Genomic DNA, 57671 nt, shown 5'->3' with positions numbered 1-57671 from the left:
CTGATCGGCGAGTCCGGCAGCGGGAAGACCATGACCGCCCAGGCGATCCTGGGCCTGCCGCCCGAGGGCGCCACCCTGGCCGGCCGGCTGCTGTGGCACGGCGAGGACCTGCTCGCCGCCGGCCCGGCCCGGCGCCGCGCGGTACGCGGCCGGGAGATCGCGATGATCTTCCAGGACCCGCTCGCCGCCCTCAACCCGACCCAGCGCATCGGCCGTCAGGTCGGCGAGATACCGCGCCGCGACCGGCTGCCCCGGGCCGAGGTGAACCGCCGGGTCGTCGAACTCCTCGACCGGGTGGGCGTACCGGAGCCGGAACGGCGGACGCGGGCCTACCCGCACGAGCTCTCCGGGGGCCTGCGCCAGCGTGCCGTGATCGCGATGGCGCTGGCCGGAAACCCCGCGCTGCTCCTCGCCGACGAGCCCACGACGGCGCTCGACGTCACCGTGCAGTCCCGGATCCTGCGGCTGCTCGCCGACATCCAGGCGGCCGACGGCCTGGCGATGCTGCTGGTCAGCCATGACCTGCGGGTCGTGTCGCACGTCGGCGAACAGGTCGTGGTGATGTACGCGGGACGGGTCTGCGAGCACGGGCCCGCCCGTGACGTCCTGCGGCGGCCCGCCCATCCGTACACCGCCGCCCTGGTGCGCAGCGTGCCCGCCGTCCGGACCCGCACCGCCCTCGCCGACCCGCTGCCCGGGGCCCCGGCGACCCCGGCGAACCGGCCCGCAGGCTGCGCCTTCCACCCGCGCTGCCCGCTGGCCCGCGCCCGGTGCCGTGCCGAGCGGCCACAGGTGCGGGAGGTGGTGCCGGGCCGCTGGAGCGCCTGCCACTTCGCCGAGGAGGTGGCGCGGTCGTGAGTCCGAGCGAGCAGGCCCTCCTCGACGTGCGTGACCTGCGGGTCCGTTACGGGGGACGGCGGAGCGGTCAGGTCGCCGTGGACGGGGCGAGCCTGTCGGTGGCAGCCGAGGAGACACTCGGGCTCGTCGGCGAGTCCGGCTCCGGCAAGACGACCGTCGCCCGGTGCGTGGCCGGACTCCTGCGGCCGGGTGCCGGGACCGTCACCTTCGAGGGACGGCCGCTCGGCCGCGCGGGACGTAGGCCGCCCGAACTGCAGCGCGCGGTGCAGATGGTGTTCCAGGATCCGCGCTCCTCGCTGAACCCGCGGATGACGGTCGCCGCCGTCATCGGCGAGGTCTGGCGCACCCACCCGGTCACCGCGCCCGAGGGCGACCGCACCGAGGCACTGCACCGGCTCCTCGCCGACATGGGGCTCGACCCCGAGGTGGCGGCGCGGCGCGCGGGGGACCTGTCGGGCGGCCAGTGCCAGCGGGTCAGCATCGCCCGAGCGCTGGCGGTACGGCCCCGGCTGCTGGTCTGCGACGAGGCCGTGTCGGCGCTCGACGTGTCCGTCCAGGCCCAGATCCTGCGGCTGCTCGTCGACCTGCGTGCCCGGCACCGGCTCGCGATGCTGTTCATCTCGCACGACCTGGGCGTGGTGCACCAGATCGCGGACCGGGTGGCGGTGATGCGCCGGGGCGTGATCGTCGAGGAGGGCCGCACCGGCGAGGTGCTCACCGCCCCGCGACACCCGTACACGCAGGCGCTGCTGGACGCGGCCCTGGACCTGGACGACGCGGTGCCGGGCGACGGCGCCGCCGACGGCGAGGCGGTCGTATGAGCGAGCACGGGACGGGAGAGCCGCGCACCGCCGTGACTCCGGCGCCGGCCGGCTGGAACACCTGGGACGTCCGCACCCACACCGGCATGAGCCGGCTGCCGTCCGGACCCCGGGTGCGGTTCGGCGTCCTCGGCCCCGACGGTCCGGTGCTCGACGGGTTCACCTGGCGCGACGGACTCGAACGGCTCGGACCGCACACCGTGGACGGCGGCTACGCCGAAGTGACGGTCCGCGCGGCGGGCCACCGGTTGCGGCTGGCCTTCGCGGGCGGACCCGGCGACATCCTGCACGTCCGCGCCGAGAGCACGGGCCGGATCGTGCTCTCGCTGGAGGGAACGGAGGGACCGGAGGACCCGCTCGGGACCGTCCTCGCGGGCGGGATCCACTGGACGGTCACCGCCTCCTCGCCCGCCCACCGGGTGGAGAGCCCGCCGGTCCTGGCCTACGACGGACCCGGCACCGTGTACCTGCGCGTCGCGCCGGCCGGCACACCCGGCACGGTGGACGGGACCCCCGCCGTACTCGCGGCCCGCCGCGCCGCCACCGACCGCACCCGGCTCCGCTCCGGCGGCTGGCTCGGCGCCGCCGCCGACGCCCTGACCCGGGCCGTCACCTGGAACACCGTCTACGCCCCGGACCTCGGCCGGGTCCTCACCCCGACCTCCAGGGACTTCGTCTGCGCCGAGCGCAAGGGCTTCTACGGCACCTGGGCCCTGCACGCCTGGGACACCTTCTTCACCGGTCTCGCCGCCTCGGCCGTCGACCGGGACTACGCGCGCGGCATCTTCGGCCAGATCCTGCCGTACGCGGACGCGGCCGGCATGATCCCGAACCGGATCTCGGACGAGCGGGGCCGCACCGACGACCGTTCGCAGCCGCCGGTAGGCGCGCTGACGGTGTATCAGGCCTACCTGGCGGGCGGCCTGTCGTCCGAGACCCGCGACCGGGCACTGCTCGACGACACCTTCCCGGCGCTGCTGGCCTGGCACGACTGGTGGCCCCGGGCCCGCCGCGGCCCGCACGGGCTGCTCGCCTGGGGTTCCGACCCGGTCGAAGGCGACCCCGCGTCGGCGACCCTGGACCGAGCCAAACGGGAGTCGGGCCTGGACGACTCCCCGATGTACGACGAGGCCCGCTACGACCCGGTGACCCACACCATGGACCTCGCCGACGTCGGCCTGAACGCGCTGCACATCGCCGACGCCGAGGCCCTGGCCGAGATCGCCGCCCTCCTGGGCGAGCGGGCGACGGCCGACCGGCTGCGCGTCGAGGCCGCGACGGCGAAGGCGGTCGCCGACCGGCTTCTCTGGGACGGCGACCGCAACGGCTACCGCAACCTCACCTCCACGGGCACGCACGATCCGCACGTCTCCCCGACGATGCTGTACGCGCTGCTCGGCGGCCTGCCGGACGCCGACCGCGCGGCGGCCATGGCCACCGACTTGCTGCGGCCCGAAGTACTGGGCGGTGTCCGCCCGTTGCCGAGCGTGGCCCGCGACGACCCGGGCTTCGAGGCGACTTACTGGCGCGGCCGGATCTGGGCGCCGATGGCGTATCTCGCCGTACGCGGGCTGCGGCGGTACGGGCTGACCGGGCTGAGCCGGCCGGTGGTGGGCGCCCTGCTGCGGCTGTTTCTCGACGAGTGGCGGGTGCACGGCCATGTGCGGGAGAACTATCCGGCCGTCGAGGGAGAGAACGTGACGAGCTTTCAGAAACGTTCGGACGGGCTGATGGCCTGGGGCGGTCTGCTGGCGTACCTCGCCTTCGGCGAACTCGCCGACGCACGCCCCGACGGCTGGCGGTTCGCCCACCCCGGCGAGCCGGCCGAACTGCGCAACCTGCCGCTCGGCGAGGGCCGCCTCGACGTCCGGGCGGCCGACCGGCTCACCGTCCACCTCGACGGACGGGTCCTGCTGGACATGGCGCCCGGTGTCGTCGTACGGGGCTACCGGCGCACCGGCGACCGGGTCACCGGGATCGCCGAGGGCGACGGCGACCTGCTCGTCACCCCGCCGGACGGGGGCCCGCCCGTGCCGATGGAGGTACCCGGCGGAACCAGGGAATTCACCGTCGGCCCGGAGAGGAGCGGCACATGAGCGCACCGACGGCCGCGGCCGCGGACGTCCTCGTCGTGGGCGGGGGCCTGGGCGGTGTGGCGGCGGCGCTGGCCGCCCTCGACCGGGGCCGGTCGGTCCTGCTCACCGAGGAGACCGACTGGATCGGCGGCCAGCTCACCAGCCAGGGCGTACCGCCCGACGAGCACGCCTGGATCGAGCAGTTCGGCGCCACCCGCACCTACCGCGCCCTGCGCGAGGCGATCCGCGCGCACTACCGGACCTGGTACCCGCTCACCGACGAGGCGCGCCGGCGCCCGTACCTCAACCCGGGCGAGGGACGGGTGAGCGCGCTCTGCCACGAGCCGAGGGTGGGCGCCGCCGTCCTGGAGGCCATGGTCGCGCCCTACGTGGCCGCCGGCCGGCTGCGGATCCTGTACCGGCACCGTCCGGTGGCCGCCTCCGTGGACGGCGACCGGGTGCGGTCCGTGACCGTCGAGGGCCCCGACGGGACACGGGTCGAAGCCTCGGCACCGTACGTCCTGGACGCCACGGAACTCGGCGACCTGCTGCCGCTGACCGGTACCGAGCACGTGACGGGCTTCGAGTCCCGGCGGGACACCGGTGAGCCGAGCGCGCCCGAGGAGGCCCAGCCCTCCAACATGCAGGCGTTCTCCTGGGTGTTCGCCGTCGACCATGTGCCCGGGGAGGACCACACCGTCGACCGGCCGGCCGGTTACGACACCTGGGCCGCCTACCACCCCCCGCAGTGGCCGAACCGGCTGCTGAGCCTGAGCGCGCCCGACCCGAGGACGCTGGAGACCGTACCGCGCGGCTTCACCCCCAACACCGACTCCGGGCCGGTCGTCGCCGACCAGAGCAGGGACGCGGGCGACAAGGAGCTGTGGGAGTTCCGCCGGGTGGTCTCCCGGAAGCTGTACCGGCCGGGTTTCGCCGCGAGCGATGTGACCATCGTCAACTGGCCCATGATCGACTATCTGCCCGGTCCGCTCATCGGGGTCGACGACAAGGAACGGGACCGGCATCTCGCGGGCGCCCGCGAGCTCAGCATGAGCATGCTCTACTGGCTGCAGACCGAGGCCCCCCGTCCCGACGGCGGCACCGGCTGGCCCGGACTGCGACTGCGCGGCGACGTCCTGGGCACGGCCGACGGGCTGGCCAAGGCCCCGTACATCCGTGAGTCGCGCCGGATCGTCGCCCGCCGCCGGATCGTCGAACAGGACCTGTCCCTCGCCGTCCGCGGCGAACACGGCGCGGTGCCGTACCCGGACTCCGTCGGCATCGGCATGTACCGCATCGACCTCCACCCCTCCACCGGCGGCGACACCTACATCGACGTCGCCAGCAGCCCCTTCCGGATCCCCCTGGGCGCCCTGCTCCCCGTACGCGTGCGCAACCTGCTGCCCGTGTGCAAGAACATCGGGACCACCCACATCACCAACGGCTGCTACCGCCTGCACCCCGTCGAGTGGAACATCGGCGAGGCAGCCGGATCACTGGCCGCGCACTGCCTGGACCACCGGCTGGAACCCGGGCAGGTCTACGAGGACAGCGCACGGCTGAGCAACTTCCAGCACGAACTCACCCGCGCCGGAGCCGAACTGGCCTGGCCCGAGATCAGGGGCTACTGATGGACGGTACTGCAGCGCCCCGCAGGGGCGCGGGGCTGTGTCAATTTGCGGCTCCGCCGCGGGGCGCGACCAGCCACGACGTGGCAGCAGCCGAACGAAGACAGATCGACGGACGTGCCTTACTGTCCGGAGCCATCGTCCCGTTGGTCACACCGATGGACCACCCGGGGCAGCCCTCGGCCCCGGCCGCCCACGCCCTGCTCGGCGCGCTCGCAGCGGCCGGCACCCGCGGGCTGATGCTCTTCGGCAGCAACGGCGAAGGCCCCCTGCTCCCCACCGCACAACTGACCGACTTCGCCACCGAGGTGGCCACCCGCTGGCGCGAACTGACGGACAACGGACCGGTGTTGATCAACATCACCGCGCCCGGCACCGCCGAGGCGCTGGAGCGGGCGGAGGCCGTCCGGCCCGCCGCGCCGGACGCGCTGGTGCTCAGCCCGCCCATCTACTTCCACCACCGGCACGACGAGATCGTCGCCCACTACACCGCCCTGGCCGGCCTCGGTATCCCCGTCGTCGCCTACCACGCCCCCCGCTACGGCAACCCGCTCACCCCCGCCCTGCTCGACGAACTGACCGGCCTCGCCCACCTGGTGGGCATCAAGGACAGCTCGGGCGACCTCGCCCTGTTCGGCCACGCCCTCGCGGCGGCCCGCCGGCGCGCGGACTTCGGCGTGAGCCAGGGCGCGGAGCGGCAGGCACTGGACGCGCTCCGGCTCGGCGCCGACGGCGTGGTGCTCGGGGTGGCCAACCTGGCCCCCGGGGCGGCCGTCGAGCTGTTCCGTGCCCACCGCGAGGGCCGCGGCGAGGACGCGCGGCGCGCACAACGGGTGCTCGACGCCGTGCTGGCGCTGCACGCCGTACGACCCGGGGTGCCCGCGGTGAAGGCCGTCCTCGCCGCACGAGGGCTGTGCCCGCCCCATGTCGCGCCGCCCTTCACGCCATGCTCCGACGGCGAGCGCAAGGCACTGCTCGACCTGCTCGCTCCGCTCGACGCGCATCTCGTACGAGCCTGATCCCGCGCGTGACGTCCCGCGCCGGTTCCCTCACCTCCGTACCGCCCGGAAGGGGTGGCCCACCATGTCCGACAGCGGACCGCACCGCACCGCCATGAACCGCAGATCCTTCACCCTCGGGGTCGTCGGCGCCTCGGCGACCGCCGCGTTCGGCTCCGTGGCCCTCGGACCGGCGGCCCACGCCGCCGGCCGGCACGGCACCTTCTTCGACGAGCAGACCCTCTGGGACTCCGGAGAGGGCCCGCTGGTCAGCTACCACGTGCACGCGCTCGCCGTACTGCCCGACGACACCGTCCTGGCCGTCACCGAAGGCCGTCACGAGGTGTGCGACGCCGGACCGCGCGACCTGCTGCTGCGCCGCAGCACCGACGGCGGCCGGAGCTGGGAGGAGAGCCGCACCCTGGTCACCTCCGTCGACGGCGAGTCCTGGGGCAACCCGGCGCTGGTCGTGGACCGCCACACGCGGGAGGTCTTCCTCTTCTACATGCTCTCGCTCCGGCTGCCCGAGAACACCTCCTGCTCGGGCGACTCGGGCGACCTCTATGTCATCTCCAGCCGGGACAGCGGACAGACCTGGAGCGAAGTCCGAAACCTGGCAGGCCTGTTCGACGGGTTTCCCTACAACTGGGCGCTGCACGGCCCGGGTCCGGGCCACGGCATCCAGCTGAGATCCGGCCGGCTGCTGCTCAACTGCGCGCACCGCAGGGTGATCGTCGGCAACACCGTGGCCCAGCGGTTCTACGGCGTCGCGCCGATCTACAGCGACGACCACGGCGCCACCTGGCAGGCCACCGGCGAAGTCCCCGTGCAGGTCGCCTACCCCATCAACGAGGCGCGGCTGGTGCAGCGCGCCGACGGCAGCGTGTTCGTCAACGGCCGCGCCGCGGCGGGCGGTGAGGGGCAGCGCATCGTCTCCGTCAGCACGGACGACGGCCTGACCTGGTCGCAGCCGGCGTTCGACGGCGCCACCGGCTCCTTCAACGCGGTCGACGCCGGCCTGCTGCGCTACACCGGCGGCCACGACACCGGGCGGGTCCTGTTCAGCCGCCCCGACTCACCCGTCCGGCGCAACATGACGGTGGCGGTCAGCTACGACGACGGCTACTCCTACCGCTACCAGCGGGTCGTCAACGAGAACCGCTCCTTCTACTCGGATCTCGCCCGGCTCTCCGACGGCACCATCGTGCTGCTCTACGGCTGCGACGGCGACATGGCCAGCGTCCCGCTGCGGGTCAACGTCTGCCGTTTCTCCCTGGACTGGCTGACCGGCGGCCGGGACAGCCTGCGCCGTGGCCCCCACTACCGGGAGACCGTCGTCGCCCTCGCCGACTCGGACCCCGAGGTCACCGGCGGTGCCGTGCAGACCGTCGACGATCCACTGGCGCGCCGTGCCGAGCGCCTGGACTTCACCCCCGGACAGGTCGGCGACGCGGTGGAGTTCACCTTCCGGGCGCCGCACACCGGAGAGTACGAACTGCTCCTGCGCTACCACCGCACCGCGGACGGCGCCCTGTCCACCGTCACCGTGGACCGCTCCGGACTGCCCGCCTACGCGATCGACGCCACCGCGCAGTCCGCGGACGGCTTCGACCTGGCCCGCCTCGGCACCACCCGGCTGCGCGCCGGCCGGCACACCCTGCGGTGCGCGGTGACCGGGACCGGCCGGGGCGGCGGCACCCGCCTCGGCCTCGACTCGCTCAGCCTGGTCGAGGCGCCCGGCTCCGCCGACGTACGCGCCGAGGTGGTCGTGGACAACGACCGGCTGGGCTTCGAGATCGTCGGCGGCAGCTGGCCGACGGCGACGGTGGACCCCGGCTACTGGTCGGGCAACTACCGGACGGCGCCCGCCGGTTCGGGCCAGCGGAAGGTGCGCTGGCGGCCGGTCGTGCCCCAGGACGGCGTGTACGAGATCCAGGTGTCCTACCCCCCGGCCGCGAGCCGCGCGAGCAACGCCCCGTACGCCGTCGTCCAGCCCGACGCCACCACGACCGTTCGCGTCGACCAGCGGGCCGCCGGCGCCGCCGACCCGCGCGGCGGAACCTGGGTCTCGCTCGGCGAGTTCAGCCTGCCGGCCGGTCTCGGCACGTCGGTCGAGCTGACCAACGACGCCGACGGACCGGTGGCCGCCGACGCGATCCGGCTGCTGGGCCCGCGGACCTGAGACCCGGCCGGCACGGGCCGCCGGGGTCACGGCCGGGGAGCCGTCAGCGCCGTGAGGAGACCGTCGGCCAGGAGCAGCCGAGTCCGGCGCTCCTCGCCCCCGGTCGCCGTGGCGCGTACGACCGCCCTCAGCTGCGCTTCCGGGAAGGTGTCGGCGTAGGCCCGCGCGTCGTCGGCCGCGTACGCCGCCGCGAGCGCCGCGCCGACGGCCCGCGCGTGCGCCTCGGCGAAGGCGCGGGCGTTCGCCTCACTGCTGAGCCGCGCGTACTCGTGGCCGTAGGCGTCCGCCTCGGCTTCGGCGTACCCGTTGGCCAGCGCGTAGTCACGGGCGCCCGCGTGCCCCTCGGCGTAGGCGGAGGCACGGTCGTAGGCGGCCTCGTACAGCCGCAGCAGCGACGGGCCCAGGGCCGACCGCCAGGCGGCCCGGTCGGCCGGTGCGCCCCGGGCCGCCGCGCGGTGCAGCTCCGCGGGCGACGGCGACGGCGACGGCGACGGCGACGGCGAGGGCGCGGGTACGGGTACGGGTTGGTCCGATGTCCGCGCGAGCAGCGGCAGCACGGTGTCCGCCTGCCAGACGTGCACGGCCCGCAGCCCGGCCGGGACACCGGCCGTGCCGAGCAGGCCGTGCAGCCGGGTCGCCCAGGCGTCCGCGTAGGGCGGCGGCAGTTCCCCGTGGACGGCGGTGGCGAGCCGCCACAGCCAGCCGGGCAGGCCGGCCGCGGGCGGCTCGGCGGCCGGGGACCGCAGCGCGGCGAGGAAGGCCGCCGGGGCGGCCGTGGACGTGGCCATGTGCGCTCTCCCTCCGGCCGGGTCAGGCGTGCAGGGCGGAACCGTCGATGGCCACGCGGCGGCCCTCCCTGGTGTGCGGGAAGTAGTCCCAGACCGCGTGGTGCTGCACGCTGCGGTTGTCCCAGAACACCAGCGTGCGTTCCTGCCAGCGGACCCGGCAGTGCAGCAGCGGGGTACGGGCGATGTGCGCGTACAGCATCCCCAGCAGGGCGTCGCTCTCGGGGCGCGCGAGCTGGGTGATGTGCGAGGTGTAGGGGGCGTTGACGAACAGCAGCTTGCGGCCGTTCTCCGGATGGCGGACGACGACCGGCTGTTCGGTGCGCGGCACGTCGTACTCGGGCGGCGGGGTCAGCCCGGCGTCCGTCCAGGGCTTGGCGCCGTCGTGGAGGGCGGTCAGGCCGTCCAGGAAGCCGCGCAGGGCGGGGGAGAGCAGGTCGTGGGCGAGGTGCATGTTGGCGAACAGGGTGTCGCCGCCGCTGCCGCCCTCGGGGATCGTCGTGATGTACAGCATGGAGCCGAGGGAGGGCTCGGCGTCGGCGGTGCCGTCGGAGTGCCAGCCGTTGCCGGCGACGGCCTTGGAGTCCTTGTCCGCCTTGATCTCCAGGATGTGCGGGTCCGAACCCTCCGCCGCGAGGGCGACGGGGTGCAGGGCTCCGAAGACGCCCGCGAACCGCTTGTGCGCCTCGGGGGTCAGGTCCTGGTCGCGGAAGACCAGCACATGGTGGGCGTGGAACGCGTGCGTGAGCTCCTTCTCCTGCTGGGGTGTCAGCTCCCGCGAGAGGTCGAGGCCGGTGATCTCGGCGCCCAGCACCGGGGTGATCGGGGCGAGCGTGAAGGTGTCGTACGGCTCGACGGGGCGGGTGGTGAGCCGTTCGACGGCGCGGAGCGCGTAGTCCTCCATGGGGGACCTCCTGGGGATCGGGGTTGCGGGGTCACAGGGCGCGGTCGAGGAGTTCGGCGACCACCAGGCGGCCGAAGGCGAGGTTGCCGTGGATCGTGTCGTCGGCCTCGCAGAAGACGGGCCGCTGCCGTCCGGAGCCGTCGGTGACCCGGGCGCGCAGGTCGACGATCTCCACACCGCGCGCGGCGAGTTCGGCGCCGAGGACGTCCTGGGCGGCGAAGAAGACGGCCGGGTCGGACATGCCCGGGACGCGCTGCGGCGGCAGCGGGGCCAGCACCCGCAGCCCGAGCGCGGCCGTCCGCTCGTAGAAGGCGAGCGCGCCGCGGGCGCTTTCCCGGACCAGGTCCCCGAACAGGCCGCTGCGCAGGAACCCCTCGGGCACGGTGCCATGCCGGTCGCGGTGGATGTCCCAGTTCTGCCGGGTCGCCACCGTGTGGGCGCTCAGCCCGAACGTGCACACGAGCGGCACCCCCAGCTCCGCGAACCCGGTCACACCGAGCGCGTCCAGGAACTCCCGGACCAGCCGCCGGGTCTCCGCGTCCCGGAAGACGAGGTCGCCGTCGTCGCCGTCGTCGCCGTCCGCGCCGTCGAGGTCGAGGAACGGACCCAGGAAATCCCGCCCCGAGCCGACCGGCCCGCCCACGAAGGGCAGATCCGCCTGGAGCGCGGCCCGTCCCACGCAGCCGGCGTGCGAGTCACCGAGCAGGAGGAACCGGGCGGGGGCCGTAGTAGTCGAGCACGGCGTCGTCACACCAGTGGTCCTCTCTGCCGGTGGTGCCGGTGGTGCCGGTGGTGCCGGTGGTGCCGGTGGTGCCGGTGGTGCCGGTGGTGCCGGTGGTGCCGGTGACATCTGCGACGGGGATGGCCGGTGCGGGCTCGGGCCGCAGGGACCGGAAGAAGTGCCGCATCACGAAGGCCACTCCGTCGGGGGTGACCGTGCGCAGGTTCGGTTCGTAGAACGCGGCCCGGTAGGGGAAGCCGGTGACGATCTCGTACGACGGGAAGTAGTCGACCTCGTCCGACGTGTCGGCGAGCTGACCGGCCGCCGCGCGCAGCACCGACTTGGAGTGGGTGGTGGCGACCAGTGCGTGGCGGCCGGTGGCGGTCGCGGTCAGCGGGACCGGGGAGACCGTGAGGACCGTCCGCAGCCGGGAGTTGACCCCGCGCGCCATCGCGAGCACGTCCGTGAGGTCGCGCTGCACCCGGTCGACGGTGTGGTTGTGCAGGACGTGCCGGCCGGGGTCGTAGCTGCCGCGCAGGGTTCCGGGACACATCGGCAGCACGGTGCCGGTGCGGACGTCGTGCCAGGCCTCGGTCAGGCCGAGGGTGAACACCAGCACGTCGGCCTTGGTGAGGGCGGTGCGGATCGCGTGCAGGGTGACCGCGCGGGCGTGCAGCACCTCGTCGGGCGAGCCGAGGCCGTCCGGTTCCACGGCCGGCCGGTAGGGATCGTGGAAGCGCCCGTCCTCCGCCCACACCTCCTCCGGCGGCTTCTCCTCCTCCAGCGCCCAGGCGACCCACTGGCGCAGCGCGGCGGCCGTGTAGACGTTGCCGGTCCGGAAGGAGAAACGGCGGTAGCCGCGCGCCGCCTGCTCGGCGGCCGTCAGGCCGGGCGGCGGGAGTTCGGCGTCGTACCAGTGCATGCCCTCCGCCAGGAGGGCCCGGCCGATGTGCGCGGCGAAACAGGATCCGGCGGTGACGACGGGATCGTCCTGGCCGATCGCGAACTTCGGCGTCCACAGGCCGTCGATGTCCGCCGGGTCCGGTTCGGCGACCGCGGTGCGCCAGAACGACCGCGCGGGCAGGCGGGTGTACGGATGCTGCACGGGTGGTCTCCTCAGATCCGTCCGGCGGGCTGCGGCCGGGCGCCGGACGGGGGGTCGGCGAGGCCGGCGGGCGAGGGTTCGGCGGGTGCGGCGGACGGGCGCTCGGCGAGTGCGGCGGCGATCTCCCGCACGTACGGCTCGGCGACGATCCCGTAGTGGTCGGCGTCGACCTGGTGCAGCCGGAACGGCGACGGCAGATGGGCGTCCCAGGCACCGGGACCGGTCGGTTCGGGCGCGAGCAGGGCCTCGTCCACGTGGCGTGCCGCCAGCCATACGACGGCGGGCGTCCGGCGCAGCCGCGGCAGCAGGTGCCCGGCCATGGCCGCCAGATTCGCCCGGCAGCGGCGCGCGAGCCGCTCCGCGTACGCGCGCCCGGACTCCGTGAGGGTGCCGGGGGCGCTCCGGCCGGGTCCGGTGATGCCGAGGTCCCGTTCCGTCGGCCGCGCCGCCGTGTTTCCGCTCAACTCGCGGGCGAAGACCGCCTGTATCTGTTCCTCGTCGTAGGCGGCGAGGCGGTGCCCCGCGTCCGGTGGCGGCGGGTCGAGGAGATGGAGGGTGGTCACCGGCCGGTCCTCGGCCTCGGCGAGCGCGGCCATCGACAGCGCGGTCCACGCCCCGAACGACCAGCCGGCGAGCGTCAGTCGGTGCGCGGGTGCCGGGAACTCCCGTCGTACGGCGGCCAGATAGAGCGCGGCGCGCTCCTCGATGGACCGGTCCGGCAGTCCGGGGTCGCGCAGTCCGGGGTCGGCGATCAGGCAGACGGTGAGGTCGTCGGGGAGGGCGGACACCAGCGGGCGGTAGGCCTGGACGTCCCCGCCGACCGGATGCACCAGGCACAGCACGTCCGGACCGGGGGCGCGCTGCCACACCTCGACGTCCACCACCGTGCCCTGCGGTCCGCAGCCGCCGCCGAGGTGGCCGAGGAGCTCCGCGAGGCTCACCCGGTGGCTGAGCCGGGACAGTTCGATGTCGGTGCCGTGCAGGCGTTTGATCTCGTCCAGGAGTTCCAGCAGGGTCAGCGAGTCGGCGCCCAGGTCGTACAGGGCGGCCTGCGGATCGACGGTGTCCACGCCGAGGAGGCCGAGGAGGACTCCGGTGATCTCCGCGCCGATGTCGCCCCGCACGGCGGTGGCGGACGCTTCGGGAGACGTGGACGTGGACGTGGACGTGGACGTGGATACGGTGTCGGCCGGTTCGTAGAAGGCGCGCGCGGCCGTCAGGTCCGTCGTGCTGACGAGGAGACCGGGCAGCTGGAGGTGGAGGGCCCGCTCGAAGACGGCGGTGCCCTCCTCGGGCGTGAGCGCCACGGTCAGGTGGTCCCGGTGCCGGGCGTCCGCGCGGGCGGCGTGCCGCTGGGCCATGCCGACGTCCCGCCACGCGTCCCAGCCGACACTCGTCCGTACGGTGGCGTCGCCGCCGGGCGCGGTGTGGTGGGCGTAGGCGTCGAGGCAGGCGTTGGCGGCCGCGTAGTCGAACTGGCCGACCCCGCCGAACCGGGCCGCCATCGAGGAGCAGTACAGGACGTAGTCGGGGGCGTGTTCGGCGACGAGGAGTTCGACGAGCAGGGCCCCGCGCAGTTTGGCCGCCGTGACGGCGCGGGCGGCGCCCGGTTCGCGGCGGGCCAGCAGCCCGCCCCCGGCGGTGCCGGCGGCGTGCACGACACCGGCCAGCCCGTCGAGCAGCGGGATCAGCCGGTCCGCGACCGCCGCGGGTTCCTCGGCCGCCAGGTCGGCGGTGACCAGGGTGACGCGCTCGCCGAACGGCCGTAGCGCGGTGGGCACTTCGGCACCGCGGGCGACCAGGACGACCCGGTTGCCGGGATGCCGGAGGAGGAGGTCCGCGGCCAGGGTGGTGCCGATGCCGCCCGTGCCGCCGAGGACCAGATGGGTGCCCGGTGCGGCGGCGGGGCGGGGCGCCTCACCGGCGGGCACCGGCACGGTGGTGCGGTGCCACCAGAAGCCGCCGCGGAGCGCCGTCGCCCGGTCGGTGACGGTGTCGTCGAGGAGCAGGTCGGGCAGGTGGGCGGCCCAGGCCGCCGGGTCGGGGCCGGGCAGGTCGGTCCAGCGGAGCGTGACGCCGAGTTCCTGCCGGGGGACTTCGAGGGCCCCGGCGAGCAGACCGGCCAGGGGGACGCGGACGGTCCCGGTGACCGGCTGTGCCCGCTGGGACAGCAGCCAGGCCCGGGGCCGGTCCGCCACCGGGCGGCCGGCGAGGGCCGACGCGAGGGCGGCGACCGTGTCCAGGCAGGCCCACTCGGCGGTCCGCAGACCGGTCGCGTCCGTGCCGTCGCCGAGGGCGAGCGGCAGCGCGTGCAGCCAGTCGACGGGGGGTTCGCCCGCGCCGGTCAGGCGGTCGAGCAGGGCGGCGAGTTGAGCGGCGTCGGCGACATCGGCCTCGTAGCGGTCCTCGCCGAGCCGGGTCAGGCCCTGCCCGGCGCGTACGGTCACCACCCGGGCGTAGGGGCGCTCCAGGAACCGCCAGTTCTCACCGTCCTGTCCGGGACCGATCACCACCACGGCGGTACGGCGGGACGCCGGGGCACCGGTGCGGGCGCGCCGTGAGCGGGTCCACAGGGGCTGGTGCAGCCACTCGGCGGCGGGCAGCCGGGAGGCGGCGGACGGCGCCTCGGGGGCGCGCGGGATGTCGTACTCGGCCGTGTCGAAGGCGGGCGGCGGGAAGTCCCAGGGCGCGGGCGCCGGGCCGGGCGGCCAGGCGACGGCGCGGCCGGCCGCCCATGCCCCGGCGAGGGCCCGCGGGTCGAGGTCCTCCACGGCCGGCGCGTCCTGCGCCGGGGGCGCGGTGACCGCCGGCAGGGACCGCAGCCAGGCGACGGCGGAGGCGGCGTCGGGGCGGACGGCCGCCGCGCGGTGGGCCAGGGCGGGCCGCCCGGCCTGGAGGTGCCGCAGCACCTGGGGGTAGGCCTCGGGGCGGGCCGTCAGATAGTCGGCGATTCGGCGCCCGTCCGCGCGGACGGCGGCCTCCGAGGCGCCGGACAGCACCAGGCACGGCGGTATCTCGGGCGGAACCTGCTCCGGCGCCGCGGCCGGCTGTTCCAGTAGGAGGTGGGCGTTGGTGCCGCCGATGCCGAAGCTGCTCACCCCGGCCACCCTGGGCCGGTCCGCGGCCCAGGGCTCGGCGGCGACCGGGATCCGGAACGGGCCGTCGGCGATCTCCGGGTTGAGCCGGTCGAAGTCGGCCGTCGGCGGTACGACCCCGTGGTGCACGGCGAGCACCGCCCGCACCAGTCCCGCCACGCCCGCCGCCGCGCCCAGGTGGCCGATCTGGCTCTTCACGGACGACAGCGCAAGCCGCGCGTCCGCCGCCGGCCCGTACGCCTGGCGCAGCGCCGCCGCCTCGACCGGGTCCCCGAGCCGGGTGCCGGTGCCGTGCGCCTCGACGTATCCGACCTCGTCGCCGCGGCGGCCGCTCCGCTCCAGCGCGGTACGGATCGCGGCGCGCTGCCCGGGCAGCGACGGGGCGCTGTAACCGAGCTTTCCGGAGCCGTCGTTGTTGAGGCCCGAGCCGGTGACGACCGCGTAGACGGTGTCGCCGTCCCGGCGGGCCGCGGCCAGCGGCTTGAGGACGACCACCGCGGTGCCGCTCGCGCCCACGGTGCCCTCGGCGTCCGCGCTGAAGGGCCGGCAGTGCCCGTCGGGGGAGAAGATGTGCTGCGGCCGGTAGGTGTAGCCGTCGGTCAGCTCGGTGTCGACGAGGACCCCGCCGACGAGCATCACCTCGGCGTCGCCCTGCCGCAGCATCCCGGCGGCGATGTGCACCCCGGCGAGCGAACTGGAGCAGGCGGACTGGAGCGTGAACGCCGGTCCGGTCAGCCCGAGATGGTAGGCGGCCTTGGTGGCGAGGAAGTCCTTCTCGTGGTGCAGGGCCAGCCGGAAGGAGTCGGGCAGCAGGTCCGGGTCGCCGTCGCGGAGCATGCGCTGGAAGTAGGTGTTCTCGCCGCAGGAGGCGACCAGACCGACCGACAGCCGCGCCGGGTCGCCGATCCCGGCGTGGGCGAGGGCCTCGGCGCAGTTCATCAGCAGCTGGCGCTGCTGGGGGTCCATCAGCCGCGCCTCCTGCGGGCTGATCGTGAACCGGCCCGGATCGAAGGCGAGCGGCCCTTCCAGCTGGCTGAGGGCGCCGACCCGGCCGTCGGCCGCGGCGAAGTGCTCGATGCCGCGCCGGCCGGAGACGACCAGGTCCCAGAACGCGGCCAGGTCGGGCGCGCCGGGCAGCCGTACGGCCATGCCGACGACGGCCACGGGCTCGTCCGCCCGGCGCGGCTCCGCCCGGCGCGGCTCCGCCTGGCTCGGCTCCGCCCGGCTCGGCTCCGGCCGGGAGCCAGGGGTGTCCGGGGCGGTGCCGTCGTCCGACACCAGCCGGGCCAGGGCGCGCAGGGTGACGTGCTCGAACAAGTCCGGTACGGAGAAGGGGAGATCGCCCTCACCCGCGCATCTGAGCTGGAAGCGCATCAGGTCCAGGCTGGTGGCCCCGGCGTCGAAGAACCGCTCGTCCACGGCGACGCTCCGCCCGGTCGCGGTCCGGAACAGGTCCGCCAGCCGCCGTTCGAGGGGCGACAGCCCGGCGTCCGCGCGGTCGCCCGCCCGGTCGTCCGCGCGCAGTTCGCGCCCCGGAGCGGTGAGCGCCGCCCGGCGGTCCAGCTTGCCGCTCGGTGTGCGCGGCAGGTCCGTGACGCGGCGGAACCGGGCCACCCGGACGTAGGCGGGCAGCAGCCGCGCCAGCTGCCGGGCCAGGTCCGCCGGGTCGGGATCCTCGCCCCGGCACTGGAGGACGGCGACCAGCCGGCCGTCCAGCACGCCCGCGACCGCGTTGACCACTCCCGGACAGCCCAGCAACGCGGCCTCGACCTGGCCCAGTTCCAGGCGGTGCCCGCCCAGTTTGACCTGGCCGTCGTCGCGCCCCGCGTAGTGCAGCAGCCCTTCCTCGTCGAAGCGGGCCCGGTCGCCGGTGCGGTACAGGGTGCCCAGCTCGGGGTCGTCCACGAACCGGTCCGCGTGTGCCGCGGGGTCGCCCAGGTAGCAGCGGCCCGCCATGGGACCGCCGACGAGCAGCTCGCCCGTCACACCCGGCGGGACCGGCAGACCGCCCTCGTCGACCACCCGCAGCACGGCCCCCGCCACCGGGCGTCCGATGGCCGGTCGCGTCGGCCAGCCGCCCGGGTCGCCTTCGAGGCACAGGCCGCTGACGACATGGGTCTCGGTCGGCCCGTAGTGGTTGAACAGCCGGGCACCGCCCGGCAGCCCCGCGAACCAGCGCCGGATCGCGTCCGTGCACACCAACTGCTCCCCGGCGGTGACGACTTCACGCAGCCGGGACGGGAACACCCCGCCACGCTCCCCGTGTTCGGCGAGCAGCTGCAGGGCCACGTACGGCAGGAAGATCCGCTCCGCTCCGCCCGTCTCCAACTGCCGCAGCAGGGTGGGCATGTCCTGCCGCCACGCCGGTCTCACCAGGCGCAGTTCGCCGCCGGAGCAGAGCGTGGTGAGGATCTCCTGGAAGGAGACGTCGAAGGAGAGCATGGAGAACTGCTGGGTGACGGCGCGCCGTTCGAGACCTCCTTCGGCCCGCTGCCAGGCGATCAGGTCGCACAGGGTCCGGTCGGGGACCTGGACCCCCTTGGGCGTGCCCGTGGAGCCGGAGGTGAACAGGGTGTACAGCGGCCGGAGTCCGCGGTGGCGGTACGGCACGGGCGGTGCGCTGGGCGTGCGGGTGAGGGTGACGACGTGCCGGGGCAGGTCCGGCGGGGCGATCGTGGCCAGGACGTCGAGGTCCTGGGCGCCGGAGAGCACGCACAGCGGGTCCGCGTGGTCCAGGACGTGCCGCAACAGGGAGGGCGGGTAGGCGGGGTCGAGGGGGACGACGGTCAGGTTGAGCCGGGCCGCCGCGAGCAGGGCGACGACGTGCTCGACGGACGGCTGGAGGCAGAGCGCCACGGATGCCGGGGCGGCGGGATCCTCGGGGGCCGTCAGAAGTGACGCCAACTCGTTGGCCTGGGCGTCGAGTTCGGCGTAGGTGAGAGTGGCCCCGCCGAGGGTGACGGCGGGCGCGTCCGGGGTGCGGGCCACCTGACGGGCGAAGCCCTCGGCGACCGTCGCGAAGTCCGCTGCCGCGGGAGTGCCGTGCACCGTCGCCGACGTGCGGTGCGGGGCGACGAGTTCGCCGAGGGTGATGTCGCCGTCGTCGCCGGTCAGCCGGTCCAGGGCCTGCCGGAACAGCCGGGCCGCGCTCTCCGCGCGTTCGGCGCCGAAGTCGTCGCGGTACTCCCAGAGGCAGGCGAACCCGGACTCGTCCTCCACCACCGACAGCGTCAGCGCGCACTTGGCGCCCAGCGGCTCGGGCCACAGCGGCTCGACCGCGCAGTCCGTCAGGCGCAGGGCGGAGAACTCCGTGTTCTCCAGGACGAAGAGGTAGTCGAAGAGGGGCGAGCGGTCGCGGAACGCCGGGTCGGCGAGGACATCGGCGAGGAGCACCTCCTGCCCCCGCAGAACCCGCCGCACGGTGTCGGCGTGCGACGCGAGGTGGGCACGGAGGGAGTCGCCGGGCCGGGCGTCCAGGCCGAGGAGCACGGTGTTGGCGAACATGCCGACGGTCTCGGCGAACTCGGGGCGCGGCCGGTTCGCCACCGGAGCGGCGACCAGCGGCCTGGCCTGCCCCGTCACGCCGTACAGGCACGCACCGAACGCCGACACCAGCAGCTGGAACCTGGTCAGGCCGAGCTCCGCGGCACGCCGGTCCAGCGCGCTACGGCGGACCAGGTCGAGGGAGGTGCGCAGCAGCCGCGCCCGAGCCGGTGCCGGGGGCCGGGCGGAGGACGTCGGCACCAGCTGAGGCTGGGCGGAGGACGTCGGCACGGGCCTGGGCTGGGGCTGGGACTCGGGAGCGGACAGGGCCGGTGACGGTTCCGGCGCGGCGGCGTAGTGCTCGCGCAGCCGGGCGCGGTGGTCCGCGTAGCCGGGGGCCGCCCGCCAGTCCCGCTGCCAGCGGGCGAGGTCGAGCGGGCCGGCGGCCGGGGCCGGACGTCCGGCGGCGCCCGCGTAGGCCTCGGCGAGGTCCCGGAAGAGGACGTTGAGCGACCAGCCGTCCACGGCCGCGTGGTGCAGATGCAGCAGCAACAGGCCGCCGTCGGCCCGCTCCGTCCAGGCGGCCCGCAGCATACGGGGCTCGGTCAGGTCGAATCGGTGGGCGAAGAAGCGGTCGGCGGTCTCCTGCCAGGGCTCCTCCGCACGGGCGTGCGGCGGCTGCCAGGGGTCGTACGGCGGCTCGGTCCGCTGGAGCAGGCCGTCCGGGGCGGGCACCAGCCGGGTGCGCAGGGCGGGGTGCCGCTCCACCAGCGAGCACAGCGCGCGGCGCAGCGCCCGCGGGTCGACGGTGCCCCGGATCCGGAAGGCGAGCGGCACGTCGTAGGAGCGGTCGTCGGGGTCGCGCAGCCGCAGCAGCCAGAGACGTTCCTGCTCGCTGGTGGCGGGCGCCGTCGTGGCGTCCGGGGCGGCTGGTGGCAGCGGCGGGCGGGAGCCGGCCGGCGCGGTGCGCACGGCGTCCGCGAGGGCGGCGAAGTCGGCCTCCAGCACCAGGTCCTGGGGGAGGTCGACGCCGTACCGTTCCAGGATCGCGAAGCGGAACCGCACCGCCTTGAGGGAGTCGCCGCCGCTCGGGATCCACCGGTCGTCGGGACGCAGACCGCCGACGGCGAGGATCTCCTCGGCGGCCTCCAGGACGGGACGCTGGTCCGCGCGGACGGCCACCGCGTCCGCCCGGCTGCCGCGCCACGGCGTGGCCGCGTCGCGCAGCAGCGCGGCCCGGTCGACCTTTGCGTTGGCGGTCAGCGGGAGCCGGGTGACGAGGTAAGTGTGGTGGGGGCGCATGTACGGCGGCAGGGCGGCGGCGAGATGACGTGCGTAGTCGGTGAAGGAGAGGCCGTCGCCGAGGACGAGGAAGGCCAGCAGTTCGTGGCGGTCCGCCGCGTCCCGCCGGGTGCAGACATGGGCCTGGCGGACGGCGGGCAGGGTCAGGATCCGCTGCTCCACCTCGCCCGGTTCGATACGGAAGCCGCGCACCTTGACCTGCCGGTCGGCGCGTCCGACATAGGTCACCCGCCCGTCTGCGTCCCGGCGCACCAGGTCACCGGTCCGGTACCAGCGGCGCGGGGTGCCGCCCTCGTCCGCCAGCCGGACGAAGCACCGCTCGGTGAGCTCCGGCAGATTGCGGTAGCCGCGTGCCAACGCCGTTCCGGAGAGCAGGAGTTCGGCCACCTCGCCGTCCTCCGCGAGGCGCCCGTCCGTGGTGCGCAGCAGCACTCCGGTCCCCGGCAGCGCGGTGCCGATCGGGACCGAGTCGCCGTCGAAGTCGCGGGGTATCGGGTGCCACAGGGCGAACGTCGTCGCCTCCGTCGGCCCGTACACGTTGTGCAGGACGGTGGCGGCGCCCGGGTTCGCGTCGTACCAGGTGCGGATCGCGCGCGGGTCGAGCCGTTCGCCGCCGACGAGGACCTGCGCGGTGCCGGCGAAGCAGCCGGGGACCTGGTCGACGACCGTGTTGAAGAGCGCCACCGTGAGGAACAGGGTGTCGACGCGGCGCTCGCGCAGCACGGCCGCGAACCGGTGCGGGCTGTGCACCTCGGAGTCGTCCAGGACGACGCAGACGCCGCCGGTGAGCAGCGGGGTCCAGACCTCGAAACTGAGCGCGTCGAAAGCCGGGTTGGACAGGCAGCCGAACCGGGCACCGGGCCGCGGGTCGAGCCAGCCCGGCCGGGCCAGCCGCAGCACACCCGCGTCGGTGACCTCCACGCCCTTGGGGCGGCCGGTGCTGCCGGAGGTGTAGAAGACGAAGCCCGTGCCGCAGTCGCCGACGGGAGCGGGCCGTGCGGCGGAGACGGGGGGAGCGGGCCGTGCGGCGTCGCCGGGGGGTGCGGGCCGTGCGGCGGCGACGGGGGATGCGGCCGGGCCGAGGAGCAGGCCGGCCTCGATCCCGTGGGCGTGCTCGGTCGTACCGTCGTGGACGACCGCGACGGCGCCGGAGTCGTCGAGGATGTGGCGCTGCCGGTCGGGCGGGCTGAGCCGGTCGAGGGGGACGACGGTGGCTCCCGCGCGGCGGATCCCGAGCATGACGCACACCAGCCGCCAGGAGCGGGGCAGGCAGACCGCCACGGACTGCCCGGCGCCCACGCCCCGTTCCCGCAGCCGCTCGGCGACCCGGCCGCTGAGCAGGTCGAGTTCGGCGTAGTCGAGCAGCCGCCCGCCGTCCTCGACGGCGACCGCGGAAGGCGTACGACGGGCCCGGTCGAGGACGGCCGCGGCCAACCCGGCCTCGGGGAGGCCGAGTTCGGTCGGACGGGACGGCGTGCCGAGGTCGGTCATCGGGCTTCTCCCGCCGGTACGGCGACGGGGCGCGCCGAGCGGGTCGACTGCCCCTCGTGATGGGCCAGTTCGGCGGCCAGCAGCGCGGCGACCCGGGCCGTCTCGGCGCCCTCCAGGATCTCCCAGTGGTCGCATTCCATCGTCTCCACGTGGAAGTCGCCCTGCGCGCGCCGCTCCCAGAAGGCGCGGACCTCCGCGTGGAAGGGGGTGCGGGCGCCGTCCGGTACGGCCTCGGCGAGGACCAGCCGGGCCGGGGAGGCGGCCGGGACGTGCTCGCGGGCGGTGAGCCGGTTGTGGTTGTAGATCCGGAAGTACCGGTCCACCTGGGCGTCGTCGATGCCCGGGTACATCCCGTTGAACCGCACGAGCTTGTCGCGGAACTCCGCCGCGTCGACGGGGGCGATCGCCGCGCGGGTCTCGGCGTCGTCGGTCGCCTGGGTGTCGAGCAGCACCACGCTCACATCGCTCCGTCCGGCCCGGCCGAGCAGGCGGCCCATCTCGTGGGCGACGAGCCCGCCGTAGGAGAGACCGGTCAGGACGAGCGGGCCGTCGCCGAGGGGTTCGAGCAGGCGCAGATAGGCCTCGGCCATCGCCTCCACGGTGGGCAGCAGGTCCTCGCCCGGGTTCACCCCGGGGGACTGGATGCCGTACAGGCCGGTGTGCGCGGGCAGACGGGCGGCGAGCGGCAGGTAGCAGAAGGCGGTGCCACCGGCCGGGTGGACGCAGACCACCCGGGGGCCGGTGCCCCGGCGGAACTCGATGAGGCTGCCCGGGGCGCGGTGCGCGCCGTCCTCGCGCAGCAGCGCGGCCAGGGCCTCGATGGTCGGCCGCACCATGACCTCGGCGACGGGCAGCCGGCGGCCGAAGGCCTCGGAGACCTCGTGGGCCATCTTGATGGCGGACAGCGAGGTGCCGCCGATGTCGAAGAAGTTGTCGCCGACGCCGATCGCGGGGTGCAGCAGCACCCGCTGCCAGACGCGGAACAGGGTGTGTTCGACGTGGTCGCGCGGACTGGCGGTGTTGACCTGGCCGTTCGTCTGCTCGTGCACGAGGCGCAGCAGGGCGGCGCGGTCGAGTTTGCCGTTGCGGCCCAGCGGCAGGGTCTCCAGGTCGAGGACGACGGCGGGCACCATGTAGTCCGGCAGGCTGCGGGCGAGTGCCGTGCGCCAGTCGGCGCTCGTACGGGCCGTCGCGGTGCCCCGGCCGACGGCGGCCACCAGCCGGGGCCGGCCCGCCGGGTCCTCGTCGGCGAGGACGACGGCCTCGCGGACACCGGGCAGCCGGGTCAACGCCGCCTCGATCTCGCCGGGTTCGATGCGGAAGCCGCGGAGTTTCAGCTGGTCGTCGGCGCGCCCCACATAGTGGAGCAGACCGTCGTCGCCCCAGCGGGCGAGGTCGCCGGTGCGGTAGACGCGGGCGCCGGGCACGAACGGGTCCGGCAGGAAACGCTCCTCGGTGAGGTCGGGGCGGTGGAGATAGCCCCGGGCGAGGGCCGCGCCGCCGAGGTGGACCTCCCCGACGACGCCCGGCGGGACCGGCTGCAGCCGGGCGTCCAGAACGTAGCAGCGGGTGCCGGGCAGCGGACGGCCGACGGGGCACGGGCGGTCCAGCGGGCGAGGGTCGTAGTGGGCGATGCTGTAGAGGGTCGCCTCGGTGGGGCCGTAGCCGAAGCAGACCCGCAGGCCGGGCAGGCGCTCCGTCATCCGGTGCAGCGCGGCCTCGGTGAGCGACTCGACCCCGGTCAGCAGCTTGCGCAGGCGCAGGCCGCGCAACCGGCCGTCCGGGTCCTCGTCCACCCACTTGACGTAGGCGGGCGGCAGGAACGCCTGGACGATCTCGTGCTCACGCAGCCAGGCGAAGAACTCCTCCGGGTCGCCCCGCAGTTCTTCGGGGACGATGTGCAGCACACCGCCCGTGGTGAGGGGCAGCAGGAGTTCGTGGACCGAGGCGTCGAAGCCGATGCTGGACCAGGCCGAGCCCGCCTCGCCCGGCGCGGTGCCCATCCGGTCGTGCCAGGCCGAGAAGAGGTTGAGGACGCTGCGGTGCTCGACGGCGACTCCCTTGGGCCGCCCGGTGGACCCGGAGGTGAAGATCACGTAGGCCAGTCGGTCCGGGGAGTGGGTGATCCCGGCCGGCGGTTCGTCCCCGGTGGACCCCTCGGCGTCGGTGCCGGCCTCGGCCTCTGTCGAGGCCAGGTCGAGCCAGTCCGGCGGGCGGTCCGCGCCGGAGTGGTCGCTGAGGACCACGGGGCACATGGCGTCCTCGACCATCGCGGCGAGGCGTTCCCGGGGCTGCCCCGGGTCGAGCGGGAGATAGGCGGCACCGGCCTTGAGGATGCCGAGGACGCCGACGGCCAGGTCGCGGGTGCGGCGCGCGTGCAGTCCGACCACGTCACCCGGGCGGACGGCACGGGCGACCAGGGCGTGCGCCAGCCGGTTGGCGCGCCGGTCCAGGGTCGCGTAGTCCAGCGCCTGGTCCCGGTCGGCGACGGCGGCGACGGCGGTGGCGGAGGGGTGCGCGCGGGCCCGGGCCTCGAAGAGCTCCGTGAGGCCGGAGGCCGTACGCAGGGCGGTCGCCGTGGCGTCGGAAGGGCCGGAGGGGTCGGAGCGGCCGGAGGGGCCGGAGGGGTCGGAGCGGCCGGAGCAGCCGGAGGGGCCGGAAGAACGGGAGGGGCCGGAAAGGGCATCGTCCTCCTCCCGTACCCCGGTGGCGTCGCCGGCGCCGATCAGCTCCAGGCGCTCGCGCGGGTCCATCAACTCCAGGGTGTCGACGGTGCGGTGCGGATGCCGGGCCATGTCGGTGAGCAGTTGCCGGAGGTGTCCGGCCCAGCGTTCGGCGGTGGCCGTGTCCACCAGTGCGGTCGCGTGGTCGAGATGCCCGGTGACCCGGCCCTCCGACTCGGTCGCCGACAGGGCGAGGTCGAACTTGGCCGGGGCGTGGGCGATCGGCAGCGGCACGGTCTCGACACCGGGCAGGTTCAGCAGGTCGTGCCGGTCCGGGACCCAGGCCAGCATGGTCTGGAACAGCGGGGTGTGGGCCGCGCTCCGGGGCGGGTTCGCCACCTCCACGATCCGCTCGAACGGCAGGTCCTGGTGGGCCAGGGCGGCGCGGACCACCGCCCGGGTCCGGGCCAGGGCCTCGGCCGCGGTCGGGGAACCGGACAGGTCGACCCGGAGCGGCAGCGAGTTGACGAGGAACCCGATGAGCCCGGCGGTCCCCGGGCCTCGGCGGCCCGCCACCGGACTTCCGACAACGATGTCCTGCTGCCCGGACAGCCGGGACAGCAGCACGGCCCAGCCCGTCAGCACCGCCACGAACAAGGTGGCCCCGTGCTCCCGGGCCAGCCCGCGCAGCGCGGCCGTGACGTCCGCGTCCAGCTCGAATCCGACCCGGCCGCCGGCGTACCCCTGCTCCGCCGGCCGCGGCCCCGGCAGCGGCAGTTCGAGCACGGGCGGAGCGTCGGCGAGCACGTCCTTCCAGTACGCCTCCTGGGCGGCGAGCCCACCGCCGAGCACCGAATCCCGCTGGGCTACCGCGTAGTCCGCGTACTGGAGTCGCAGCTCGGGCAGACCGTCCGGCACACCCGCCGCCGACGCCGCGTACAGCAGGCCGACTTCGCGCATCATCACGTTCATCGACGCGCCGTCGTAGATGCTGTGATGGAACGTCAGCAGCAGCACATGGCGTGCGCCGCCGAGGGCGAGCAGCCGGCCGCGCCAGAGCGGACCGGCCGCCAGATCGAACTCCCGCTCCGCCTCCTGGAGTTGGCAGGCCGCGACCCGTCCGTCGGGGTCGGCCGCGGCGGTGAGGTCCTCGAAGTCCAGGACGCCGCCCGGGCCCGCCGGGTCGATGTGCTGGCGCACTCCGCCCGCCTCGGCCACCAGCCGGGTCCGCAGGGTCTCGTGCCGGTCGGTCAGGGCGTCGAAGGCGGCGGCCAGGACGCGGCGGTCGAGCGGACCGGTGAGGAGGAAGGCCAGGGTCTCGTTGTAGGCGGTGTTCCCGCCCGGGAGCTGGGCCAGGAACCACAGCCGCTGCTGGGCGAAGGACGCGGGGCGGACGAGGCGGGGGGTGTTCTGCACCGGCAAGGCCTGGCCTTCCTGTCGGGGGACGGGACCGGGGACGGAACAGAGGCGCGGCGAACGACGGCATCGCGCGAAATGCCGGAATCAGGAGGGGGAGGGGGAAGAGGAGAGAACGCGGGGCTATCGGCGAGTGGGGGCAGGACCGACGGGGATACGCGTGGTGCAGCTGCGCACGCTGATGCGTCAGCTGTGCGGAGCTTCTGAGGGGGCTCCGTGACGTAGCTGTGATCATCAGTCACGTGCTGAGGGCATGTCAACACTTGACATTCCAGGGGGAGTTCACCTACCGGAGGCGACTCTTCCGGAGGGTCTCGCGTGAACCGTCCAGCCCTACGACGACAGGGCGTCCCACGGTCCTCACAGCCGGAGGGTGAACCAGGTGGTCTTTCCCTCGTCCGTGGGCCGCACTCCCCAGCTGTCGGCGAGCGTGCGGACGAGCAGCAGACCCCGGCCGGACTCCTCGTCCTCGGCGGCCCGGCGCGGCCGGGGCAGTTGCGGGCTGCGGTCGCTGATCTCCACGGTGAGGTCGGTGGCCGTGCGGTGCAGATGCAGACCGATGGGGCCCTCGCCGTGCTGGACGGCGTTGGTCAGGGTCTCCGACAGCAGCAGGAGCGCGTCGTCCGCGCCCGCGGCGCAGTCCCAGGCGGTGAGCGCCTGGTGCAGGAACGCCCGCCCCGCCGGCACCGAGGAGGGACAGGCCGGCAGATCGGTGGTCAGGGCCGCCAGCGGCGCGGCCGGGAGCTGCGCGAGCAGCAGGGTGACGTCGTCGTTGTGGCTCTCGGCGTCGGGCAGCAGACTCGCCAGCACATGGTCGGCGGCGGTCTCCAGGCACGGTGTGCCCGCGAAGAACTTCTCCAGGACGACGGTGAGTTCGGCGATCCGCTCCTCGATGTCACTGCCCGGCGTCTCGATCAGGCCGTCCGTGTAGAGCACCAGGGTCGCCCCGGGCGGGACGGCCGTACGGGACTGCTCGTAGAGGACACCGCCCACCCCGAGCGGGGCGTTGACGGGCGAGTCGAGGATGCCGACCGCGCCGTCGTCGGCGCTCGCGACGAGCGTCGGCAGATGACCGGCCGAGCAGACGGTCACGGTCCCGGTGTCGGGGGCGATGACCAGGTAGCAGCAGGTCACGAGCTGGTCGGGGACGTCGAGGTCGGCCACGCAGGAGTCCAGCGCCTGCATCAGCAGCCGCGGCTCCATCCCCGTCTTCGCCAGCGCGTGGGCCGCCGAGCGCAACTGGCCCATGACGGCGGCGGCCTCCAGCCCGCGGCCCATCACGTCACCGATCAGCACGCCCACCCGGTCGGCGCCCAGCGGTATCAGGTCGAACCAGTCGCCGCCCACCCCGGCGCCCTGGGTGGCGGGCCGGTAGCGGCTGGCGGTGGCCAGACCGGGCAGCGCGGGCGGGGTGCCCATCAGGCTGCGCTGCAGCGTCAGCGCGATGTGCCGCTGCTGCTCGTACAGGGCGGTCAGCTCGGCCTCGGCGCGCTTGCGGTCGCTGATGTCCCGGACGATGGCGCACGCGCCGACGACCCGGCCACGGGTGTCCCGCGTCGGCCACAGGGTGACGTCCACGTCGAGCAGCGCCCCGGAGCGGGTGACCCGCAGCGTCTCGAAGTGCTCGACCTTCTCGCCCTGGCGCAGCCGGGTCAGCAGCGCGCTGACCTCCGCGCGGAGGTCGGGCGGGGCGAGCATCGACACGTGCCGGCCGATCGCCTCCTCGGCGGTGTAGCCGTAGAGGTCCTGCGCCGCCGCGTTCCAGTAGGTGATGTCCCCGTCGAGGGTCTTGGCGAGGATGGCGTCCTGGGAGGACTCGACGAGCGCGGCGAGCTCGTTGATACGGGCCTCGGCGGCCTTGCGGTCGCTGACGTCGCGGACGGCGGCGGACACCAGCAGCCCGTCCGCGGTCTCCATCGGGCTGAGGCTGATCTCCACCGGGAACTCGGTGCCGTCCTTGCGCAGCCCGTGCAGTTCCAGCCCGGCGCCCATCGGACGGACCTGCCGGTTCGCCGAGTAGCCGCCCCGGTGCAGGGTGTGCTGGGTACGGAAGCGGTGCGGCATCAGCAACTCGACCGGGTGGCCCAGGAGTTCCTCGCGCCGGTAGCCGAAGAGCGCCTCGGTCTGCGCGTTGACCAGCTTGATGATGCCCTGGCCGTCCACGATGACCATCGCGTCCGGCGCGGCCTCCAGCAGACCGCGGAAGCGTTCCTCGGCGGCACCGGTCCCCTGGCCGGGGACCGGCACGCCGCCGCACCGGCAGTGCTGCGCCGCCGTCTGCGGCGTATCCGCCGTCACGGCCACGCGCGTCCGTTCGCCTCCGAGGGAGCCGGCCATGTCCGCCCCACCCCTTTCCCGCCGATGGATGCGGTCATCTCAGCGCTTCCGGCGCGCCGGGGCAGGGAGAAGTCGTTTAGTGGCCGTGACCGCCCGAACCTGTTCGCTGCGGGGCACTCGTTGGGCGTCTCGCGTCGGGGACGGCGTCGGGGACGGCGTCGGGGACGGCGACGGGGACGGCGACGGGGCCGAGCCGGGAGCGGGGGCGGGGATTGGGCTGGGATCGGGGCCGGACGCAGCGGCGCGACGGCGCGACGCGCGACCGCGGCGACCGCGTGGGCCGCGCGGGCCGAGGGCGAGCGGCCTCTGCCCTGCCGGGCCCGAGACCCGACGACGCTCCCCGGCGCGTACGGCGACCTGCCGGCGATGGTCACCAGCGAGCGGCCGGCCCGGTCCGGTCGGCCCGCAGGCCTTCCCTCACTTGCCCGTGCGCTCCCCGGAACCCGGCTGGTCCAGGTGGGAGGCGAGGACCGCGGCCTGCACCCGGCGCTGGACACCCAGCTTGGCCAGCAGCCGGGAGATGTGGTTCTTGACGGTCTTCTCGGAGAGGTAGAGCTTCTTGCCGATCTCGCGGTTGGTGAGGCCGTCGCCGATCAGCGCGAGGATGTCCCGTTCGCGGGGCGACAGGCTCGCCAGCTCGGCGGGGACCGAGGGCGTCTCGGCGGGGTCGGCGCGCAGCGACCGCATCAGGCGGGCCGTGGTCGCGGGGTCGAGCATCGACTGGCCGGAGGCGACGGTGCGTACCGCGGAGACCAGGTCGGAGCCCTTGATCTGCTTGAGGACATAGCCGGACGCCCCGGCCATGATCGCGTCGAGCAGGGCCTCCTCGTCGTCGAAGGACGTCAGCATCAGACAGGCCAGTTCCGGCATCTGGTCCCGCAGTTCCCGGCAGACGGTGATGCCGTCGCCGTCGGGCAGCCGGACGTCGAGGACGGCGACGTGCGGCCGCAGGGCCGGCCCGCGGGCGAGCGCGTGCTGGACGGTGCCGGCGTCGCCGACGACCGAGATGTCCGGTTCCGCCTCGAGCAGGTCGGTGATGCCACGCCTGACCACCTCGTGGTCGTCCAGCAGGAAGACCCGGATCGGGTCCTCTTCCGTGAACGTGCGCGACTGCGTCATGACGGCCCCTCGTCCTCACCGGATGCGCGGGCAGCCCGCAGGCCGCCCCCAGAGATCATCGCTCCGCCGGGGCGGGCCGCACTAGGGCCGTCCGGCCCCACTTGTGCGCTCCGGGCCCGCCGCCACGCTCGGCGCCGGGCGCGAGGCCAGGTCGAAGTCCACGTCCACCACGCCCTCGACGGCCCTGACCAGCCGTGCCGCCACCGGCACCAGGGACGTGTCGCGGATCCGGCCGGCGAGCGTCACGACCCCGTCGCGGACGGCCACCCGCAGCAGGGACGCGGGGGCGGGGAAGAGGTACGACACCACCTCGCGCCGGACCTCCTCGGCGATCTCCTCGTCGTCGCGCAGGAAGACCTTGAGCAGGTCGGCGCGGCTCACCACGCCCTGGAGCACGCCCACCTCGTCGACCACGGGCAGCCGCTTCACCCCGCCCCGCGCCATGATCCGCGCCGCCTGGGAGAGCGTGGCACCCGGCCGGACGGTGAGCGCGGGGGCGGTCATCAGCCCGCCCGCCGTCGGCGCACCGGCCTCGGCCGCCGCGTCCCGCACCTCCTGCCCGTCCCGGACCTCTTCCGCGTCGCGGAACTCCTCCCTGCGCAACAGGTCCGCCTCGGAGACGACGCCGACGACCCGGCCCTCGCCCTCGACCACGGGCAGGGCGCTGACCCGCCAGTCCCGCATCAGCCGCACGATCTCCTTGAACCGGGCCCCGCGTCCGACGCTCACGACGGTCGTGGTCATGACGTCGCTGACGATGTGCGGCGTGCCGTGCACGGCGGTCACTCCTCGGTCACTTCTCGGTCAGACGCTCGCCCCGGCGCCGTACGGGGCGTAGAGGTCGAGCAGTCGGGTACGGGCGGCACGCAGGCGGTGGGCCAGCACCTCGCCCACCCACTGGCCGACGGCGTTCCCCAGCTCGGGATCCTGCCGGCACAGCGACCTGACGGTCTCGGCGTCGAACTCCCAGGCGCGTACCGGGGTGGTCGCCGCGGCGCCCATGTGCCACACGCGCGGGCCGAACAGCCAGGACCAGCCGACCAGTTCGTTGTGGCCGATGTTCTCGATGACGGCCGCCCGGCGGCCGGGCACATGCATGTCGAGCTCGATCCTGCCGGTCCGGACGATCCAGAACCGGTCGGCGCGACCGCCTTCGTCGAAGAGCCGGGTCCCGGCGGCGAACGAGACCTCCCGCGCGGCCGGCATCAGACGGTCCCGGTACTCGGCGGGCAGCGCGCGCAGCACGCTGGGGGACGGGGGTGCGTTCATGGCGGGCCTCCCGGTGCGGGTGTACGTCGTCCTGCCGCCAGCGTGTGCCACGGGACGCGCTCCCGCCATGGGCCGAGCGGACCCGCCGCCCCGGGACCATCAGCCCACCCGCGGGCCGTACGGCCGTCCCCAAAGCCCGTACGGCCGTCCCCAAAGGTGGTACGGCCGTCCCCAAAGGTGGTACGGCCGTCCTCGCGGCCCCTACGGCCTACTGAGGGGGCTGCTTCGCGAGCCACTCGCGGTAGGCGGCCACCGCCGTCGGCAGGGTCGGGAAGATGTGGTCCGGGCCGACCGAGCCGGCCAGGCCGTACGTCCGGAGGTCGTCCAGGAGGTCCTGTTTGACGCGGGCGAGGGCGAACACGACACCGCGCGCGGTCAGTTCGCGGCGCAGGTCGTCGACCGCGTCGAGGGCGGTGATGTCGACCTCGACATTGGCCTCGGTGTTGAGGACGAACCAGCGCACGGGCTCCGCCTGGTCGGAGACGGCGGCCAGGGCCCGGCGCCGGAAGTTCTCCGCGTTGGCGAAGAACAGCGGCGAGTCGTAGCGGTAGACGAGCAGACCGGGGACGGTCCGGGCGGCCGGGTAGTCGTCGATGTCGTGCATGCCCGCGAGGCCGGGCACCAGCCCCTCGACCGCGTCGTGCGGGCGGGCCACCCGCGTCAGCAGCTCCGCGACCGACAGGCCCACGGCCACCAGCACGCCGTACAGGATGTCCAGGGCGAGCACCCCGGCCAGGCAGCCGAGGGCCAGCAGCAGCTCGCGGCGGCGGAAGGCGGCCAGCCGGCGGAAACCGCCGAGGTCGACCATGCGGGTCGCCGCGTAGACGACGAGGGCGCCGAGCACCGCCGAGGGCGTGCGCGTCAGCAGGGGGCTGAGGAAGAGCAGCACGGCGAGGACGAGGGCACCGGCCACCAGGGAGTACGCCTGGCTGCGGGCACCCGCCGAGGTGGCCAGCGCGGTGCGGCTGGCACTGCTGCTCACCGGGAACCCGTGCACGGCGCCGGCGCCGAGGTTGGCCGCGCCCAGGGCCAGGAACTCCTGGTTGGCGTCGAGCTCCGGCTCCTCGTCCGGCCCCCGGCCGGCGAAGGCGCGCGCGGTGAGGATGAAGTCCGTGTAGGCGACGAGCAGGACGCCCAGCGCCGGTAGGACCAGCCGGGGCAGCTCGCCCAGGTCCGGGGCGGCGAGGCCGGGCAGGCCCGAGGGCACCGTGCCGATCACCTTGATGCCGAAGCGGCCGTCGAGGTCGAACACTGTGACGGCCGCCGTGCCCAGGACGACCGCCAGCAGCGGACCGGGGACGGCGGGCGCGTACCGGGCCAGGAGGAGGACCATGGCCAGGACGGCCGCCGAGAGCACGAGGGTGGGTGCGTGTGCCTCTCCCAAGTGGGAGAGGAACGACCACAGTTGGGGGAAGAACTCGGTGCCCGTCGTCGGTACCCCGGTGAGCTTCGGCAGCTGGTCCACCGTCATGATCAGCGCCACGCCGGTCAGGTAGCCGACGAGGACGGGACGGGAGAGCAGGTCGGCGAGGAAGCCGAGCCGTGCCGCCCGCGCGACCAGGCAGAGCAGGCCCACCGCGGCGGCCAGGGTGGCGGCCAGCACGGCGTACCGGGCGGAGTCGCCGGCGGCGAGCGGGCCCACCACGGTGGCCGTCATCAGGGCCGTCGTCGACTCCGGGCCGACCGACAGCAGCCGTGAGGAGCCGAACACGGCGTACAGGGCCAGCGCGGGCAGGATCGCCCACAGCCCGGCCACCGGGGGCAGCCCGGCCACCCCGGCGTACGCCATGACCTGCGGCACCAGGTACGCGGCGACGGTCACACCGGCCAGCGTGTCGCCCTTCAGCCAGGCGCGCCGGTAGCCGAGCAGCGAGCCGAGCCCGGGCGCGAGCGCGCGCCACCCCACCTGTCTGCCGCCGCCCTCGCCCATGGATCCCCTTTCGCCGGGGCCCAGCATCCACCGGGCCCGGCCCGGCCGCGAGACGGACGCGCCGGACCGGCCCAACAGGCCTTTCGACCAGGGCCGTTCGGCCCCACCCCCACCGACCTTCGGCATCCGGCGCACCCGCCCGTCCCGGACCAGAGTGGTCATCGCAGAGGCCGACATCCCGCGCCCGACCTGAGGATCCCGCTCCGCAGGAGGTGGAGAACATGCTCCGTACCGTCACCGCAGGCCCCGACGGCTCACCGTCCCGCTCCGGCGCCGCCGCGCGCAGGTCCGGCCGGACCCGGGGCGGCTACGGGGCCCGCCCGCCGTCCGCCACCGACGAGTCCCTCGACGGGTCCGCCGCCGAGCCCTTGGACGGCTCCCTCGACAGGTCCGCCGCCGAGCCCCCGGGCGGCTCCCTCGACGAGTTCACCGCCGAACTCATCGACGAATCCGCCGCCGAGCGCCTCGGCGGCGTCCCGCGCGGCAGGGGCAGGGGCAGGGGCAGGGGCAGGGGCCGGAGCGGGTGCGGCCTCGGTGCGGGGCGGTGACCGTCGTGGAGGAGTTGCCTCTCGTCGTCGGTGTGGACGGTTCTGAGCCGAGCCTGCGGGCCGTGGAGTGGGCGGCCGACGAGGCCGCCCTGCGCGGGACACCGCTGCGGCTGGTCCACGCCTCGCTCTGGGAGCGCTACGAGGGAATCTCGCCCGCGGACGCCCTCGGGGAGCCGTCCGAGCAGGTGATGGCCGAGGACATCGTCGAGGCCGCGGAGCGGCGGGCCCGGGGCCGGCAGCCCGGGGTGAAGGTGTCCACCGAGGTGCTGCCCGAGGAGCCCGAGTACGCGCTGGTGCGGGAGAGCCGCGACGCCGGTCTGCTGGTGCTGGGCAACCGCGGGCGCCGCGGCCTCACCGAGGCCCTGCTCGGCTCCGTGAGCCTCACCGTCGCCGCCCACGCGCACTGCCCGGTGATCGTGCTCCGCGGCGACCAGGACGGCCGGGGCGGTGCGGGCAGGCACGGCCGGATCGTCCTGGGCGTAGGGGACCGGCGGGAAGCGGTGCGCTTCGCACTGCGCGAGGCCGGGCTGCGGGGCGCCGAGCTGGCGGCCGTACGGGCCTGGTGGTGCCCGGCGTACGAGACCACCGACCTCCCGCTCCTGGCGGGGGCACCGGCCCGGGCGCACGAGCAGGCGGCCGTCGAGCGGCTGGCGGAGGCCCTGGGCGAGGCCCCCGAGGGCCTGACGCTGCGCCGGCGGACCGTGGAGGGCCACGCCCGCCAGGTGCTGTCGGCGGCTTCCCGCGACGCCGACCTGCTGGTCGTGGGCGCCCGCCGCAAGTCCGGGCACCGCGGCCTGCCGCTCGGCCGGACCGTCCACGACGCCCTGCACCACTCCGCCTGCCCGGTCGCCGTCGTACCCGAGTGGGTGTGAGCGAGGTGACCGGCGACCGCTCAGAGGCTCGCCGCGTGATCGGGGACGTAGGTCTGCAGATCCCGCGGCGGACGCTCGTACCCGGTCGACGGCGGCCGTTCCGGCAGCTCCAGGACCTGCGGCGGCAGCTCCTGGTAGGGCACCGAGGACAGCAGGTGGGCCATCATGTTCAGCCGGGCCCGCCGCTTGTCGTCGCTCTCCACGATGTTCCAGGGCGCCTCGGTGAGGTCGGTGTGCACCAGCATCTCGTCCTTGGCCCGGGAGTAGGCCTCCCAGCGGGTGATCGACTCCAGGTCCATCGGCGACAGCTTCCAGCGCCGCAGCGGGTCCTCGAGGCGCTTGCGGAACCGCTCCTGCTGCTCGACGTCGCTCACCGAGAACCAGTACTTGCGCAGCAGGATCCCGGACTCGACCAGCATCCGCTCGAAGATCGGGCAGTGCCGAAGGAAGAGCTGGTACTCCTCCTTCGAGCAGAAGCCCATCACATGCTCGACCCCGGCCCGGTTGTACCAGGACCGGTCGAACAGCACGATCTCCCCGGCGGCCGGCAGATGCGCCGCGTACCGCTGGAAGTACCACTGGGTGCGCTCGCGCTCGGTCGGCTTGGGCAGCGCCGCGATCCGCGCGAAACGCGGATTGAGGTGCTCGGTCACCCGTTTGATCGTGCCCCCTTTGCCGGCCGCGTCCCGCCCCTCGAAGATCACCACGAGGCGGGCGCCCGTCGCCCGCACCCACTCCTGCAGCTTCACCAGCTCGGTCTGGAGGCGGAGCAGTTCCTTCTCGTACGTCCTGCGCGGCAGCTCCGCCGCTTTCTTGCCGGCCATGCCGCCTCCACCACCCGATGACCCCTGCACCGACGACTTCCGGAGCGTCATCCATGTCCACGGTCGAAAACCAGGACGCCACCGTACTGTCCGACGACGAACTGCGCACCCTGGACGCGCACTGGCGGGCCGCCAACTATCTGGCCGCCGGGCAGATCTACCTGATGTCCAACCCGCTGCTCACCGAACCGCTCACCCCCGAGCACATCAAGCCCCGGCTGCTCGGCCACTGGGGTACCTCGCCCGGCCTGAACCTGGTGTACACCCACCTCAACCGGGTGATCAGGGCACGCGGCCTCGACGCGCTCTGCGTCTGGGGACCCGGCCACGGCGGCCCCTCCGTGCTGGCCAACTCCTGGCTGGAGGGCAGCTACAGCCAGACCTACCCGGACGTCTCCCGGGACGTGCGGGGCATGGAGCGGCTCTTCCGCCAGTTCTCCTTCCCCGGCGGGGTGCCCAGCCATGTGGCCCCCGAGACACCCGGCTCCATCCACGAGGGCGGCGAACTCGGCTACTCCCTGTCGCACGCCTACGGCGCCGCCCTCGACCACCCGGACCTGCTGGTCGCGTGCGTCGTCGGGGACGGCGAGGCGGAGACCGGACCGCTGGCCGCCTCCTGGCACTCGAACAAGTTCCTCGACCCGGTGCACGACGGCGCCGTCCTGCCGATCCTGCACCTCAACGGCTACAAGATCGCCAACCCGGCCGTGCTGGCCCGCCTCCCCGAGGCCGAGCTCGACGCCCTGCTGCGCGGCTACGGCCACGATCCGATCCATGTCACGGGCGACGACCCGCACCTGGTGCACCGGGCCATGGCCGCGGCGATGGACGAGGCCCTTGACCGCATCGCCGCGCTGCAGCGCGCGGCCCGCGAGGACGGGGTCACCGAGCGCGCGCACTGGCCCGTCATCGTGCTGCGCACCCCCAAGGGCTGGACCGGCCCCGCCGAGGTGGACGGCGAACCGGTCGAGGGCACCTGGCGGGCCCACCAGGTGCCGCTGGCCGGCGTCCGCGAGAACCCGGAGCACCTGCGGCAGCTGGAGGCCTGGCTGCGCTCGTACCGGCCCGGGGAACTCTTCGGCGCCGACGGCCGGCCCACCGCCGACGTGCTCGCCTGCGTCCCCGACGGTACGAAGCGGCTCGGCGCGACCCCGTACGCCAACGGCGGCCTGCTCCTGCGCGACCTGCCCATCGCCGACCTCGACGAGTTCGCGGTCCCCGTCGACAAGCCGGGCGCCACCCTGCACGAACCCACCCGCGTCCTCGGCGACCTGCTGGAACAGGTCATGCGGGACACCAGTGTCCAGCGGAACTTCCGGCTGGTCGGCCCCGACGAGACCGCCTCCAACCGGCTCCAGGCCGTCTACGGAGCCAGCGGCAAGGCCTGGCAGGCCGAGGCGCTCCCGGTCGACGAACACCTCGACCGGCACGGCCGGGTGATGGAGATCCTCTCCGAACACACCTGCCAGGGCTGGCTGGAGGGCTACCTCCTGACCGGCCGGCACGGACTGTTCTCCTGCTACGAGGCGTTCGTGCACATCGTCGACTCGATGGTCAACCAGCACATCAAGTGGCTGAGGACGTCCCGGCAGTTGCCCTGGCGGGCGCCCATCGCCTCCCTCAACTACCTGCTCACCTCGCACGTGTGGCGCCAGGACCACAACGGCTTCTCGCACCAGGACCCCGGCTTCGTCGACCACGTCCTCAACAAGAGCCCCGAGGTCGTCCGCGTCTACCTCCCGCCGGACGCCAACACGCTTCTCTCCGTCGCCGACCACGCCCTGCGCAGCCGGGACTACGTGAACGTCATCGTGGCCGGCAAGCAGCCCTGCTTCGACTGGCTCTCCATGGACCAGGCCCGCGTCCACTGCGCGCGCGGTGCCGGGATCTGGGAGTGGGCCGGCACCGAGAACGGCTCCCGCGAGCCCGACGTCGTCCTCGCCTGCGCCGGCGACGTGCCCACCCAGGAGATCCTCGCCGCCGCCCAGCTGCTCCGCCGCGACCTGCCGCAGCTGGCCGTACGCGTGGTCAACGTCGTCGACATGACCCGCCTCATGCCCAAGGACGAACACCCGCACGGGATGACCGACTTCGAGTACGACGGCCTGTTCACCACCGACAAGCCGGTGATCTTCGGCTACCACGGCTACCCCTGGCTGGTCCACCGCCTCGCCTACCGCCGCACCGGCCACGAGCACCTGCACGTGCGCGGCTACAAGGAGTCCGGGACCACGACCACCCCGTTCGACATGGTCGTCCGCAACGACCTGGACCGCTACCGCCTGGTCATGGACGTCATCGACCGCGTCCCCGGCCTCGCCGTCCGCGCCGCCGCCCTGCGCCAGCAGATGGCCGACACCCGCACCCGCCACCACGCCTGGATCCGCGAGCACGGCACCGACCTCCCCGAGGTCGCCGACTGGACCTGGACGGACTGACGTCCGGCCGCTCAGCCCGTCCGGTGCCCCCACTTCGGTTCCACGAGATCCCACTCCCGCCCCCACCGGGCGATCCGCCGCCGATCCAGCCGCCACCGGGCGACGGCTCCCGCACCGAGCACGACCCCGGCGGTGGCGCCGGCGGCACCGGCACCGAGGACCCCGGCCTCCAGGCCCGCCTCCGCGGCGTCCGGTGGTTCGGCGACCAGCCGGCCCCGGCCGTCCTGCCAGACCACGACCCGGCTGCCGGCCGGCAGGCCCGCCTCGACCAGGGTCGGGCCGGTGCGGGCCGAGCCGTCGGGCGCCGTCCACCGCACCGAGCCCATCACGTCGGGCGCGGTGCTCTTCGGCGCGTCGGTGACGAGCACGGCCCGCACGGCCCGGCGTTCGGCCCGCTGCTGAGCGAACACCTGGTCGGCGGCCTGGGCGGTCACGGCGCCGGCGACGGTGCCGCCGACCGCGACACCCGCGTACACGGCGAGGACGATCCAGGCCTCGACGAGGTCGTCGTGCCGCCGTAGCGGGTTGTTCCGCCACCGCCACAGCCGTCTGCTCGTGCTGGCGCCCTGCATCGGACCGTACCTCCTCGTCGTCGTGGTGACGTCTGCGAAGGCGGCGGACGGGACGGGCGAGCCGTCAGCGGGCGTCGGACAGCGCCCGGGGGAGCGGCGGCCCGGACACCCCGCGGACCAGCTCGAAGGTGCCGTCCAGCCCCGTGCGGCGCAGCAGCCGCAGGAAGCCGTCGTCCGGCGTGATCAGGCGCAGCCGGCCCTGCCGCGACCGGATCCGGTTCCGGGCCCGGCACAGCACGCCGAGCCCGGCGCAGTCGATGAACGAGACGGCACGCAGATCCACCACCAGATCGGGCTTCGGGCCGGACGTCAGGGCGTCCAGGGCCGTGCGCAGCGCCAGCACCGCGAGGACGTCTATCTCGCCGTGCAGGGTCACCACCGTCGTCCCGTCGGCGCTGTGCGTCGTGTGGTACGCCGTGGACCTGGTGTGGTTGTCCGCCATAGGCCCAGACAAGCCGAGGCGGCGGGTCTCCGGAAGGGCCGTTCGGCCCCTTCGTCCCGGTACCGGCGGGCCCGAACGTCCTCCGCCCGCTCCGGTGGGGCCCGTCCGGCGGGCACCGGGGGCCGGTCGGCCCAAGCGAGGCCCACGGGGCGGGGACACGATGGACCCACCGGACGACCAAGGACGGTGAGCGTGTCATGAAGGCCTTCGTCTTCCACGGCCCCGGGCAGTCCGCCTGGGAGGAAGTCTCCGATCCCGCGATCAAGGAGCCCACCGACGCCGTGGTGCGCGTCGCCGCCGTCACGATCTGCGGGACGGACCTGCACATCCTCAAGGGCGACGTCCCCGAGGTGCCGCCCGGCACGGTCCTCGGGCACGAGGCCGTCGGCGAGGTCGTGGAGACCGGCAGCGACGTACGGAGCGTCCGGCCGGGCGACCGGGTGCTGGTCTCCTGCATCACCTCCTGCGGCCGCTGCCGCTTCTGCCGGGAGCAGCGGTACGGCCAGTGCCGGGGCGGCGGAGGCTGGATCCTCGGCCACCTGATCGACGGCACCCAGGCCGAGTACGTCCGGGTCCCGCACGCCGACCTGTCCGTGCACAAGCTGCCCGGCACGCTCGCGGACCAGGACGCCGTACTCCTCGCGGACATCTTCCCGACCGCCTACGAGGTCGGCGTGCTCAACGGGCGGGTGCGCCCCGGCGACACCGTCGCCGTCGTCGGCGCGGGTCCGGTCGGGCTCGCGGCCGTCGCCACGGCCCGGCTGTTCTCGCCCGAGCGGATCATCGCCGTGGACCTGGTCCCGGCCCGGCTGGAGGCCGCCCACCGGTTCGGCGCGGACGCCGTGGCCGACGTCCACGAGGCCCCCGCCCAGCTGGTGGCCGACCTGACCGACGGACTCGGCGCGGACGTGGTGATCGAGGCCGTCGGCGTACCCGAGAGCTTCGAGCTGTGCACCCGCATGGTGCGGCCCGGCGGCCGCGTCGCCAACATCGGCGTGCACGGCAGGCCGGTCACGCTGCACCTCGAAGACCTGTGGAGCAAGAACATCACCCTCACCACCGGCCTGGTCGACACCCACTCGACACCGGCCCTGCTGCGGATGGCCGCCGCCGGCCGGCTCCCGACCGCGCGGCTGGTCACCCACACCTTCCCGCTGAGCCGGACGGAGGAGGCGTACGACGTCTTCGCCCGGGCCGGCGAGAGCGCCGCGCTCAAGGTCGTGCTCGGCGGGAAACAGCACGAACTCGCCGTTCCCGCGGCCTGACGAGAGGACGTGACCGGTCATGGCCGAACAGGTACGGCCGCACACGGTGGAGAAGCCGCCCCTGGGGGACCTGGGCCGCCGGCTGGCCGCCCGCCGGACGGAACTCGGCCTCACCCGCAAGGAGACCGCCGTCCGGGCCGGCATCGCCCCCGGCTATCTGGAGTACCTGGAGGAGAACCCGCTCGCCGCACCCGGCACGGGCGCCCTGCTCCGGCTGGCCGAGGTGCTGCACACCACGCTGTCCCATCTCACCGGCGGCGACACCGAGTCCCCGCCGGGGACCGCACGGGCCAGGCTCCGTCCGGAGTTCGTGGAACTGGACCCCGTCCGGTGCACCGCCCTGCTCGGCACGCACGGGGTGGGCCGGCTCGGGGTGGCCACGGCCACCGGACCGGTGATCGTGCCGGTCAACTACAGCGTCGTGGACGGCGCGATCGTCTTCCGCACCGCTCCCGGCACGACCCCGGCGCGGGCCGCGGGCTGCCGGGTGGCCTTCGAGACCGACCGCATCGACGACGCGTTCAGCGAGGGTTGGAGCGTCCTGGTCCGTGGCCGCGCCCACCTCGTGACCGACCCGGACGACATCCGCCGGCTCGCGGCACGGACGTACAGCGCCCCCTGGGCAGGGGGCCGGCGCGAGCTGTGGATGCGCGTCGTCCCCGGCGTCGTCACCGGACGCCGGATCAGGACCTGACACCCGGTGACGGAACGCTCCCGGTACCGCAGCAGGAGGCGGCCCCATGTACGCCAATGACGGATTCCGCGAACTCGACCGGCAGGAGTGCCTGAGCCTGCTCGCCACGGTGCCCGTGGGCCGGATCGTCTTCACCCGTCAGGCGCTGCCCGCCGTACTGCCGGTCAACTTCGGCCTGGACGGCGACGGCGCGGTACTGCTGCGGACGTCGGCGGCCTCGGAGCTGGTGCGCGCCGTCGACGGCTCGGTGGTCGCCTTCGAGGGCGACGCGGTCGACGCCGCCGCGCGGTCCGGCTGGAGCGTCGTCGTCACCGGCCCCGCGACCGTGGTGAGCGACCTCGCCGAGCACCGCCGGCTGGTCCGCACCGGCCCGCGTTCCTGGGTGCCCGCGCCCCACGAGGTCTTCGTGCGCATCCGGCCCGAACTGGTCACCGGACGCGAACTGGTCGGCGGGCGCACCCTGTACGGGGTGGACCTGACGGCCCTGACCTCCGGCGGGCCCCGGTCGGCGTGACCGCTCAGCCCTCGTCGGCGACCAGGGCGATCCCGGTCACCAGGTCGGGGTGGATGCGGACCGCGTGTTCCATGGTCCGGTCCAGCCAGGGCCGCAACAGCGTCTCGTAGCGGGCGAGTTCGCGCGGGTCCGTCACCAGACGGGCGTAACCGGTCACGACCACGCTCCAGCCCAGGTGGGTGTCCGGGTCGATGACGTCCGCCTCGTAGGCGACCACGACCCCGGCGCCGTCCGCCTGCCGGGCGCGGGAGGTCAGCGCGGCACCCTCGTGGGTGCGGATGACGATGTCGCCGTCGACCAGCACATGGTTGACCGGCCGGACGGCGGGCAGGGCCTGCCGGGTGAAGACGATCCGCCCCAGGGACACCGACCCCAGCAGCCGCATCGCCTCCACGCCGTCGAGCTCGACGCTCCGGCGCGCACCTGGCGCCGGAGCGGTCGCGCTGTCGTCGTGGGCCATGGCGGGCTTCCGTCGGTGAGCCGCGCCGGAAGGCGCGGGCGGGGTGCGTCCGGGTGTGTCGGAGTGGCGGGGATCCGGTGCCACGGGGGGCGGTACGGGCGGAGCGACACCGCGGGGGATCGGTGCCGCTCCTGGGTCGACTCTCTCCCGGACGACGCCCCGGCGCAGGTGCCGTTGGTCCCGCGTCCGGGGCCGACCGGCCCTACGCGCGGACCGGTGCCCCGCCGTCCGGACGGCCGCCCTCCGCCACCGCCCGGACGTGCCCGGTTGGCCGATCCGGGTGCCCGCCCCCGCTGCCGCCCACTACCGTGTCAGGTGACCGGACCTGCCGGTACGCGCGGGTCGACAGGATCTGGAGGACAGGACCGGTGGAAAGCTCCGAGGAAGCCCGGATACGGCTGCCTCAGCTCAGGCTCGACGAACTGCTGGACGAGCTGCAGGCCCGGCTGGACGCGGCCCGCGGCACCCGGGACCGGGTGCACAGCCTGCTGGAGGCGGTCCTCTCCGTCGGCCGGGAGCTGGACCTGGAGCAGGCGCTGCACAGCATCGTGGAGGCGGCGGCGCTGCTGGTCGACGCCGAGTACGCCGCGCTGGGGGTCATCGGGCCCGACGGCAAGCGGCTGTCCGCCTTCCACACGGTCGGCGTCAGCGAGAAGCAGATCGCCCGCATCGGCCCCTACCCGGAGGGCCACGGCATCCTCGGCGAACTGATCCGCAACCCCGAGCCGCTGCGCCTCGCGAAGATCTCCGAGCACCGGGCCTCGTACGGCTTCCCGCCGAACCACCCGCCGATGAACACCTTCCTCGGCGTCCCCATCAGGGTCCGCGACCAGGTCTTCGGCAACCTGTACCTGACCGAGAAGCGGGGCGGGGCCCAGTTCGACGAGGAGGACGCGTCGGTGACGTCGACGCTGGCCGTGGCGGCCGGCGTGGCCATCGACAACGCCCGGCTGTACGAGGAGTCACGGCTGCGCGAGCGCTGGCTGCGGGCCAACGCGGAGATCACCCACAGCCTGATGTCCGGCGGCGACTCCGGCGAGGCCCTGGCCCTGATCGCCGAGCAGGCGCGGGGCATCACGGGCTCGGCGCTCGCCGCCGTGGCCATCCCCGTGGAGGGGGCCGGTTCGCTCAGCGTGGAGATCGCCGTCGGCATGCACGCGGAGGACCACCGGGGACTGGTGCTGCCCCTGGACAAGACCCTCATGGGCCTCGCCTTCGCCGACGGTGCCCCGGTCACCAGCGAGGACGTCGGCCACGACGACCGGGTCACCCCCGAGCCGCCCCGGTTCCAGGGGCTCGGCCCCGCCGTGGCCATTCCCATCGGCACCGGCGACAGCGGCGTACGGGGTGTGCTCCTGCTGGCGCGGGAGTGCGGCGGCCCGGTCTTCACTTCCGCCGAGACGGAGACGATGCGGGGCTTCGCGGCCCAGGCGGCGATCGCCCTGGAACTGGCCCAGCGCCGCCGCGACGCCGAGGAGATCGCGGTGCTCCAGGACCGCGACCGGATCGCCCGGGACCTGCACGACCTGGCCATCCAGCGGCTCTTCGCCACCGGGATGACCCTGCAGAGCGCCGGCCGCTTCATCGAGCACACCGAGGCGTCCGAGCGGGTGCTGCGGGCCGTGGACGACCTCGACGAGACCATCAAGATCATCAGGTCGACGATCTTCGGGCTGCGCGCCCGCGACGACGGCGCCGGGACCGGTCTGCGGGCCCGCGCGGTCCGGGTCGCCGGGGAGGCGGCACCGGTGCTCGGCTTCGCCCCGAGCGTCCGCATGGAGGGCCTGCTCGACACCGACGTGCCCAAGGAGGTCGCCGACCATGTCGTCGCCGTCCTCGCCGAGGCCCTCACCAACATCGCCCGGCACGCCCGCTCCCACCGCGCCGAGGTCGTCCTGTCGACCGACGGCCGCGACCTGCTGCTGACGGTCCGGGACGACGGCGTGGGCATCCCGCCCGACGGCCGCCGCAGCGGTCTGCGCAACATGGCGGAGCGGGCGGCGGAACTTGGTGGCAGCCTGGAATGGGACTGCCCCGACGGAGGCGGTACGACGCTGGTGTGGCGGGTGCCGGTCGCGAACCCGTAGGAGTTCCCGCCGACGGGGGACGACCGACGCGGGGACGACCGGACCGCCCCCGGGGCCGCTCGGCCCATGCACCCGCACCGTCGGCCGGCCGAGGCTGAAGGCGTCACCGCACGGCACCGACCCCAGGAGGCCGCCATGATCGGCACCCCGTCCGTGGTGGGCGACGTGATGACCCGCACGGTCGTCGCCCTGCAGCGAGGAGCGGCGTTCAAGGACATCGTGAAGGCGATGCGGGGCCGCGGGGTGGGCGCCCTGCCCGTCCTGGACGACGACGGACACGTCATGGGCGTCGTCTCGGAGGCGGACCTGCTGCGCAAGGAGGAGCTCCGGGACGGCGCCTCCGGCGAGTACACCGAGCAGCTGCGGTCCGGCGACCTCACCAGGGCGGCCGCGGCGACCGCCGGGGAGCTGATGAACACCCCCGCCGTCACCGCCCGGGCCGACGCCACGCTCCCGCAGGCCGCGCGCACGATGGCGCAGCACGGGGTTAAGCGGCTGCCGGTGGTCGACGCCCAGGGTGTGCTCGTCGGCATCGTGAGCCGTTCCGATCTGCTCAAGGTGTTCCTGCGGGACGACGAGCAGATCGCCGAGGAGATCCGCCGCGACGTCCTCCCGCACCTGTTCGCCGCCGAGGCCGAACCGGTCCGGGTGCGGGTCCGCGACGGCGTCGTGACCCTGACCGGCCGGGTCACGGACACCGCGCTGGTGCCGGTCGCCGTCGGCTGGGTGCGGGGCGTCGAAGGCGTCGTCGACGTGGACTGCGCACTGGCCGGACCCCGCCGCCGTCCCGACCTCGACCCGGATTTCCCGGACACCGAGGGGAGTCCGAGCCCGCCGACCGCACAGGCAGGCACCGGGCCATGAGGCGGGACGACAGGCGCGGGCCGGCCGTGCGGTACGTGCGCTGGTGGCGCTGGCGGCGCAATCCGCTACGGCGGCACAGCGACGTCGTGGAGGGCTGGGTCGTGCTCGCGCTGTGGGTCCTCACCCTGGTCGGCGGTGCGCTCGCCGGCTGGGCCGCCGCCGCGGGCGTGGACCGGACGATCGCCGACCGGTGGGCCGGCGTCCACATGGTCTCCGCCGAGCTGACCGAGAGCGCCGCCCACGGCACGCCCGTCACCGCGGGCTACGACATCGGCAGGACCTGGGTCACGGTCCGCTGGACCGCCGCCGACGGCTCCGTGCACACCGGCCGGGCCAAGGCCCTCCCCACGGCGGCCGCGGGCAGCCATGTCCGGGTCTGGGCCAACCGCGGCGAGGCGCTCGTCGCCGCACCACCGGGCAAGGCGGAATCGGCCTTCGAGGCGGTCGTGGCCGGCACCCTCGCGGCCCAGCTCACCGTGACCGTCGGCTACGGCACCGGCCGCTTGATCCGCCACCGACTCCTCGACCGGCGCCTCGCCGAATGGGACACCGAGTGGCGCCGCGTCGGCCCCCAGTGGCGCAACCTCAGCGGCGGCAGGGGCTGAGCAAGGCCGCCGCCCGCCGGGTCAGTTCATGTCGCTGCGTACGGAGACCGGGGCGAGGTGGCAGCGGACGCCGACCACGCCCTCCACGGCCCGGGCCAGGCGTGCGGCGACCGGGGCCAGATCCGTGCTGTCGATCCAGCCGGTCAGGGTGACGACCCCCTCGTCGACATCGACCCTGATGTGGTCGGCGGAGAGCGGGAACAGCCGGTCGACGACCTCCCGGCGCACCTCCTCGGTCAGTTCCGCGTCCTCGCGCAGGAACACCTTCAGGAGGTCCGCGCGGCTGACGATGCCCTTCAGCAGGCCCACTCCGTCCACGACCGGCAGCCGCTTGACCCGGCGCCGGGCCATGATGCGCGCGGCCTCGGCCAGGGTGGCGTCGGCGTGCACGGTCACCGCGGGCGCGCTCATCAGCTCCCCGGCGGTCACCCCGCCGGCCTTGGCGAGGTCGGCCAGCCGCTCCCGCTGCACGAACCGGTCCGGGTCGCTGTCGCGGAACTCCTCCTTCGGCAGCAGATCGGCCTCGGACACGACACCGATCACCCTGCCCTCGCCCTCCAGCACGGGCAGGGCGCTCACCTTCCACCGGTCCAGCAGCGCGACGACGTCCTTGAACGAGGCGTCGCGGCCGACGGCGACGGGGCTGTGGGTCATCACATCGCTGACGGTGTGCGGGCTGCCGCGCATGACTGCCTCCTCGGATCTCCCCGTCTCCCAGCGTGGAACCGCTGCGGACCGGACACCAGGGCCGCCCGGACCCCCTGAGGGGCTCTTCGGCCCGCGCACACCGGCGAGGCCGGGCGCACGAGGGCGGGAAGGACGCCATCCACTTCTCGCGGATCCTGATTGCGCGGTGCGCGACCGCCGCCGGCCGCTTCCCCGCGTCCTGTGCGGGCCCTTCCCGTCCCCTCCAGCACACCACGGGACGGCCCGCACCACCAGTGCCGGGGCTCTCCGGCGGAGCCTTCCGTTCCGGGCGCCCGCCCGGTGTCCGTCATGCCGCCGGCCGTACTCCTCTGGCGGAGCGGCCTACCGTCGCGCAGCGTGGAGGTGGGGGCTGGCCGAACGCCGGAGGAGAGGTGGAAGGCATGGACAGTGAGGTCCCCGAGGCGCGCGTCGTGGTCGGCGTCGACGGATCGCCGTCCTCGTACGCGGCCCTGCGCTGGGCCCTGCGCTACGCCGGCCTGGTCGGCGGTGTCGTGGAGGCGGTCGCGGTGTGGGAACTGCCGGGCCTGTACGGCTGGTCGGGGCCCGCCGTGGACATGGACGTCGACGCGGAGGAGGCCCGCGACCGGATGCGCCAGGAACTGACCGACGTGCTCGGCCCCGACGAGGCCGCCTCGGTCCGCTCCCACCTGGTGCACGGCAACGCCTCCGACGTCCTGCTGCGGGCCGCGGAGGGCGCCGAGGCCCTGGTCGTCGGCAGCCGGGGCCGGGGCGGGTTCGCCCGTGCCCTGCTCGGCTCCGTCAGCCAGCATGTGTCCCAGCACGCCACCTGCCCGGTCGTGATCGTGCGCGCGGACCAGAAGCCGGCGGACCAGAAGTGAGACGGGGCGGCCACCGGCGAGGGGCCGCCCGCCGTCGCGGTAGGCTGCGCCACCCGTACGAGGGTGGGGTGGCATGGACGTCCTGGGGATCGACGCCTGCGGCAAGCTCGGCTGGGTCGGGATCCGGCTCACGGACGGGGCGTACGCGGGCAGCCTGGTCGACGTCCGGCTCGACGCGCTGATCGCACGCGCCGCGACGGCCCGGGTCGTCGCGGTGGACATGCCGCTCGGGCTGGTCGAGAACGGCTGGCGCGCCGCCGACCTCGCCGCCAAGGCCCTGCTCGGCGAGCGCCGCAACAGCGTCTTCCTCATTGCCCCCGAACCGGCCTGGCGGGAGCGGGACTACCCGGCGGCCGCCGACCGCTGCCAGGAGCTGACCGGCAACCGGCTCAGCCGGCAGGCCTGGGCGCTGGCCCCCAAGCTGCTGGAGGCCCGCGCGTGCTGGGCGGCCGACGACCGCGTCCACGAGGTCCACCCCGAGGTGTCCTTCCACGCCCTGGCCGGCGGGGTACCGCCGACCCACGCCAAGAAGACCTGGCGCGGCCAGCACCTGCGGCGCTCCCTGCTGGCCGAGGCCGGCATCGTCCTCCCGGACACGCTCGGCGAGGCCGACCGGGTGCCCCCGGACGACGTACTCGACGCCGCCGTCGCGGCCTGGTCGGCCCACCGGATCGCCCGGGGAACCGCAGGCCGCATCCCCGAGACACCCCAACTCGTCCCGGAGGGCCGCCCGGCCGAGATCCGCTTCTGACCGACGCCGGGCAGCACCGGCTGCTTCCCGGCGGGCGCGGGTGGTCTCGGGTGGGCTGTGGCGGGCGCGGGTGCTGCCGGGCGGGCCCGGGCAGGGCTAGGTAGTGCTGGGTGGTGCTGGGTGGGCCTGGGTGGGGCCGGTCGGGCTCGGGTGGGGCCGGTCGGGCCCGGGTGGGGCCGGGCGGGCTCGGGTGGGGGCAGGTGGTGCCGGGCGGGCTTGAGTGGGGCTGGGTGGTGCCGGGTGGCACCAGAAGGCGACGGGAGGCTTCGGCAGGTTCTGGGAGACGCGGGGAGGCGCCGGGAGACGGTGGCGCACCGGCGGGCCCCGGGGCCTTGGACCTCGGTGGCTCGTCGGGTGGTGTAGCGGGCTACACCACGGGTCCGGGAGGGTGCTCCCTCGTGGCCGAGCAGGGGCGACGGGATCGTGGACGGCAGAGATCCCCGGGGCGGACCAGCCCCTCGTCCCCGCCCCACGTCCTAAGGATTGCCCGATGGCCGCCAAGTCGCCGCTCGCCACCGTCAAGTCGTTCTTCGCCGATCTGCTGCTCTGGTCCTTCTTCGTCGTGGGCCTGGCCGCCGCCATGGGCGGGGCCGGTGCCGTGCTCGACGGCACGGCGAAGACGGCGGCGACCTTCGCCGGGATCGCCGTCTCGCTGCTGACCGGCACCCGTATCGCGAAGAAGCCGAAGATCAAGGCGTTCCTGTCGACCCGTCCGGTGCTGTGGTTCCTGTTCCTCTTCAACGGCGGTGTGGCCGCGGTCGCCTACTTCACCATGGACGGCGCGAAGGGCATCGCCACCGCCGCCGGGATGGGCCTGGTGGCCCTCGGCGCGGCGGGCGGCCTGGTGTCGGGCCGCCGCGGGTCCGGCGCCGACCGGAACCGGGACGAATCGACCGGAACCTCGGCCACCGGCTGGTAGGCCACGCCCCCCCCGCGTACCGGGGCAGCCCCGCTCGTCCCGCCATCGGGCCCGGATCCGTCCCTGGATCCGGGCCCTTGCCGTACCGGTCCCGCCGCCGTGGTGGTGGAGCGGGCTACACCACGCGTCCGGGAGAGTGCTCCCTCGTCGCCCGCGCCGCCCCGCGAAAGGGTGGAACACGGAGCGCCGGACGGCCCCGCCCCGGTACCCGCTCCCCTCGCCCTTTCCCGATGTCCCGTTGTGGAGGCCTCTCCGTCATGGCAACTGTCCTTTATCACCTGGGCCGTACGGCCTTCCGGTGGCGGTGGTTCGTCACCCTGCTGTGGGTGGCGGTCCTGGGTGCCGTCGGCTTCGCCGCGTCGAAGGCGCCCGCGGCCGCCGACGAGGGCTTCACGATGCCGGGGATCGAGTCCCAGAAGGCGTTCGACCTGCTGGAGCAGCGCTTCCCGGGCACGGCGGCCGACGGGGCGAGCGCGCGGATCGTGTTCATCGCCCCGAGCGGTGAGAAGGTCACCGCCGCCGGCCACCGCAAGGCCGTCGAGAGACTCGTCGACGAGGCCGCCGACGGTTCCCAGGTGGCCACCGCGGTCGATCCCTTCCGGGCGAAGGCGGTCAGCGAGGACGGCAGGACCGCGTACGCGACGGTCTCCTTCACGGCGAAGGCCGACGACCTGACCGACGCCAGCAAGCAGCACCTCGAACGGGCCGTCGACCAGGCCAGGAACGCGGGGCTGACCGTCGAGGTCGGCGGCGACGCCCTGGCGACGCAGCCCGCCGCGGGCGGCAGCGCCGAGGCGATCGGCATCGCGGTCGCCGCGCTCGTCCTGCTGGTCACGTTCGGCTCGCTGGCCGCCGCCGGACTGCCCCTGATCGCGGCGATCATCGGCGTCGCCGCCAGCATGACCGGCATCATGGCCCTGTCCGAGACCTTCGGCCTGTCCGAGAACACCGGCACCCTCGCCACCATGCTCGGCCTGGCCTGCGGCATCGACTACGCCCTGTTCGTCGTCTCCCGCTACCGCGAGGAGCGCGCCAGGGGCCACGCGCCCAGGGACGCCGTGGGCCTGGCCGTCGGAACGGCGGGCTCCGCGGTCGTCTTCGCCGGTCTCACCGTCGTCATCGCGCTGGCCGGGCTCTCGGTGGTCGGCATCCCGATGCTCACGAAGATGGGCCTGGCCGCCGCCGGCGCGGTGCTCGTCTCCGTGCTGATCTGCCTGACCCTGGTCCCGGCGATCCTCGGTTTCTGGCCGAACGCGGTGCTCTCGCGCGGCGCCCGCCGCAACTCCCGGCGCCACCGCCGGAAGCTGGCGAGGACCGAGAACGGCGGCTCCCGGTGGGCCAAGGCCGTCGTCCGCCTGCCCCTGCCCGTCCTGCTGCTCGGCGTGGTCGGGCTGGGCGCGGTCGCCACCCCCGTACTCGACCTCCAGCTCGGCATGCCGGGCGACGAGGCCAAGCCCACCTCCACCACCGAGCGACGGGCCTACGACGCGCTCGCCGAGGGCTTCGGACCCGGCTTCAACGGGCCCCTGACCATCGTCGTCGACGCCAGGGAGGCCGGGAGCGCCAAGTCGGCCGTGTCCGTGGTCGCCAAGGACATCGCCGCCACCGAGGGTGTCGTCTCCGTGTCGCCGGCCCGTTTCAACAAGGCGGGGGACACCGCGGTGTTCTCCGCGACCCCGTCCACCAGCCCGACCGACGAGCGGACCAAGGACCTGGTCAAGACCATCCGCGGGGAACGGTCCGGCATCGAGAAGGACGCCGGGGTGTCCTTCGAGGTGACCGGGAAGACCGCGCTGGACATCGACGTCGCGCAGAAGGTGCAGGACTCGCTGATCCCGTACCTCGCGGTGGTGGTGAGCCTGGCGATCGTGCTCCTGCTGCTGGTGTTCCGCTCCCTGCTCGTCCCGCTCAAGGCCGCCTTCGGCTTCCTGCTCTCCGTCCTCGCGGCCCTCGGCGCCGTCGTCGCGGTCTTCCAGCAGGGGCACGGCGCCGAACTGCTGGGCGTGGACTCCACCGGCCCGATCATGAGCATGATGCCGATCTTCCTGGTGGGCATCGTCTTCGGACTGGCCATGGACTACGAGGTGTTCCTGGTCTCGCGGATGCGTGAGGCGTACGTCCACGGCGAGGCGCCCCGGCAGGCCGTCGTCTCCGGCTTCCGGCACAGCGCCCGGGTGGTCGTGGCCGCCGCGCTGATCATGATGGCGGTGTTCTCCGGGTTCATCGGAGCCGGCGAGTCGATGATCAAGATGATCGGCTTCGGGCTCGCGATCGCGGTCCTCTTCGACGCCTTCGTGGTGCGGATGGCGATCGTCCCGGCCGTCCTCGCGCTGCTCGGCCACAGGGCCTGGTACCTGCCGAAGTGGCTGGCCCGGCTGCTGCCCGACATCGACGTCGAGGGCGAGAAGCTGAGCCGCAAGGTGCCCGCGCCGACCGCCTCGACCGGCCCGGCGCCCGAGGAGCCGCGGACGGCGGAGCCCGCCGCGACGCACTGAGACGCGGGAAGGGCCACCCCCGGCCGGGGGTGGCCCTTCCCGCTGCGCGCGTCCTACGTCCCGCTCACTCCTGCGGCGCGTGCGCCAGATAGGCGAGGACCGCCAGCACCCGGCGGTGGCCGCTGTCGCTCGGCGGCAGGTTGAGCTTGAGGAACACGTTGCCGATGTGCTTGTGGACCGCGCGCTCGGTGACGACGAGGGTCCTGGCGATGGTCGCATTGTCGTGACCCTCGGCCATCAGCCCCAGCACCTCGCGCTCGCGGGGCGTGAGCGAGTCGAGCGGGGAGTCCTTGCGGCGGGTGAGGAGTTCGGTGACCACCTCGGGGTCCAGCGCGGTACCGCCGGCGGCCACCCGCTCCAGCGCGTCGAGGAACTCGTCGACCCGCCCGACCCGGTCCTTGAGCAGATACCCGATCCCGCTGGTCCCGCCGCCCAGCAGCTCACTGGCGTACGACTCCTCGACGTACTGCGAGAGCACCAGCACCGGCAGCCCGGGGATCCGCTCCCGGGCCTCCAGCGCCGCCCGCAGCCCCTCGTCGCGGAAGCCCGGGGGCATCCGCACGTCGAGCACGGCCACGTCCGGGCGGTGCTCCAGGAGCGCGGGCATGATCTCGGGCCCGCTGCCCGCGACGGCCACGACGTCGTGCCCGGACGAGGTCAGCAGCAGGACCAGTCCCTCCCGCAGGAGGGCGTTGTCCTCGGCGATCACCACACGCACGGCAACTCCACTTCGATCACGGTCGGCCCCCCGACCGGGCTGGACACTTCCATCGTTCCGTCGAGCGCGGCGACCCGCCGCCGCATCCCCAGCAGCCCGGAGCCGCCGGTCTCGTCCGCACCGCCGCGGCCCTCGTCCCGCACCCGCACCCGCAGGCCGCGGCGCACCCGCACGAGCCGGACCTCGGCCCGCGACACCCCGCTGTACTTGACGACGTTGGTGAGCGACTCCGCCACCGCGAAGTAGGCGGCCGCCTCCACCGCCGCGGGCGCCCGCACCCCCTCGTCGAGACCGCCGTCGTCCACGGCGACCTCCAGTCCGCTGCCCGCCGCCAGCGCCCGGACCGCGCCGGCCAGGCCGCGGTCGCTCAGGATCGGCGGATGGATGCCGCGCACCACCTGCCGCAGCTCCGTCAGTGCCTTCTCGGCCTGTTCCTGGGCCTCGTCGAGGAGCCGCAGCCCGGTCTCGCGATCCCCGCCGTAGGCGCGCCGGGCGAGTCCGATGCGCATGGACAGCGCCACCAGTTGTGCCTGCGCCCCGTCGTGCAGGTCCCGTTCGATCCGGCGCAGTTCGGCCTCGTGCGCGGCGATCGCGTCGGCGCGGGTCGCGGCCAGTTCCTGCACCCGGGCCGTGAGCTGTGCCTGCGGGGACGGCTTGAGCAGCGCGGTCGACCAGTCGGCCTCCAGGTCCGCGAGCCGCACGATCAGCGGCAGGACGACGGCCTCACGGCGCAGCAGCCCGCACCACACGCCGTCGACGACCAGCCCCACCGGCCACAGCGGCACGGCGAGGGCGAGCAGCGCGCCGTAGAACCAGTACGCGACCATCCAGCGCGCGTCGGTCCGGGTGCCGGGGTCGCGTACGGCGGTCACCACCCGCTCGCGCACCGTCCCGGTCAGCGGCCGGTACACCTCGGGGATCTTCACCCCGGTCCAGGTGGCGGTCAGACTCCGCTTGGCGCCCGCGATCCGCCGGATCAGCAGCACCGTCTCGGGCAGCAGCCAGACACCGACGACCGCCAGTGTGCCGATCGCGGTGATCAGCAGGACGGTGACGAAGATCCACATTCCGAATGCCATCGCGGCGGCCAGAACGAGGTGGACCGTGGCCCACCCGGCACGCCGCACCGTTTTCCACATGCAGGGAAGCTAAACGTTTTGCTTGAGTCACGCAAGTTTTGTTAGGGTCGAGGGATGCCGTGTCGCCGGGAGAGGGGCTGGTCGTGCGAGCGAACCTCACGGAGCGGCCGGCGCCGCCGCGCACCGGTGGCCGGGACGTCCTGATCGTCGCCCAGGACACCGCCGAGACCGATCTGCTGACCACCACCCTGGGCCTCGCCGGCTACCGCGTCACGGGCACGGCGGCAACCGGCGCCGAGGGGATCGACCGGCTCACGCGGAGCCCGTTCGACCTGGTGGTGTGGGACGCCACGCTGCCCGACCTGAGGGACGTCGCCCGGGGCCGGCGGATCGCGCCCGAGGAACGCCCGCCGCTGCTCTACCTGATCACCTGCGAGTACCTCCACACCCTCCTTCCGGTCCTCGGGCGGGGCCGGGACGACTACGTCACCAGGCCCGTCCGCACCACCGAGGTCCTGGCCCGCGCCCAGCTGCTGCTGCGGGGCCCGCACCCGTCCGGCCACCGGGGCACGGCCGAGTACGCCGACCTGGTCCTGGACGACGCCACCTGCCAGGCCAGCCGCGGAACCCGCCCGCTGGGCCTGACCCCCGCCGAGTACCGGCTGCTGCGCCACCTGCTGGCCAACGCCGGACGCGTGCTGTCGAAGGAACAGATCAGCCGCTGCGTCTGGGGCGAGTTCCGGGCGAGCGAGGCCATCGAGAAGCTCGTCTCCCGGCTGCGGCACAAGGTGGACCGAGAGGAGCCCGCGCTGATCCACACCCGCCGGGGCTTCGGCTACTGGCTCGGGCACGCCCGGGGCTGAGCCCGGCGGCACTGCTCCTGCTGTCTGTGACGACCGTCACGTCCGGGAAATGTCGGGAAGTCGTCCGGGAGGTGTCGGACCGGCTCGCTGTCATGCGGGTACGGCGACCGTCCGGTTCCCGCTCCTCCCGCGTCCCGTGCGGCCGCCGGGGAGGTGCCCGCGGGGACCCGGTCGCCGCCACCGCACACCACTTCGGCGAGGAGCAGCACATGACGACCGTAGGAATAGTCACCGGGGCCGGGCGCGGCATGGGAGAGGCGTGCGCGCGGCGGCTCGCCGGCACCGTGGACGTGCTGCTGCTCGTCGACCGGGACGCGGCGAGCGCCGAGGCGGTCGCGGCGAGCCTCGACGACCCGGCCGGGCACTCCCGGGCCGAGGCGTTCGCCCTCGACATCACCGACCGCGAGGGCCTGGCCCGGCTCGCCGCACGGGTCGCCGAACTCGGCACGCTGCGCGCCGTCGCCCACGCCGCCGGCATCTCGCCCACCATGGCCGACTGGCGCCGCATCTTCGAGGTCGACCTCGTCGGCACCGCCCTGCTCGCCGAGGCACTGCGCCCGCTCGCCACCGAGGGCACCGCGCACGTCTACTTCTCCTCGATGTCCCCCCTGCTCGCCGGCGTCGACAACCCGGATCCGGTCGTCGGCGCGATCCTGGACGAGCCGCTGCGCGAGGACTTCCTCGACCGCGTCCGCGAGGCCGTCGGACCGGAACTCGAACAGTCCACCCTGGCCTACCCGTGGGCCAAGCACGGCGTCGCCCGGTTCGCCCGCCGGGAGGCCGTACGGCTCGGCCCGGTCGGGGCCCGCGTCTGCTCGCTGGCCCCCGGCATCATCGACACCCCGCAGGGCCGGCAGGAGGCGGCCGAGCAGTCGTCCATGCGCAGACTCGTCGAGGCGACACCGCTCGGCAGGACCGGCCGTTCGGAAGAGGTCGCGGAGGTCGTCGCCTTCATGCTGTCGGACGGGGCGAGCTTCCTGAACGGCGTCGACATCCTCGTCGACGGCGGTGTCCACGCGGCCGTCCGCGACCGCTGACGCATCCCGTCGACGGCTCAGGAGACCATCGCCCTGAGCCGTTCGACGTCGGCCAGCCGCCGGGCCGGGTCCGGGGCCAGCGGGCGGACCTGGAGGGTGGTGACCCCGGCGGCCCGGAAGGCGGCGAGCCGTTCGGCGACGTAGCCGGCGGGGCCGACCAGCGAGGTGGCCCGCAGCAGCGCGTCGGGCACGGCGGCCGCGGCCTCCTCCTTGCGGCCGGACAGGTAGAGGTCCTGGACGGTGGCCGCCGCTGCCCCGAAGCCGTAGCGGTCCGCGAGGTCGTAGTAGAAGTTGTGGCCGCGTGCCCCCATCCCGCCGATGTACAGGGCCAGTTGCGGCCGGGCCAGGTCGATCAGGGCGTCGGCGTCGTCGCCGATGGCCAGGGGCGGCGAGACCACGACGTCGAGCGGCCCGAGCGCGGGGTCCCGCGCCGCCGCTCCGGCGGCCAGCGCGGGACCCCAGACCTCCGCCGCCTTCTCCGGGTGGAAGAACATCGGCATCCAGCCCTCGGCGATCTCGGCGGCCAGCGCCACGTTCTTCGGTCCGATGGCGGCCAGGACGATCGGGACGCGTTCGCGTACCGGGTGGTTGATGAGCTTGAGCGGCAGGCCAAGACCGGTGCCCTCCCCGGGCGGCAGCGGGATCCGGTAGTGCCGGCCCGCGTGCACCACCTTCTCCCGGCGCCACACCGACCGGCAGATCTCCACGATCTCCCGGGTGCGCGCCAGCGGAGCGGTGTACGGCTGCCCGTGGAAACCCTCGATCACCTGCGGCCCGGAGGCGCCGAGGCCCAGGGTGAACCGGCCGTCCGAGACATGGTCCAGGCCCGCGGCGGTCATCGCGGTGAGGGTGGGGGTGCGGGTGTAGATCTGGAGGATCCCGGAGGCGATCTCCAGCCGCTCGGTGCGCGCGGCGATGAAGCCGAGCCGGCTGATCGCGTCGAACGAGTAGGCCTCGGGGACGAACACGATGTCAAGACCGGCCCTCTCGTAGTCGCGCAGCTCGTCGACGGCCTCCTTGAAACCGCCGCTGTAGCTCAGGGGCATACCGATGCGCATACCGACTTCACTCCCTCCCGCACGGCAAATAAAGGGCACTCTATAAGGTGATTGCGTTGGCATGCGATGCCGTCACAGCACTGATGGCCATTAATCGCATACTCTTTTGCGGGTCCTGTCGTGGCCGGGCCCGCACGCCCGTCCTGCTGCCCGCCCGGCTGGTGCGAGGATGTCGGCCGACAGGGACCGTGCCGAGGGAAGGGATCGCGGATGGAGCCGCCACGGGGCGACACGGCGGTCTTCGCGGGAACCGCCCGGTCGGGCCGGCCGCGCGCGACCTCGCGGGCCGCGCTCGAACGGCTCGGCTTCGAGCTGTTCGCCGAACGCGGCTTCGACGACACCACGGTCGACGACATCGCCGCCGCGGCGGGCATCGGCCGGCGCACCTTCTTCCGCTACTTCGCCTCCAAGAACGACCTCGTGTGGGGCGACTTCGAGGAACAGCTGACCCGGCTCGACGCGCTGCTGACGGCGGCCGACCCGGACACCCCGATGATGGACGCGCTGCGCGCGGCGGTCGTCGAGTTCAACCGGTTCGACCCGGCCCAGGTGCCCTGGCACCGGCAGCGCATGGCCCTCATCCTGCGCGTGCCGACGCTCCAGGCGGACTCGGCCGTGCGGTACGCGTCGTGGCGGGACCTCGTCACGGAGTTCGCCGCCCGGCGGCTGGACCGCCCCGCGTCCGCCCTGCTGCCCCGGCTGGTCGGCGGCACCACCCTGGCCGCGTGCGTCACGGCGTACGAGCAGTGGCTGGCGGACGAGAGCGCAGACCTGGGGGAACTGCTGGACCTGGCGGTACGGCAACTCGCGGACGGGTACCGGGACCTGCCCGGGTAGCCGCACCCGCCGCGGGCACCGCTCCTCAGGCCGGGCCGCGCCGCATGGCGTGGGCGACGACCTCCCCGATGAGGACCGCGGTGGCCGCCGGGCCCCTGAGCGGCGGCGTCGGCAGGACGGACGTGTCCGCGACGCGCAGCCCGGCGACACCGTGCACCCGGCCGTGGGCGTCGACGGCGGCCCGGGGATCCCCGGCGGGGCCCATCGGAACCGTGCCGCAGGTGTGGTGCGACGTGCCCAGGTGCCCGAGGATCCACTTGTCGAGCAGCCGGTCGTCGTCCAGCACCTCGGCCACCGGCGCCACGAGCCCCGCGGAGACCGCCGCGAAGTCGTCCGTGGCGGCCAACTCCGCGGTGACCCGGACCGCTTCGCGCATCCGCCGCCGGTCCGCCGCGGTCGACAGGTAGCCGTAGTCGAAGTCCGGGAGTGTCGCGGGATCGGCGGACCGGGTGCGCATCCGGCCCGTCGGCCGCGGGGTCTGGACGGAGACGAGGAACGCCAGCGGAGCGCCGGGCACCGACACCCTGCCGCCGGTCAGGCCGGCCGGCGGGACCAGGGACTGAAGGATCTCCAGGTCGCCCGGATGGGCCCCGTCCGACGAGGACAGGTGCAGCGCGCCGCCCAGCCAGGAACCGGCCGGCTCCGGCAGCGGACGCCGGGGTGCCCACTCCAGCACCACCTGCGGATGGTCGCCGAACCGCGCTCCGACGGCCGGCGCGTCCCTGACCACGGGGATGCCGAGCGCCTCCAGGGAGCGGCGCGGCCCGATGCCCGACAGGTGCAGCAGGTGCGGGGAGCGCAACGCCCCGGCACAGAGCACCACTTCGCCGCCGTACACCGTGGTGCGGTGCCCGTCGCGCTCGACCACCACACCGGTCGCCCGGCCGTGCTCGACGACCACCCTCAGGACCGTACTGCCCCCCGCCACCCGGAGGTTGGGCCGGCCGGCCGCGCCCAGCAGGTAACCGAGGCCCGTGTTCAGGCGCACCCCGTCCACGACGTTGCACGGCACCGGGCCGAAACCCGGCGCGCCCTGGGCGTTCTTGTCCGGCTCCGCCGGGAAGCCCAGCCGCCGGGCGGCCGCCCCGAACGCGGCGGCGGCGGGATGGCCGAGGCCGGTGCGGCGGACCCGCACCGGCCCCCGGTCACCGTGCAGTTCGCTGCCGCCCAGGTCCAGGTCGGTCTCCAGCGCACGCAGGAACGGCAGCATCCGGTCGTAGGACCAGACCGGCCCGGCCGCGGCCGACCAGCGGTCGAAGTCCGCCCGCCGGGCCCGGACGAAGTATCCGCCGTTGACGGTCGTCGAGCCGCCCAGGACACGTCCCCGGACGACCGTGTACGGACGCTCCGGGGCGAGCCGGACCGGGTACGGCTGGACGGCGGGGTGACCGGGCTGCGCGCCGGGCACCAGCCGGGCGTCCAGCAACTCCGGCGCGAACGCCGACGCGCCGGACGGCACCGGGCCGGCCTCCAGCACCAGCACCCTGCGACCGGGATCCTCGCTGAGCCGCGCCGCGAGCACGGCCCCGCTGCCGCCGGCCCCGACCACGATGACGTCCGGGCGCGTCACCGGTGGCCGCCGCGCGCCGGGGAGTGACGGGGCGTCAAGTGCCGTTGCGGTGCGGTCGTCTTCATCCGTGTCCTCTTCGAATGCGTCCTCTTCGAAGCTCCGTGCCTCCGGCGTCTTCACTTTCGGCACCCGGTGTCATTATTCTCCGGATGTCCGATGGGAGCCATGCCCAGGGAGAGTCGCATGAACGAATCACCAGCCACCCCGCCCGTCCCGGACAGCGAGATCCAGGACGGGAGGACCCCCGCCGAGGGCTTGTTGATCGAGGCGGACGAGTTGATCGAGGAGGTCTCCATCGACGGCATGTGCGGCGTCTACTAGGCGCCGCCGGATGACCGCGATGGACCTCGACCGCGCGATGGACCTGGACCGTGCCTGGGACCTGCATCCGCAGGTCTCGGTGCGGCCCGAGCCCTTCGGCGCGCTGCTG

Annotated in this window: 43 protein-coding genes (1 of these 43 running past the window's edge); 23 read left to right on the top strand and 20 right to left on the bottom strand. The window is 74.4% G+C overall.

Going from position 1 to position 57671, the window contains the following annotated elements:
• From ACIPSJ_RS44880 to ACIPSJ_RS44855, 6 genes are all read left to right on the top strand, one after another.
• Positions 1 to 858 carry the 3' portion of an ABC transporter ATP-binding protein gene (locus ACIPSJ_RS44880; RefSeq protein WP_401354936.1) on the top strand. It extends 174 nt beyond the left edge of the window, so only the last 858 of its 1032 coding nucleotides appear in the window; the start codon falls outside the window, past its left edge; the stop codon is at positions 856 to 858.
• Complete coding sequence (locus ACIPSJ_RS44875; protein ID WP_401354933.1) at positions 855 to 1679, top strand: ATP-binding cassette domain-containing protein; 825 nt, start codon at positions 855 to 857, stop codon at positions 1677 to 1679. Before ACIPSJ_RS44880 ends, ACIPSJ_RS44875 begins: the two co-directional genes overlap by 4 nt.
• Entirely contained in the window at positions 1676 to 3775 is a 2100-nt protein-coding gene (locus ACIPSJ_RS44870; RefSeq protein WP_401354930.1) for an amylo-alpha-1,6-glucosidase, read from the top strand. Before ACIPSJ_RS44875 ends, ACIPSJ_RS44870 begins: the two co-directional genes overlap by 4 nt.
• A complete protein-coding gene (locus tag ACIPSJ_RS44865; RefSeq protein WP_401354927.1) occupies positions 3772 to 5385 on the top strand; it encodes an FAD-dependent oxidoreductase in 1614 nt (537 codons plus the stop codon). The genes ACIPSJ_RS44870 and ACIPSJ_RS44865 overlap by 4 nt, the downstream gene beginning before the upstream one ends.
• On the top strand, positions 5385 to 6401 hold the full coding sequence (locus ACIPSJ_RS44860) for a dihydrodipicolinate synthase family protein (protein WP_401354924.1): 1017 nt from the start codon (positions 5385 to 5387) through the stop codon (positions 6399 to 6401). Before ACIPSJ_RS44865 ends, ACIPSJ_RS44860 begins: the two co-directional genes overlap by 1 nt.
• 64 nt (positions 6402 to 6465) lie before the next feature.
• The gene (locus ACIPSJ_RS44855) at positions 6466 to 8562 is read left to right on the top strand and encodes an exo-alpha-sialidase (RefSeq protein ID WP_401354922.1); all 2097 of its coding nucleotides are present in this window, start codon (positions 6466 to 6468) and stop codon (positions 8560 to 8562) included.
• Positions 8563 to 8588: 26 nt separating this feature from the next.
• On the opposite strand, the gene ACIPSJ_RS44850 is transcribed toward ACIPSJ_RS44855, so the two are convergent.
• The 11 genes from ACIPSJ_RS44850 to ACIPSJ_RS44800 form a co-directional block, all read right to left on the bottom strand.
• Positions 8589 to 9350 carry a hypothetical protein gene (locus ACIPSJ_RS44850; RefSeq protein ID WP_401354920.1) on the bottom strand — a complete coding sequence of 254 codons (762 nt, stop codon included), beginning with the start codon at positions 9348 to 9350 and terminating at the stop codon, positions 8589 to 8591.
• A 22-nt stretch (positions 9351 to 9372) separates the two neighbouring features.
• Complete coding sequence (locus ACIPSJ_RS44845) at positions 9373 to 10251, bottom strand: TauD/TfdA family dioxygenase (protein ID WP_359227002.1); 879 nt, start codon at positions 10249 to 10251, stop codon at positions 9373 to 9375.
• 31 nt (positions 10252 to 10282) lie between these two features.
• A complete protein-coding gene (locus ACIPSJ_RS44840) occupies positions 10283 to 11002 on the bottom strand; it encodes a hypothetical protein (protein ID WP_401354918.1) in 720 nt (239 codons plus the stop codon).
• On the bottom strand, positions 10947 to 12077 hold the full coding sequence (locus ACIPSJ_RS44835; RefSeq protein WP_401354916.1) for a GSCFA domain-containing protein: 1131 nt from the start codon (positions 12075 to 12077) through the stop codon (positions 10947 to 10949). The genes ACIPSJ_RS44840 and ACIPSJ_RS44835 overlap by 56 nt, the downstream gene beginning before the upstream one ends.
• Positions 12078 to 12088: 11 nt before the next feature.
• Positions 12089 to 21448, bottom strand: coding sequence for an amino acid adenylation domain-containing protein (locus ACIPSJ_RS44830; protein ID WP_401354914.1), 9360 nt, complete (start codon positions 21446 to 21448; stop codon positions 12089 to 12091).
• Positions 21445 to 25527: an amino acid adenylation domain-containing protein gene (locus tag ACIPSJ_RS44825; protein ID WP_401355449.1), complete on the bottom strand. Its 4083-nt coding sequence runs from the start codon at positions 25525 to 25527 to the stop codon at positions 21445 to 21447. Before ACIPSJ_RS44825 ends, ACIPSJ_RS44830 begins: the two co-directional genes overlap by 4 nt.
• 360 nt (positions 25528 to 25887) lie before the next feature.
• Entirely contained in the window at positions 25888 to 27864 is a 1977-nt protein-coding gene (locus ACIPSJ_RS44820) for a PAS domain S-box protein (protein ID WP_359227012.1), read from the bottom strand.
• A gap of 417 nt (positions 27865 to 28281) precedes the next feature.
• Positions 28282 to 28983, bottom strand: coding sequence for a response regulator transcription factor (locus ACIPSJ_RS44815; protein WP_355723073.1), 702 nt, complete (start codon positions 28981 to 28983; stop codon positions 28282 to 28284).
• Between the two features lie 81 nt (positions 28984 to 29064).
• Entirely contained in the window at positions 29065 to 29760 is a 696-nt protein-coding gene (locus ACIPSJ_RS44810) for a CBS domain-containing protein (protein WP_401354911.1), read from the bottom strand.
• A gap of 27 nt (positions 29761 to 29787) precedes the next feature.
• A complete protein-coding gene (locus ACIPSJ_RS44805) occupies positions 29788 to 30252 on the bottom strand; it encodes a Crp/Fnr family transcriptional regulator (protein ID WP_401354909.1) in 465 nt (154 codons plus the stop codon).
• A gap of 208 nt (positions 30253 to 30460) precedes the next feature.
• Entirely contained in the window at positions 30461 to 32209 is a 1749-nt protein-coding gene (locus tag ACIPSJ_RS44800) for a SulP family inorganic anion transporter (RefSeq protein WP_401355447.1), read from the bottom strand.
• A 194-nt stretch (positions 32210 to 32403) separates the two neighbouring features.
• On the opposite strand from ACIPSJ_RS44800, the gene ACIPSJ_RS44795 reads away from it, so the two are divergent.
• Together ACIPSJ_RS44795 and ACIPSJ_RS44790 are read left to right on the top strand one after the other, a co-directional pair.
• Positions 32404 to 32730, top strand: a complete 327-nt coding sequence (locus ACIPSJ_RS44795) for a hypothetical protein (RefSeq protein WP_401354906.1) — start codon at positions 32404 to 32406, stop codon at positions 32728 to 32730.
• Entirely contained in the window at positions 32727 to 33602 is an 876-nt protein-coding gene (locus ACIPSJ_RS44790; protein ID WP_401354904.1) for a universal stress protein, read from the top strand. The genes ACIPSJ_RS44795 and ACIPSJ_RS44790 overlap by 4 nt, the downstream gene beginning before the upstream one ends.
• A gap of 20 nt (positions 33603 to 33622) precedes the next feature.
• On the opposite strand, the gene ppk2 is transcribed toward ACIPSJ_RS44790, so the two are convergent.
• On the bottom strand, positions 33623 to 34426 hold the full coding sequence (gene ppk2, locus ACIPSJ_RS44785) for a polyphosphate kinase 2 (RefSeq protein ID WP_355723087.1): 804 nt from the start codon (positions 34424 to 34426) through the stop codon (positions 33623 to 33625).
• A gap of 53 nt (positions 34427 to 34479) precedes the next feature.
• On the opposite strand from ppk2, the gene ACIPSJ_RS44780 reads away from it, so the two are divergent.
• Complete coding sequence (locus ACIPSJ_RS44780; protein ID WP_401354901.1) at positions 34480 to 36864, top strand: phosphoketolase; 2385 nt, start codon at positions 34480 to 34482, stop codon at positions 36862 to 36864.
• Between the two features lie 11 nt (positions 36865 to 36875).
• Here ACIPSJ_RS44780 and ACIPSJ_RS44775 read toward each other — a convergent pair whose 3' ends face one another.
• On the bottom strand, positions 36876 to 37436 hold the full coding sequence (locus ACIPSJ_RS44775) for a hypothetical protein (protein WP_401354899.1): 561 nt from the start codon (positions 37434 to 37436) through the stop codon (positions 36876 to 36878).
• Between the two features lie 64 nt (positions 37437 to 37500).
• Positions 37501 to 37878 carry an STAS domain-containing protein gene (locus tag ACIPSJ_RS44770; RefSeq protein WP_359221877.1) on the bottom strand — a complete coding sequence of 126 codons (378 nt, stop codon included), beginning with the start codon at positions 37876 to 37878 and terminating at the stop codon, positions 37501 to 37503.
• 197 nt (positions 37879 to 38075) lie between these two features.
• On the opposite strand from ACIPSJ_RS44770, the gene ACIPSJ_RS44765 reads away from it, so the two are divergent.
• Genes ACIPSJ_RS44765 through ACIPSJ_RS44755 form a run of 3 tightly spaced genes read left to right on the top strand, consistent with a single transcriptional unit; the run spans position 38076 to position 40351 of the window.
• Positions 38076 to 39143 (top strand): zinc-dependent alcohol dehydrogenase family protein, encoded by a 1068-nt coding sequence (locus ACIPSJ_RS44765; protein WP_401354897.1) that lies wholly within the window; start codon positions 38076 to 38078, stop codon positions 39141 to 39143.
• Positions 39144 to 39162: 19 nt separating this feature from the next.
• Positions 39163 to 39837 carry a pyridoxamine 5'-phosphate oxidase family protein gene (locus ACIPSJ_RS44760; RefSeq protein ID WP_359221875.1) on the top strand — a complete coding sequence of 225 codons (675 nt, stop codon included), beginning with the start codon at positions 39163 to 39165 and terminating at the stop codon, positions 39835 to 39837.
• Positions 39838 to 39883: 46 nt separating this feature from the next.
• Positions 39884 to 40351 (top strand): pyridoxamine 5'-phosphate oxidase family protein, encoded by a 468-nt coding sequence (locus ACIPSJ_RS44755; protein WP_359221874.1) that lies wholly within the window; start codon positions 39884 to 39886, stop codon positions 40349 to 40351.
• A 4-nt stretch (positions 40352 to 40355) separates the two neighbouring features.
• Here the strand turns inward: ACIPSJ_RS44755 and ACIPSJ_RS44750 are convergent, their stop codons facing one another.
• Positions 40356 to 40811, bottom strand: a complete 456-nt coding sequence (locus ACIPSJ_RS44750) for a pyridoxamine 5'-phosphate oxidase family protein (RefSeq protein ID WP_359221873.1) — start codon at positions 40809 to 40811, stop codon at positions 40356 to 40358.
• Between the two features lie 368 nt (positions 40812 to 41179).
• Here ACIPSJ_RS44750 and ACIPSJ_RS44745 point away from each other — a divergent pair, with 368 nt between their 5' ends.
• The 3 genes from ACIPSJ_RS44745 (at position 41180) to ACIPSJ_RS44735 (ending at position 44367) form a co-directional block, all read left to right on the top strand.
• Positions 41180 to 42898 carry a GAF domain-containing protein gene (locus tag ACIPSJ_RS44745; protein WP_401354895.1) on the top strand — a complete coding sequence of 573 codons (1719 nt, stop codon included), beginning with the start codon at positions 41180 to 41182 and terminating at the stop codon, positions 42896 to 42898.
• Between the two features lie 135 nt (positions 42899 to 43033).
• Positions 43034 to 43762: a CBS domain-containing protein gene (locus ACIPSJ_RS44740; protein ID WP_359221871.1), complete on the top strand. Its 729-nt coding sequence runs from the start codon at positions 43034 to 43036 to the stop codon at positions 43760 to 43762.
• The gene (locus ACIPSJ_RS44735; RefSeq protein ID WP_359221870.1) at positions 43759 to 44367 is read left to right on the top strand and encodes a hypothetical protein; all 609 of its coding nucleotides are present in this window, start codon (positions 43759 to 43761) and stop codon (positions 44365 to 44367) included. The genes ACIPSJ_RS44740 and ACIPSJ_RS44735 overlap by 4 nt, the downstream gene beginning before the upstream one ends.
• A gap of 21 nt (positions 44368 to 44388) precedes the next feature.
• Here ACIPSJ_RS44735 and ACIPSJ_RS44730 read toward each other — a convergent pair whose 3' ends face one another.
• Positions 44389 to 45054, bottom strand: coding sequence for a CBS domain-containing protein (locus tag ACIPSJ_RS44730; RefSeq protein ID WP_401354892.1), 666 nt, complete (start codon positions 45052 to 45054; stop codon positions 44389 to 44391).
• Positions 45055 to 45455: 401 nt separating this feature from the next.
• Between ACIPSJ_RS44730 and ACIPSJ_RS44725 the strand changes: the two genes are divergently transcribed.
• The 4 genes from ACIPSJ_RS44725 (at position 45456) to ACIPSJ_RS44710 (ending at position 50079) form a co-directional block, all read left to right on the top strand.
• Positions 45456 to 45914: a universal stress protein gene (locus ACIPSJ_RS44725; RefSeq protein ID WP_355723119.1), complete on the top strand. Its 459-nt coding sequence runs from the start codon at positions 45456 to 45458 to the stop codon at positions 45912 to 45914.
• Positions 45915 to 45987: 73 nt separating this feature from the next.
• Positions 45988 to 46665: a DUF429 domain-containing protein gene (locus ACIPSJ_RS44720; RefSeq protein ID WP_401354890.1), complete on the top strand. Its 678-nt coding sequence runs from the start codon at positions 45988 to 45990 to the stop codon at positions 46663 to 46665.
• A 490-nt stretch (positions 46666 to 47155) separates the two neighbouring features.
• Positions 47156 to 47584 carry a hypothetical protein gene (locus ACIPSJ_RS44715; RefSeq protein ID WP_401354888.1) on the top strand — a complete coding sequence of 143 codons (429 nt, stop codon included), beginning with the start codon at positions 47156 to 47158 and terminating at the stop codon, positions 47582 to 47584.
• Positions 47585 to 47841: 257 nt separating this feature from the next.
• Positions 47842 to 50079 carry an MMPL family transporter gene (locus ACIPSJ_RS44710; RefSeq protein ID WP_401354885.1) on the top strand — a complete coding sequence of 746 codons (2238 nt, stop codon included), beginning with the start codon at positions 47842 to 47844 and terminating at the stop codon, positions 50077 to 50079.
• A gap of 64 nt (positions 50080 to 50143) precedes the next feature.
• Here the strand turns inward: ACIPSJ_RS44710 and ACIPSJ_RS44705 are convergent, their stop codons facing one another.
• Together ACIPSJ_RS44705 and ACIPSJ_RS44700 are read right to left on the bottom strand one after the other, a co-directional pair.
• Positions 50144 to 50797: a response regulator transcription factor gene (locus tag ACIPSJ_RS44705; RefSeq protein WP_359221863.1), complete on the bottom strand. Its 654-nt coding sequence runs from the start codon at positions 50795 to 50797 to the stop codon at positions 50144 to 50146.
• Positions 50785 to 51936 (bottom strand): histidine kinase, encoded by a 1152-nt coding sequence (locus ACIPSJ_RS44700; protein ID WP_359221862.1) that lies wholly within the window; start codon positions 51934 to 51936, stop codon positions 50785 to 50787. The genes ACIPSJ_RS44705 and ACIPSJ_RS44700 overlap by 13 nt, the downstream gene beginning before the upstream one ends.
• An 83-nt stretch (positions 51937 to 52019) precedes the next feature.
• Between ACIPSJ_RS44700 and ACIPSJ_RS44695 the strand changes: the two genes are divergently transcribed.
• A complete protein-coding gene (locus tag ACIPSJ_RS44695; RefSeq protein ID WP_401354882.1) occupies positions 52020 to 52739 on the top strand; it encodes a response regulator transcription factor in 720 nt (239 codons plus the stop codon).
• A gap of 209 nt (positions 52740 to 52948) precedes the next feature.
• Entirely contained in the window at positions 52949 to 53776 is an 828-nt protein-coding gene (locus ACIPSJ_RS44690) for an SDR family oxidoreductase (protein WP_401354879.1), read from the top strand.
• Positions 53777 to 53793: 17 nt separating this feature from the next.
• Here ACIPSJ_RS44690 and ACIPSJ_RS44685 read toward each other — a convergent pair whose 3' ends face one another.
• Positions 53794 to 54834, bottom strand: coding sequence for an LLM class F420-dependent oxidoreductase (locus ACIPSJ_RS44685; RefSeq protein ID WP_401354876.1), 1041 nt, complete (start codon positions 54832 to 54834; stop codon positions 53794 to 53796).
• Between the two features lie 210 nt (positions 54835 to 55044).
• Between ACIPSJ_RS44685 and mftR the strand changes: the two genes are divergently transcribed.
• Positions 55045 to 55671 carry a mycofactocin system transcriptional regulator gene (mftR, locus tag ACIPSJ_RS44680; RefSeq protein WP_359221856.1) on the top strand — a complete coding sequence of 209 codons (627 nt, stop codon included), beginning with the start codon at positions 55045 to 55047 and terminating at the stop codon, positions 55669 to 55671.
• 25 nt (positions 55672 to 55696) lie between these two features.
• Here the strand turns inward: mftR and mftG are convergent, their stop codons facing one another.
• Positions 55697 to 57241 (bottom strand): mycofactocin system GMC family oxidoreductase MftG, encoded by a 1545-nt coding sequence (mftG, locus tag ACIPSJ_RS44675; RefSeq protein WP_401354872.1) that lies wholly within the window; start codon positions 57239 to 57241, stop codon positions 55697 to 55699.
• 183 nt (positions 57242 to 57424) lie between these two features.
• Between mftG and mftA the strand changes: the two genes are divergently transcribed.
• Positions 57425 to 57562 (top strand): mycofactocin precursor MftA, encoded by a 138-nt coding sequence (gene mftA / locus ACIPSJ_RS44670; RefSeq protein WP_401354869.1) that lies wholly within the window; start codon positions 57425 to 57427, stop codon positions 57560 to 57562.
• Positions 57563 to 57671: the final 109 nt, after the last annotated feature.

This window comes from Streptomyces sp. NPDC090088 (genome assembly GCF_044747345.1).
Taxonomy (GTDB): Bacteria; Actinomycetota; Actinomycetes; order Streptomycetales; family Streptomycetaceae; genus Streptomyces.
The sequence above is the reverse complement of the archived record's forward strand: the minus strand, read 5'-3'. Positions and strand labels throughout refer to the sequence as shown.

Coding starts and splice junctions, on each gene's coding strand:
- ACIPSJ_RS44870 (WP_401354930.1), top strand. CDS start 1,676: ATGAGCGAGCACGGGACGGGAGAGCCGCGCACCGCCGTGACTCCGGCG.
- ACIPSJ_RS44865 (WP_401354927.1), top strand. CDS start 3,772: ATGAGCGCACCGACGGCCGCGGCCGCGGACGTCCTCGTCGTGGGCGGG.
- ACIPSJ_RS44860 (WP_401354924.1), top strand. CDS start 5,385: ATGGACGGTACTGCAGCGCCCCGCAGGGGCGCGGGGCTGTGTCAATTT.
- ACIPSJ_RS44855 (WP_401354922.1), top strand. CDS start 6,466: ATGTCCGACAGCGGACCGCACCGCACCGCCATGAACCGCAGATCCTTC.
- ACIPSJ_RS44850 (WP_401354920.1), bottom strand. CDS start 9,350: ATGGCCACGTCCACGGCCGCCCCGGCGGCCTTCCTCGCCGCGCTGCGG.
- ACIPSJ_RS44845 (WP_359227002.1), bottom strand. CDS start 10,251: ATGGAGGACTACGCGCTCCGCGCCGTCGAACGGCTCACCACCCGCCCC.
- ACIPSJ_RS44830 (WP_401354914.1), bottom strand. CDS start 21,448: ATGACCGACCTCGGCACGCCGTCCCGTCCGACCGAACTCGGCCTCCCC.
- ACIPSJ_RS44820 (WP_359227012.1), bottom strand. CDS start 27,864: ATGGCCGGCTCCCTCGGAGGCGAACGGACGCGCGTGGCCGTGACGGCG.
- ACIPSJ_RS44815 (WP_355723073.1), bottom strand. CDS start 28,983: ATGACGCAGTCGCGCACGTTCACGGAAGAGGACCCGATCCGGGTCTTC.
- ACIPSJ_RS44805 (WP_401354909.1), bottom strand. CDS start 30,252: ATGAACGCACCCCCGTCCCCCAGCGTGCTGCGCGCGCTGCCCGCCGAG.
- ACIPSJ_RS44800 (WP_401355447.1), bottom strand. CDS start 32,209: ATGCTGGGCCCCGGCGAAAGGGGATCCATGGGCGAGGGCGGCGGCAGA.
- ACIPSJ_RS44795 (WP_401354906.1), top strand. CDS start 32,404: ATGCTCCGTACCGTCACCGCAGGCCCCGACGGCTCACCGTCCCGCTCC.
- ppk2 (WP_355723087.1), bottom strand. CDS start 34,426: ATGGCCGGCAAGAAAGCGGCGGAGCTGCCGCGCAGGACGTACGAGAAG.
- ACIPSJ_RS44780 (WP_401354901.1), top strand. CDS start 34,480: ATGTCCACGGTCGAAAACCAGGACGCCACCGTACTGTCCGACGACGAA.
- ACIPSJ_RS44775 (WP_401354899.1), bottom strand. CDS start 37,436: ATGCAGGGCGCCAGCACGAGCAGACGGCTGTGGCGGTGGCGGAACAAC.
- ACIPSJ_RS44770 (WP_359221877.1), bottom strand. CDS start 37,878: ATGGCGGACAACCACACCAGGTCCACGGCGTACCACACGACGCACAGC.
- ACIPSJ_RS44765 (WP_401354897.1), top strand. CDS start 38,076: ATGAAGGCCTTCGTCTTCCACGGCCCCGGGCAGTCCGCCTGGGAGGAA.
- ACIPSJ_RS44760 (WP_359221875.1), top strand. CDS start 39,163: ATGGCCGAACAGGTACGGCCGCACACGGTGGAGAAGCCGCCCCTGGGG.
- ACIPSJ_RS44755 (WP_359221874.1), top strand. CDS start 39,884: ATGTACGCCAATGACGGATTCCGCGAACTCGACCGGCAGGAGTGCCTG.
- ACIPSJ_RS44750 (WP_359221873.1), bottom strand. CDS start 40,811: ATGGCCCACGACGACAGCGCGACCGCTCCGGCGCCAGGTGCGCGCCGG.
- ACIPSJ_RS44740 (WP_359221871.1), top strand. CDS start 43,034: ATGATCGGCACCCCGTCCGTGGTGGGCGACGTGATGACCCGCACGGTC.
- ACIPSJ_RS44735 (WP_359221870.1), top strand. CDS start 43,759: ATGAGGCGGGACGACAGGCGCGGGCCGGCCGTGCGGTACGTGCGCTGG.
- ACIPSJ_RS44730 (WP_401354892.1), bottom strand. CDS start 45,054: ATGCGCGGCAGCCCGCACACCGTCAGCGATGTGATGACCCACAGCCCC.
- ACIPSJ_RS44725 (WP_355723119.1), top strand. CDS start 45,456: ATGGACAGTGAGGTCCCCGAGGCGCGCGTCGTGGTCGGCGTCGACGGA.
- ACIPSJ_RS44720 (WP_401354890.1), top strand. CDS start 45,988: ATGGACGTCCTGGGGATCGACGCCTGCGGCAAGCTCGGCTGGGTCGGG.
- ACIPSJ_RS44715 (WP_401354888.1), top strand. CDS start 47,156: ATGGCCGCCAAGTCGCCGCTCGCCACCGTCAAGTCGTTCTTCGCCGAT.
- ACIPSJ_RS44710 (WP_401354885.1), top strand. CDS start 47,842: ATGGCAACTGTCCTTTATCACCTGGGCCGTACGGCCTTCCGGTGGCGG.
- ACIPSJ_RS44700 (WP_359221862.1), bottom strand. CDS start 51,936: ATGTGGAAAACGGTGCGGCGTGCCGGGTGGGCCACGGTCCACCTCGTT.
- ACIPSJ_RS44690 (WP_401354879.1), top strand. CDS start 52,949: ATGACGACCGTAGGAATAGTCACCGGGGCCGGGCGCGGCATGGGAGAG.
- ACIPSJ_RS44685 (WP_401354876.1), bottom strand. CDS start 54,834: ATGCGCATCGGTATGCCCCTGAGCTACAGCGGCGGTTTCAAGGAGGCC.
- mftR (WP_359221856.1), top strand. CDS start 55,045: ATGGAGCCGCCACGGGGCGACACGGCGGTCTTCGCGGGAACCGCCCGG.
- mftA (WP_401354869.1), top strand. CDS start 57,425: ATGAACGAATCACCAGCCACCCCGCCCGTCCCGGACAGCGAGATCCAG.